Consider the following 55,869-nt stretch of genomic DNA (forward strand, 5'->3'; position numbering starts at 1 on the left):
GTCGTGCGGATAATGGGCGAGGCGCAGGAAATTGCAGCCCAGCGCCTTGGCGTCGGCATAGCGGCGGCGGATGTCCGCTCGTCGCTGGCCTTGCCGAGCGTGAGGTCGTCCTCATGCACCGAGACGCCGCGCAGCGTGATGTCGCGCCCGTTGAGGAGGATGCGCTCCCCCGCCACGGCGATCTCGCGGAAGCCGACGTGGTCGGCCACGGAATCGCTGCCGAAGCGCAGGGTGACGCCGTAGAGGCGGGGCGACTCCGGAGACCACAGCTCTGGGGAAAGGTCGAACTCCACCCGCCCGCGCCCGGCGGCGACGGGAACGGGGAGGCGGCAGCAGCCCGTCGATGGCGACGGTCGCCGTGCCGTCCACCGGATCGGACAGGGTGACGTCCACGGCGACGCGGCCAAAGCCGCTGCCGGGGCACCAGCGCCACGCCGAAGTCCCGAATGAACAGCGCGGGCAGCCGCAGCAGAGCGACGGAGCGGTAGAGGCCGCCGTAGTTGAACCAGTCGGTGTGGCGCATCGGCACCCGGTTGGTCCGGCGCGCGTTGTCCACCTGGATCTGGAGGCGGTTCGGGCCGGGGCGCAGATGCCCGGTCAGCTCGACGCAGAAGGGCGTCGAGGCGCCGCGGTGCGCGCCGAGGAATTGGCCGTTCAGGAAGACGCGCGCCTCGTAGGCGGCGGCGCCGATGTGCAGGACGGTGCGTTCCCCGGCTTCGCCAGGGTGGTGGTCCAGCGTCCGCGTGTACCAGGCGCCGCCCTCGTAATGCCGCCATTCCGGGCGCAGCATGTTCCAGCAGGCGGGGACCGGGGCGGTCTGCCACGCGCCGTCGTCGTAATCGCGCGGCGCGGTCCACTCCGAGGCCGGCACCGGCTCGTCGGCGTACCATCTCTGGCGCAGCCCCTCGTCATGAGGGTCGATGGCGAATCGCCAGTCGCCATCCAGCGACTCGACGGCGCGCCCGGCGACGGTCACCAGGGCTGCGGCGCCCACCCGCCCGCGGGCGAAGGCGTCGGCGTAGCTCTCGTCATGGAGATGGTCGTAGGGGTCAACGACCGTGGCGCGGTCGGCGCCTTCGGCTGTCATGAGCGTCCTCTCCCTAATCTTCTTTTTCCCGCACCCGCCTTGTGGGAGGGGCGTATGGGCAATTCGTCCGTCGGCCGGCGTCGATAGCGATATCACCGCCGAGGGAAATCGATTACCCTTGCCGAAACAATAGGCGCGCGTGCATCTCTACGCACCGGTTTTCACGCCGCCGCCCGCCGCCAACCCTCTTGCGCAAACCGAGGTGCCGATGCCCCCGCCAGCCGACCGCAGCCGCGCCTCGCGCACGGAGCGTGCGTCGCTCGCCCCGTCGCTCGCCCAGGTGGCGGCCCGCGCCGGGGTGTCGGTCGCCACGGCCTCGCGCGTCATCAACGGCGTGGCCAACAAGGCGACGGAGGAGACGGCGGAGCGGGTGAGGGCGGCGATCCGCGAGCTGGGCTACCGGCCCGGCAGCGTCGGGCGGGCGCTGCGCCGCCGGGAGAGCCGCATCGTCGGCGTCCTGGCGGCGAATCTCGCCAACCCCTCCATGGCCGCCATCGCCTCGTCCATCGAATGGTCGCTGCGCGGGGAGGGGCTGGTGATGTCGCTGTGCGACACGCACGAGCGCGCCGACGTGCAGGACGAGTACATCCGCGAAATGCGCGCCCAGCTCGTACGCGCGATGATCCTGGTGGGCGCGGTGGACAGCCCGGCACTGGACGAGGCGCGGGCCGCCGGCGACACGCTGGTCTTCGTGAACCGCCCGGACCCCGGCGACCCGTCCTCGCCCTATGTCGGAATCGACAATGTGGGCGCTGGGGCGGAGATCGCCGACCGGCTGCTGGAGCGCGGTGTGCGTCGCATCGGCGTCCTCCACGCCTCGCTGGACCGCACCGCCGGTCACTGGCGCCTGCTCGGCCTGTTCGACCGGCTGGCCGCGGCGGGGGTGGACACGGCGGCCATTCCCTGCGCCACAGGCCCGGGGCTGGATCACATCGTGGCCGGCTACCACGCCATGGGAACGATGCTGGAGCTTGCGGACCGCCCATCGGTGATCGTCTGCCTGAGCGACCTGCTGGCCTACGGCGCCTACCGCCGCGCGCGGGAGGCCGGGTTGGAGGTGCCGGGCGACGTGGCCTTCTTCGGGTTCGACGACAACCCGATCAACCCGTGGATCGCCGACTGGCTGAACTCCGTCCGCGTGCCGTCCGACGATTTCGGCCCGGCCATCGTTGGCATGCTGCACCGGCTCTGGGACGGGGAGGAGCGGCTGGACCCGCTGCTGCTGGCCCACCAGCTGACCATCCGCAACCGGCGTCTGCCGGGCGAAACCGAGCCCACCCTGCGGCGTTGAGGGGAAACCCGGACGGCGACCCCCACGAGCCGGAAAGCGGTGTACGGAACCGGTCGGTGGATTTGGCGGGAGAGCTTCGTTGGGGAGGCATCCTAAAATCCATAAGATGCCTTATGGAAAATATCCGCCATGCCTGTCGCCGGCGCCGCGCTGCGACACGCTGACAAGCGGCCACGATCCGTTCACTCTCGACTTTCAGCAGCATCGTCACCGGATGGAGAGGCTCGCTCATCACCGCCTCGGCCGCCCGAATATCCAGGCCGAGTGGATCGTTCCGGCCGGTCTCGGCTGTTCTGCTTCCTCACCGTTCCTACGCTCGGAACGAAAGCCGAGCCTGCCCCGTCACAGATCGGTTCGACAGCGGCGTCTCGACTGGCCCAGATGGCGGTACAAGACCGCGCTCGCCACCTGCCCCCCGGTGCTGAGTGCGCAGCCACTGTTCTGGCACGCCGGCCCGCAGCGCTCGATATGTCCGAGGCCTCGACCGTGACTCGCGGGTGCGTTCGGCGGGCGCTTACGGTTCGCTGGTTTCGTTCTTCTTCTTCGCTTGATCCTTCTTCGCTTGATCGTGATGCCACTTGATGGCGAAGAACATGCCCGTGCCTAACACGATAATCTTGAACGGAAAGAAGACCAAAGGGAACCAGTCATACATTTTGAATATCTCCAATCCATGACACCAGATATCGTCAGGAGAATCTGACGACAATCAGGTCGATCGTGGGTCTTTGTCTGCGGGCGGGGCCGCCGACGGCTGGGTTGGCGCGGCTGTACCGAAGCGGGCTTCCCCGGCCTTGCGGAAGCATTGGCTGGCCACCAGCCAATGCTTCAATGGCCGCAAGGGCGGAATACAGGCCAGCAACAGGAACGGCAGGGTCGTGACAAGGTGCATCCAGCAAGGGGGCTCAATCTTTGTCCCGATCCCGAGCGCCAAGAGGACCGTGGGAATGCCGACGAAGCAGGTCAGGAAGAAGGCGGGGCCGTCAGCCGGGTCGGCGTTGGAGCAGTCCAGACGCCCGGCCTCGCGGCGGGATCGCAGCTTCAGGAAGCCGCTGAACAGATGACCCTGCCCATGACGTGGGCAGCATCCACACGGTGCGGTGCTGAGAGGGGGAAGAGGCGGCCACTCCTGTTCGGATGACATCGCGTGTTCCTTCGGTAGGCAATGGCAAGCAATGCCTGCATGCAATTCGTAACCGTATGCTCCTCGAAGACCAACAATGTCAACTTGAATGCATCCAATTTCCCGCCGGAACTCATACAAGCATGGAAGACATACAGGTGCCTCGGCCACCATGTCGGCCACTTGCCGCAAGGCGTCGCGCAGACCCTGGCGGACCTTCGGAGCGCCGAGCGCAATGCGGTCAGCTCGGTCAGCACCTCCTCGCCAAGTCGCCTCGAAGCAGGGTCAGTCCCGCGCGCCGCTCTCCCCACCGCAGCGCTGTCAGGCCTCGCCGCCAGTGGTTTCCTGTGCATCGTTACCGAGACGCTCCCCGCTGGATTGCAGCCGCAGATTGCGTCCGGCTTGCGGATCTCCGAAGCGATCGCGGGACAGCTCGTCGCTGTCTATGCCTTGGGGTCTCTGTTGGCGGCGATCCCGCTTACGAGCCTGAGCCAAGGCCTTCCCAGAAGGAGCGTTTTGCTCGCCGCCATTCTCTGCTTCGTCATCGGCAACACGCTAACGGCATGGGCGGGATCGATCACCGTTGTGCTGGTTGCGCGGTTCGTCGCCGGGTGTGCGGCGGGGCTCGCCTGGGGGATCCTCGCGGGCTACGCGCGCAGCATCGTACGTCCGGACCAGACCGGGCCGGCAATGGCGCTCGCCATGGTTGGCGTGCCGCTGGCGCTCTCGCTCGGTGTACCCTTGGGGACCTTTCTCGGGGGCTTGGTCGGGTGGCGCGGTTCGTTCCTGATCCTATCGGCGCTCAGCGTCATGCTGATTGGGTGGATCATTGCGAAAGTGCCCGATGCGCCCGGTCGGACCGGCGACGATCGGCCTTCGCTGCGCCGTGTCATCGCTACGCCAGGTGTCGTGCCGATCTTCCTCGTCATCCTCACATGGATGACGGCACACAACATCCTTTACACCTACATCGCGCCGTTCGCGACGGCTGCGGCCGTGCGGGTCGATCTCGTACTGCTGGCATTCGGCGCCAGTTCGCTCGTCGGCATTTGGATGGTCGGGCGGCTGGTGGATCGGATGCTGCGCGCACTGGTACTACTGGCGATCGGTTCGTTCGCAGCCGTCGCGATCCTCCTGACTTTCGCTGGCGAACAGGGCGTTGCCGTCTATGCGGCGGCCATCATTTGGGGTCTCGGCTTTGGCGGCGCCGGCGCGATGATGCAGACGGCGTCAGCGGACGCAGCCGGTGATGGCGTCGATCTGGCACAGGCAATGGTGACCACGGCGTGGAACCTGGCGATCACGGCCGGCGGGGCGCTTGGCGGGGCGCTGCTCACGACCGGAGGGACGCCGCTGCTACCACCCGTGGTCACCGCACTGGCCCTGGTCGCCTTTCTTATCGCGCTGGCCGCACGCCGCTTCGCCTTTCCGCCCGGTCTCCGTGCCCCATCGGGCTGCTGACCTGCCCCGCTCCCGCGGGTGTCAATCGTTAGGCGGTACTGTCTGTTTGGGAGCAGCTTGCTTGGCCTCCGAAATTCGATTCGGATGGAATGGCGCCGCAGCCTGTCCTGTCGTCGGTCCAAGCGCTTGTTCGCCAGCAGCCATGCGCACCCATGCTCGACAACGCATCGGACCTTGCCGAGCCCCGAACCGTGGGGTTCGCCGATCTTGCGGATGTGCGGCTGGACCCCGTCGCGCAGGCAGAGCCAGCGGTTGTGGTTCCGGGCTCACCGCGGTCGGTCGGGTTCGCCCCGGTCAGCTCGCCACCCCGCTTAGCCCGCGCCGAGCAACTGTCCACCACGACGTCCCATGCGGTGGCGCCGGGTGGAGCCCGAGACGCGCCCGTCCGCGGCCTTCAACTTCGGCCATTGGACGCCTTCGCGCACAAAGAAGCCGAGCGTCCGGATCACCTCCGCCGTCGGCACCGGTGGGCCTCCTGGACCGGGGTGCCGGTTCTCGATCCGGTCGATGATGCCACCCACCCGTTCCACCGCCTGCGCGCGCATGTCCGCTCCCATGCCAAAGGCACGGGGAACCGGCATGCGGTTCCCTGTTCACGCGCGGAGCCGTCCTCGGGACGTTCTGGAAACCGAGCTTAAACGCTGGCGCGGCACCCTTCCCCGGCCGGCTGACTGCCGAGCCGCCTTCGCCCCCCTGCCCTTCCGGTTCCTTCGGCTTCAGCGGCAAGTAGGCCGCGGCCGGCAGGGCGCCCTCCAGCGCGTCGTCCGGGAGCCGACAAGGGCCACGACACCAAAAATTTCGAGGCGGACCTGCGCGCGCTGGGCGCCGCCCTGCACGTCCCGCAGAACACCAGCAACCGCCGCCTCCTTCTCGTCGCGGAAAGCGGTCATCCTGCGTCTGGTCATCGCGTCGTGGAGGTCGGCATCGGCTTCCGCCAGAACCTGCGCCCGTTCGAGCCTCGCCGCATTGCGGGCAAGACGATCGCGGCAGCGACCGACCGCCTCCTGCTCCGCGACTTCTGGCTCCAGGCTGCGGAGGTGGATCGTCAGCACGCCCCCGCCCGGCGTGGCGATGTCGGCCTGGAAAAAGGCATTGATGAGCATTTCGTCTACGAAGACGATTTCCTCGGCCGACCCATCAGCTGCTGCCGCGGCGGGTCAGCGTCAGTTCGACGGCACAGGTCGGTTCCGAAAGCGTCTCGCCGCGCATTCGTTGCAGGATCATCGACCCGGCCTGACGGCCAAGGTCACGGCTGTCGATCCCGATGGTGGTCAGGCCGGGCGGCAGCTCTTCGGCAACGTCGTTGTGGCCGAAGCCGAGAATGGCGATGTCGTCGGGCAGGCGCATGCCCAGCCGGCGCGCCTCCAGCAGCGCGCCGGTCGCCAGCAGGTCGTTGGCGCAGAACACGGCCTCGACCTCCGCGTTGCGCGACAGAAGGTCGGCGAGCGCGCGGCGGCCGTCGACCATGCTGCTGACCCCGTCGACAGACAGTTCGGCGACGATGTCGAGCCCGGCGGCGCGTGCGCCCTCGCGGAAGCCGGTGAGTCGGAGGGCGCCGCGGCCGCTGCGGCGACCGATGAATCCGATGCGACGGTAGCCGCGTTCGGCGAAATGCTCGGCCGCCAGGCGGCCGCTGTCGATGTTCGAGAAGCCGACCAGCATGTCGATCGGGTCGCGGGGATAGGCCCAGGTTTCCATGATCGGGATTCCCAGAGCCCGCAGCGCCCGCCGGTTCTCCTCGATCTCGATGACGCCGGTGAACATGACCGCCGCCGGACGCATCTCGCGCAGCGACTGGATCATCGTCGTCTCCTTGGCGTAGGAGTAGGAGGTCTGCCCGATCATCAGCTGGTAGCCCTGCGGCTCCAGCACCTCGCCGCAGCCCTGAACGGCGAGGCAGAACTGCTGGCTCTGCAGGTTCGAGACGAAGGCGGCGACGATGTTCGACTGGCCGGACCTCAGCGCGCGGGCATGCGGGTTGGTGGCGTAGCCGGTGCGCTCCACGATCTCCAGGATCTTGCGGCGCTTGGCCTCGGCCACCTTTTCCGGATGGCGCAGGGCGCGCGAGACGGTGATCGGCGAGACACCGGCAAGCCGCGCGATCTCGACGATGCGCGGCGGAGCCGCCCCATCACGGGACACCCCGTCGCCGGCCCCCCCTCGACCGGCCCCCCGTCGCTGGATGGCAACGGTTCCGCGGCCCGGAGGCGGAGGACGTCGTCGATGGTCGGCGGCCGCCTTGCCGCACCGGTGTCACTCATGCCGCCCGTCTCCCGTCTGTTGATCCGCGGTTGTCAATCCGCGGTCAGGCCGCGCGCGTCAGGACGCCCGCCTCCTCGACCGGTCGCGCCACCTGGATCAGGCAGTCGCCGGCCTCGCTGTCGCTGTGCAGGCGCCGCGAGATGACGATGCCCGCCTCCTGGAAGCGCAGTTCCTCCTCCGGCTGGTCGAAGCGCGTCAGGTCGTGGAACCAGCCGGCGAGGTCACCGGCGTCGACCCGCGCCCCGACGTCGACCGCCGGCTCGAACCAGCCGCGCCGCAGCGCGTAGATCGCCTGCCGGTGGCTGTCAAGCTGAAGCAACTGCATAGGCAATTGCTGGGGGACAGGAACCGGCCCGGAAACCGAGAGGACCGGCGCATCGGTCAACCCGACGGCGATCAGCAGGTTGTCGATCGCGCGGGCGGTATAGGCCATGGTCTCCGGCGTCACCGTGCCGCCGCCGCCGAACTCGCCGCTGATGCCGATGACCCCGGCCCGCGCCGCCGCCGCCATCGAGGTCGGCGCCGTGGCGCCGTTCTCGGCCACGAAGCCGTAGGGCATGCCCAGCGCCCGCATCAGTTCCAGGGCGCGGCCCAGCCGGTCGGGCGTGCCTTGCCGCTCGATCAGGGCGCACGGCAGGTGGGCCATCGAGGTGCCGCCGGAATGCAGGTCGAACACCACGTCGTGGCGCGGAAACAGCTCGTGCTCGAGGAAATGCGCCAGTCGGAAGGTCGGGGATCCGGCCGGGTCGCCGGGGAAGGCGCGGTTGAGATTGCCCTCGTCCAGCGGCGAGCGGCGCCGCGCCGCCATCACGGCCGGCGCGTTGGTGGCCGGCAGGATCGTCACCTCGCCGCGGATGCGCGCGGGATCGAGCCGGCGGAACAGGCGGCCCAGCAGCAATTCGCCTTCGTACTCGTCGCCATGGTTGCCCGCCATCAGCAGCACGCGCGGACCGGCCCCGTTGCGCACGCGGCAGACCGGGACCTTCACCTGATAATAGGGGGAGCGGTCCACCGAGAACGGGATGCTGAGGAAATCCAGCGACTTGCCGTCGGCGGCGAAATCGAGCGCGTGGTAGAGGCCAGTGTGCATTCCAAAAACCTTCTGACGGAGGGGCGCCCTGACAGCGTTTGCCGTGACAGCGTTTGCCGTGACAGCTTTCGCCAGGGCAGCGGTTGCCCGGCGCCTCCTCCGGTTCGCCGAAAAAGCCCGCTTACAGAGCGGCCAGCGCCGTCATCTCGACCCGCAGGTCCGGATCGGCCAGCCGCGCCTCGGTGCAGGCGCGGGCCGGCGGGTTGGCGGGGTCGATCCAGGCGTCGTAGACCTCGTTCATGGCGTCGAAGTCGGTGATGTGCGGCAGGAAAACGTTGACGGCGACCAGCTTGGACTTGTCGCTGCCGGCTTCCTCCAGCAGGGCGTCGATCTTCGCCAGCACGTCCCGGGTCTGCTCCCCGATCGAAGCCTTGCGGTTGTTGGCGACCTGACCCGCGATGTGGACCATGCCCTGGCAGACGACGGCCTGGCTCATGCGCGAACCAACCTGGAACCTCGTAATCATCGAATGAAACCTCTCTTGCGATGCCGAACGGCGGATTACATCTGCGGAAGCGTCTGCTTTTCCTTGAACCACTTCATCTGAAGGGCGCTCAGCTTGCCGTTCAGGCGGTTGTAGAACAGGAAGGTGTTGATCCAATTGACCATGTCCTGTTCGCCGTGGCGGACGGCCACATGGGCCGGCGACTGGCGGATCAGGAACTTCAGCTCGACATCCTTGCCGGGATTGTCTTCCGTGACCTTCAGCGCGATGGCGCTGTTCTCGGCGAATGCCTCGACCTGGCCGGCCAGATAGGCGGCGATGGCGCCGGGGGTGTCCTCGAAACGGACCAGCTTGGCGCCGGGGGCGTTGTCGGTCAGCCAGATGTCGAGCGTCGAGCCCTTGGCGACGCCGATGCTGTGGCCCTTCAGCTCGGCCGCGTCGGTGGCGGTGGCCATCCCCTTCAGCCCGTAGACGCCGAGATTGACCGCGGCGTAGGGCTGGGAGAAGGTCACCTGCTGGGCGCGCTCCGGCGTCGCGCCGGCGGCGGCGATCAGCACGTCCACCTTGTTGGCGAGCAGGCTGGGGATGCGGTTGGCGCCGGTCACCTGGACCAGATCCAGCTTCACGCCCATGTCGGCGGCCATCAGCTTGGCAAGGTCGATGTCGAGGCCGGCGGCCTCGCCCTTGGCGTCCTTGAAGCCCCAGGGGGCGGCGTCCATCAGCACGCCGACGCGCAGCTTGCCCGCCGACAATACGTTCTGCAGGGCATCCGCCTTCGCGGCGGACGGCAGGGCGGTGGCGGACAGGGCGACGGTGGCGCAGACCGCCACGGCGGCGGCAAGGGTCCGGAAGAGTCTCACGACATTGCTCCTCTGTTCTGGTCGTTGTCCGGCCCTCAAGGGGCCGGTGAAGGGGGGCCGGTGAAGCGGGATCGGTGAAGGGGACCGGTGGTGGCTCAGCGCGCGGAGGCGATGAAGCTCCGCAGTTCGGGGGTGCGGGGATTGGCGAAGAGTTCCGCCGGCGGCCCCTCCTCCCAGACGCGGCCCTGGTGCATGAAGACGATCTTGGAGGCGACGTTGCGGGCGAAGCCCATCTCGTGGGTGACCAGGACCATGGTCATGCCCTGCCGCGCCATGTCCTCCATCACCTTCAGAACCTCGCCGACCAGCTCCGGGTCGAGGGCCGAGGTGACCTCGTCGAACAGCATCAGGTGCGGCCCCATGGCGAGGCAGCGGGCGATGGCGACGCGCTGCTGCTGCCCGCCCGAGAGCTGGGCCGGATAGGCGTCGATCTTGTCGGCCAGCCCGACGCGGGCCAGCACGTCCAGCGCCAGCGCCCGGCCCTCCGCCTTGGCGATCCGCTTGTTGAGGACCGGGGCCAGCGTGATGTTGCGTTCCACCGTCAGGTGCGGGAACAGGTTGAAGGCCTGGAAGACGATGCCGACGCGCTGGCGGAAGCCGCGCAGGTTCGGCATGTCGGTGCGCACCGACTGGCCCTCCACCGTGATCTCGCCGCCGTCGATGCGCTCCAGCGCGTTGATGCAGCGCAGCAGGGTCGATTTGCCGGAGCCCGACTTGCCGATGATGGTGACGATCTCGCCCTCGTCGATGCTGAGCGAAACCCCCTTGAGCACCTCGATGGAACCGTAGCTCTTGGTAACGTTCTTGATGTCAACGAGCGCCATTGAGACGGGCCTCCAGGGAACGCGCCCACAGGGTGAGGGGCAGGCAGGCGGCGAAGTAGATCGCCGCGACGATCGAATAGACCAGCAGGGGCTGGAAGGTGGCGGCGCTGACCAGCTGCCCGGCGCGGGCGAGTTCGACGAAGCCGACGATCGAGGCCAGCGACGTGCCCTTGATGAGCTGGACGAGGAAGCCGACGGTCGGCGGCAGCGCCATGCGGAAGGCCTGCGGCGCGATGACGTAGCGGAACTGGTGCCAGGTCGACAGGCCGAGGCAGGCGGCGGCCTCCCACTGCTCGTGCTTCACCGCCTCGATGCCGCCGCGCCAGATCTCGCCGAGGAAGGAGGCGGTGTAGACGGTCATGGCGATGCCGACGGCGACCAGCGGCGGCATCTCCACCCCCAGGAAGACCGGCATGCCGAAGTAGAAGAACATCAGCAGGCCGAGCAGCGGGACGCCCTGGACGAGCTGGAGGAAGGCGGTGGCGGTCCAGCGCAGCGCGCGGCGGGCGCTGGTCCGCATCAGGGCCAGCCCCAACGCCAGCGGAGCGCCGAAGGCGAGCGCGATGAGGACGAGGACGCCCGTCCATTGCAGCGCGCTGAGCAGCGACAGGAAGTCGGCGAGGGAAAAGGAACGCATGGCCGGTGTCTCCGTCAGCGCCGCACCGGCCAGCGGAAGGCGAGGTGCCCCACCGCGGCGAACAGCAGTTTGAAGGTCATCACCAGGGCGAAGTAGATGCCGCAGATCACGGCATAGACCTCGAAGCTGCGGTAGGTGCGCGTCTCGATGAAGCCGCCGGTGTGGAACAGCTCCTCCGCCGAGATCTGCGAGGCGAGCGAGGTGCCGAGCAGCAGCAGGACGAACTGGCTGGTGAAAGCGGGATAGACGCTGCGCAGGGCCGGCGGCAGCACGACATGGCGGAACACCTGCCAGCGGGTCAGCCCCAGGCACTGGCCGGCCTCGACCTGGCTGCCGGGGATGGCGTCGAGCCCGGCGCGGACGATCTCGGTGCAGTAGGCGCCGAAATAGAGGCCGAGCGCGATCGCCGCCGCCTCGAAGGCTCCCATCCGCAGCCCGAAGCCCGGCAGCACGAAGAAGACCACGAACAGCTGGATCAGCGAGGGCGTGTTGCGGATCAGCTCGACATAGCCGCGGATCGCCCAGCGCACCGGGCGCGGCCCGCTGCGCACTGCCGCCGCCCCGGCGACGCCGATGGCGGTGCCGATCAGCGCGGCGACCAGGGTCAGCAGCAGCGTGTGCAGCGTGCCGTCGATCAGCTGGTCCTGGTAACGCAGGAGCTGCTGGAAATTCAATGTCTGCATGGCGTGTCGGACCGCCTTGGATCAGCCGAAGAAGGTGCGGTAGGCGCTGCGGACCCGCCCGTCGGCGCCGAGGCCGAACAGCACCCGCCAGCGGTCGATGCAGGTGCAGGGGTGCGAGATCCCGAACTCGACGATATCCCCGACGGCGAGATCGTGTCCGCCCGGCACGGCGACGAAGGCGTGCTGGTCGTTCAGCCGGGTCACCCGCAGGCCCTCCGCGGAGAGCGCGGCGCCGTCGCGGTGGACCCGCAGGGGCCGGGGCAGGTCCTGGTCGAAGGAGGCGTCGCGCATGCCGAAGCCGCAGATGGCCAGTTCCGGCTCGGGCCGGGTCAGCACCTCCGCCCACAGGCGCAGGGCCGGGCGGAAATCGGCCGCGGTGGCGCCGCCGCAGGCGAACCCCTGCCGGGCGTCGAGCGCGCCGAGCGCGCGTTCGTAGACGCCGTGGTCGTGGAAGAAGATGGCGCCGCTGCGCAGCACCAGCGTGGCGTTGCCATCGGCTTCGGCGACCGGCACCAGACCGGCGACCACCATGTCGAAGAAGGCGGACCCGCCCGCGGTGAGCAGCAGCGGCCGCTCCGGCGCCAGCGCGCGCACCAGCGCGAAGGCCTCCGCCGTGCGCCGCATCAGGACGGCGATGTTGGCGGCGGTCTCGGCCGGATCGGCGGTCGCGACCGCCCCTTCGTAGGTGGCGACGCCGTCGAGGACCAGCAGGCCGGGATGCCGGACGATCGCGGCGAGGATCGCGTCCACCGCCGCCCGGTCGCGGGCGCCGGCGCGGCCGGCGCCGACCTCGACCAGGACGGGCAGCCGCCGGCCGGCGGCACGCGCCGCGGCGGCGAGCGTCTCGACCGCGGCGGGGGAATCGGCGAAGGCGCGCAAATCGGCGTCGGGGTGGGCGGCGAGCAGCGCGCCCAGCCGCTCGCCGCTGGCCCGGCCGCCGATCTCATTGGCGAGGATCAGCCGGGTCACGCCGGCGCGCAGCAGAACGGCCGCCTGCTGCAGGTTGGCGACGGTGGCGCCCCAGGCGCCGGCCTCCACCAGGGCGGAGGCGATCTGCGGGGCCATCGGCGTCTTGGCGTGCGGGGCCAGCGCCACACCGTGACGGCGCGCATAGGCGAAGATCAGGTCCCGGTTGGCGGCGAAGGCGTCCTCGTCGAGCGTCAGCACCGGAAGCGCCATGTCGCCCGCGGCCGGCCGCCAGCCCTGGGCGCCGACATCGCGCAGCCGCAGCGGCGCCGCCCCGGGCGGCACCCCCCGGATGCTGTCGTCTAAAGGGCTGTCGAGCAGGGCATCGAGAAACAGGCTCATGGGGGCAATCCTGACCGGCCAGATGAGGGCAAGGCGATGAACGCTAATGACAACGTTATCATATCGTCGTTCAGTTTAAATGACAACGTTGTCATTAGCGTTCAGTGAAATTTTATTCTCCCGCGGGCGGCGGGCGGGCTGACGCCCGCGCAGAGGGCCGCGGCATCGTGCCTGTCCCCAGGCCACCGAGGCTCATCGCCATGCCCGGCTTGCTGAAGCAATGACGAAAGCCGCTCAACCTCAGCGGCCACGTCTTCATGCGCCAAGCGCTGGCGACCACCCGCGGAGCGAAGTGATGTGGTGGACGTCCACCACATCACCTCGGACATTGAGATGGCGCTTGCGAGGGTGCGTGATGGCGACGAACGTCGGCGCTTGGTTTGTCCCGGTGATCTCAGCGACGTCGAGGACACCGCGACCGTCCCGGTCCAGGTCGATGAACCATCGGTGTTGCGCTCCTGGAAACCTATCGGCGTTCCTTACAACAGGACCAGAACCAGCGAAATCTTCCATAAAAATCATGTATAAATTCGTGATGGAGCAGACCATGCGCAGTCTACTCGCTTTGAAAGCTCAGCATTGATCTTATACGGCTCAAAATGAGTCGTGGAGATTGCACAAATCCAGCTTTGGAGGGGGCTTCAGGATGCCGGACCAGTCGCGCAGCTGACCTCATCCCATGCCTGGACAGTGAGGTGCTTGGCGATCCGGCCATTTCGCAGGTCGAGTGTCATCGCCGACATCACATGGCACCCGTCGGGGTAGGCGCACTCTTCAACGAAGGCGGCGCGGTCCGCCCCAACCACCTCCCGACCGACACGATGCGTCATGTTCCTGGAGCAGACATCGCGCCAGAACGCCGTGATTTTTTCTTTGCCCGACAGCGTCATCGGCGCGCTGGGCGGACGGTTGCGATCGACGATGATCATCTCGGCATCATCGGCATAAAACCGAACCAGCGTATCAGCATCGCTCTGTTCGATGGCTCGTTTCAGGTCACCGAAATCGAAGGTTATGGCCGCCGACGTGGTCATGGCACCCCTCCATGGCAAAGTTAAGGTGCGAAGCTGCCAAAATACGCCTCTGAATGCGGCAAGTCCGCAGCGCGGAAGGGTATGAAGGCCGTCCTCGCCTTCACAGAAACCGCAGATCAGGCGATCGGCTTGGGACCACCAATGGATGTGGGTGGCGCATAAGACGCTCCGGAATTCCAGCACCACCTGATTACCGCGCGTTTATCCCAATTATTCTGAACCGGAATAGGGGTGACCAAACCGACTTATGGAAGAATCGACAAACCCCTTTCCTGTGCATCACCAACCTCTGCGTTGCGATACCTTCCTTGTTTGGCGCGTGGCGACTTGAGAGGTTCTTCCATGGCCACCTGGACCCCCGATCCCAGCTTTTATCCGTCTCCACGTATGGCGATGCAAGCTCCCCCGGAGCGGTTGGCCTATGTGGCGATGTTGAACACGGACACCAGCGCCCGCCCGGATGCGCTCGGTGTCGTTGACGTCGATCCCGGCTCGTCGGGTTACGGCCGGATCATCAGCCGCCTCGACATGCCGAATGTCGGTGATGAGTTGCATCATTTCGGCTGGAACGCCTGCAGTTCCGCTTTGTGCCCTTACGCGCCTCATCCGCACGTCGAGCGCCGCTACCTCATCGTACCGGGCCTGCGGTCCTCGCGCATTCACATCGTGGACACCAAGGCAGACCCAGCCCATCCAAAGATCGTCAAGGTGATCGAGCCGGAGCAGCTGGCCGCCCGCGCCAACTATTCCCGCCCCCACACGCTGCATTGCGGTCCTGAGGGCATCTATGTCAGCGCGCTCGGCAACGGCGGGGGCAATGGCGGTGGGCCGGGCGGCGTGTTCCTTATCGACCATGAGACGTTCGACGTGCTTGGCCAATGGGAAATCGACCGCGGCCCGCAGTTCCTCTCCTACGACGTCTGGTGGCATCTCGGCCAGGATACGATGATCACCAGCGAATGGGGTACGCCCGACATGATCGAGGACGGCCTCAACCCTGAACTTCTGCTGGGTGCGAAGTATGGTCGCCGAGTCCATTTCTGGGACCTGCACCGGCGCCGGCACCGGCAGACCATCGATTTGGGTCCGGAGTACCAGCTGGCGCTGGAGTTGCGCCCGGCGCACGATCCGACCAAGGCGCATGGCTTCATGAACGCTGTGGTCAATCTGAAGGATCTCTCCTCGTCGATCTGGCTGTGGCATCGCGACGGCGGACAGTGGGCGATGCGGAAGATCATCGACATCCCGGCGGAGCCGGCCGATCCAGATCGACTGCCCCCCATCCTCAAAGGCTTCAAGGCGGTGCCGCCGCTGGTCACCGACATCGACCTGTCTCTCGACGACCGTTGGCTGTACGTGTCGTGCTGGGGCACCGGAGAGATGCAACGCTACGACGTCTCCGATCCCTTCCGACCCAAACTGACCGGCTCGGTCCGGTTGGGCGGGATCGTCGGGCGCAGCCGCCACCCAAGTGCTGAAGGCGACCTCAACGGCGGCCCGCAGATGGTCGAGGTCAGCCGTGACGGCAAGCGGGTCTACTTCACCAACTCGCTGTACCGGAGCTGGGATGACCAATTCTATCCCGAGGGCATCAAGAGCTGGATGGTCAAGCTCGACGCCTCCCCGGAGGGTGGTTTGAGCATCGACGAGCGGTTCTTCCTGCGTTTCGACGACGGTTTCCGCGGACACCAGATTCGGCTGGAAGGCGGCGACGCGTCCTCGGACTCGTACTGCTATCCATGAGCGAAGCGTGGCAGTGGCTGGCGCTGATCGGCCTCGGCGCCTTCCACGGGGTCAACCCGGCCATGGGGTGGCTCTTCGCCGTAGCTCTCGGACTTCAGGAAGGCCGCCGCGGGGCGGTGATCAAGGCGCTGCCCCCCATCGCGCTGGGTCACGCGCTGTCAGTGCTGGTGGTGGTGATCAGCTTTACCATGGTTCAATTGGTCACCGCGCCGGATCTCCTGAAGCCGGCCACCGTGGCGGTGCTGATCGGGCTTGGTGGCTATCGGCTGGTGCGTGGCCAGCGGCATCGGGTGCGGGTCGGCATGCGCACCGGTTTTGCCGGTCTGACGCTGTGGTCGTTCCTGATGGCATCGGCGCACGGGGCCGGGCTGATGATCCTGCCCCTGCTGCTGGGCATGCTGGCGCCGGCCCAGCTTATGGCGCTGTCGCTCTGTGGACCGGGAGCCGAGATGACGGGCACGATTGCCGCATTCGGGTCGGCGGCCGCCGGGCTGGCTGTCGTCCTGGTGCATATGACGGCCATGCTGGTGGTAATCGCGATCGTGGGGCTGGTGGTCTTCGAGACCGTCGGGCTCGGTATCCTGCGCCGTGGCTGGGTGAATTTCGATCTGGTGTGGGCGGGCGCTTTGATCGGCACCGGGACAGGCCTCCTTCTCCTGAGGTGACCGGCTTTGGCGCGACCAACGGCGTGTTGCGGCGAGGTGAGCAAATCAGGAGATCGCCCCACCCCGTGGGCGCTCAGGCGGCGCGAACGGATTCAGGGCGTCCGACGGCCACTGAGTTCACACGACCGACGGGGCTCGTCGGCCCCATGGCCCTTAAGAGCGGAGGATCTTGAACCACACGCCAGCCGGCGCCGATGGGGACCATCTCATGGTTTGCTTTCCGGTACCTATTATGCGGCTTGCGGAACGGATTTCGAGCGGTCCCACAGGTTGGGCAGGGCGCTGTTGGCGTAACCGGAGATGAAGGGCTTGCGCTCGCCGGTCAGCGGATCGAAGACCGACCGCCGGATGCCGCCGATGTTGCCGCCATAGACGTGGATGCTGATCGACGGGCGGTCGGTCAGCGCGTTGGAAATGGCGTGGACGTCGCCGATGCGCGGCGACACCGCCTCCACCGATCCGACCGGCAGAAGGTCGGCGGCGGTGGCGAGCGGCGGGCCGTCCCGCAACTCGTAGCGTTGGGAATGCTCCGCCCCGCGCAGCACGCCGACAAGGCCCCAGACGGTGTGGTCGTGGATCGGCGTGCGCTGCCCCGGTCCCCAGACGAAGCTGACGACCGAGAAGCGCTCGTGGGGATCGCAATGCAGCAGATATTGCCGGTAATGGACCGGATCGGGCTGCGCGTATGCGTCGGGCAGCCAGTCGTCCACGGCGACCAGCCCGGCCAGCAGACGGCGCCCCGCGTCGAGAATGGCGGCCTCGTCATCGTCCAGCCGCTCCACCAGACGGGTGAAGGCGACGATGAAGCCGCGCAGTCGGGACAGGTTGGGAAGGGTGGGATCGGTCATGGTGGGCGTCCGTCGGGAAATTGGGGGCGGCCGAGGCCGGGCGTGACGGCGGATCAGGCCAACGCGGCCACGAGCACCGGAAGGACGGCCAGGACAACGCCGGCCCCCATGGCCAGCCGATGGCTGAGCGAGGGCAGTTCCGCGTGCGTCCGGTGGGGCGTGACCGTCTGGTCCGGCGTATCGTCCGAAGGATCCGGCGGCAGTGGCAAGGGCAAGGCGCAGGACGGGCTGAGCGACGCGATCAGCATCCATTGGAAGTCATCCGAGGCCTTCATGCCGAGTCTCCTTGCGTAAAGGGGCGAGGAAGGGGGGAGCGTCGCCGGATGGTCGCCGCACCAACAACGAAAAATCATTGTGTTATTATTTTTCTTATTTCATATAGGAAAATAGGATTTAAGCTTGGCGTCAAGCGTGCGTTTTGCCCCGAGCGCGGTTTTCCGCTGGTTCGGCGACGTGAACGGGGCGACGCGATCGCGGGAGGGCGGAGCAGGAAGACGGAAATGAGCGACACGCGACGCGTTTTGATCGCAGGAGCGGGAGCGGTCGGTGGGTACATCGGCGCCCATCTGGCGCGTGCCGGGCACGCGGTGACGCTGATCGATCCCTGGTGGGAGAATGTGGCGGCGATCCGCGCCCGGGGCCTATCGATCACCGCCATCACGGCGGAGGAAGCCTTCACCCAGCCGGTCCGCGCTTTGGGTGTGGGCGACGCGCAGAGCTTGGTGCGGGAGGCGCCCTTCGATTACGCATTCGTCGCGATGAAATCCTACGACACGCGCTGGGCGGCGGAATTGGTGTTGCCCTATCTGGGGCCGGATGGCGTCATCGCTTCGGCCCAGAACGGGATCAACGACCCGACGATCGCCGCGGTCGCCGGTCCGGAGCGGACGGTGGGCATCGTCTCGGGCGCGGCGCCATCGAGGGGGTGGCGGGGCCGGAATCGGCCAACAACGCGGCGGCGCAGACCTCCTTCATTCCGCTGCTCACCCTCGGGCTGCCGTCGAACGCGGTCATGGCGCTGATGATCGGCGCGCTGATGCTGCACGGCATCACCCCCGGTCCCCGCATCATGCAGGCCGAGCCGGGCCTGTTCTGGGGCGTGGTCGCCAGCATGTGGATCGGCAACGCCATGCTGATCGTGCTGAACCTGCCACTTGTCGGCCTGTGGGTGCGGCTGCTGCGCGTGCCGTACCGCCTCCTCTACCCGACCATCGTGCTGGTCAGCTGCATCGGCGTCTACGGCGTGTCGAACAGTGCCTTCGACCTCGTGACCACGGCCGTCTTCGGGCTGCTCGGTTGGGTCTTGCAGGCCCTGCGCTTCGAGCCGGCGCCGCTGCTCCTGGGATTCGTGCTGGGGCCGATGATGGAGGAGAATCTGCGGCGCGCGATGATCCTGTCGCGCGGCGATCCGACCATCTTCCTGCGCGAGCCGAGCAGCCTCGCGCTGCTGATCCTGACCGGCCTGCTGCTGGCCGCCATCATCCTTCCCACCATCCGCCGGAGCCGCGAACGCGTGTTCGCGGAATGACCAGCGGGCGGTGCGGGCGGTGCGGGCGGTGCGCCACAACATGATCGGGATCACCACGTCCATTGACGACGCCAGCTCCTCGACCGACCGGCCGCGATGGTAGAGGTCCGGCCGTGTCCGCTTGTAGTCCTGAAGGTAGGCGTAGGCGACGCCGGGAGCGGTCAAAATGAAGTGCGGCCATTTGCCGAACTTGCGCGCCACCTCGTCGTCGAAGACGATAAAGCCCACCTTGTCGGGCTGTTCGGCCAGGGCGTAGTTCGGGCGGTCCAGTTCGTCGGCGAAGCGCTCGCCGCGTTTGTTGACCAGGATCGCCCCCTCGCGGAACAGCGAGGGCTCCGGACTGAGATTAGGTGGTCACGAAGGACAGGATGAAGGGGCGCAGGCTCCAGGTCGGCAGCCTTTCCAGAGCCAGGCGCATGGCGCCGGTCAGCAGCCGGTGCGGCGGCAGCCGCAGGAGGGCGCTGGGCTTGGCCGGCGGCATGAAGCGCAGGTTCGGGCCATAGACCACCTCCCCGAATTTCACCTCGGCGCCGAGTTCCTCGCCGAACCGGTGTCCGTCGCCGCGCCGCCGCGCCGTCCCTCGTCAGCCGGGAACCGGAACTCTTCCTGCCCGATCCGATGCCGCGCCGCCTCAACAGCTTCCAAGGTGAGCACCGCGGCCCTGTCGCGCACAGGCCTCATTATTCATACATTAAACATCATCAATCAGGCAGAATCTCAGTCCTTATTAAGCAATTTTTGCCGAAATCGCCGCCATAAATTGAGTGTAGCGCCATAACTTATAATGAATGACCGGATTAGTCATTATGGAAGTCTTTCATCGGCAATGCCATTTGCATAGTATGGTTATGTCTGGTCGCTTTGCGGCCTGATTATTACGTCAACATTCCTATACGACCGCTTGCAATGACCGAGACTCCTGGCGGTGTACGGGAACCTCTCAAGACAGCCATCGCCATGGGCGTGTTCGGCTTCGCCTCGGTTCGCATGGTTCAGGGCGCGTTCGAACCGGTTGCCCCAATTTGCGGTGGTTAAGCGAACTCTCTGAAATCGAAAGTCATATCTTCATGAGACTGTGGGCGCGCAAAATCGCAAGGAGAATGATCACGCTGCTCACCGTGAGCGCTGTCGTTCTTCTTCTTGTGCGCGCCTATGACTCGCAACGTGGCCTGCCACTGGAAATTTGGCACACCTTCGTGCCACAGGAACTGCACAGGAAAGATCTGGAGAGCAGCGGCTGGGCAGAGTACATGAAGACAGAGGCCGCCATCTTCGACAGTGTGCGGACGGAAGTCACCCAGAAACTGCCTCCGGGTGAGCGCATCCCGGTCAACCGGTATTTCGATGGAAGCCCGATCTATCCTGGTCAGTTTTCCCAGGACTGGAACCGTTCCTATGTGCTTGAGCCCGACGGTCCGGTCAAAGGAGCGGTGCTGTTCCTTCACGGTTTGACCGACTCACCTTACAGCCTTCGTCACATCGCCCGTCTTTATCAAGCGTACGGCTTCGTCGCCATCGCCATCCGATTGCCCGGACACGGCACGGTTCCCGCGGGTCTGACGGACATCGAGTGGGAAGATTGGTCGGCCGCCACCCGGTTGGCGGCGCGCGAGGCGCAGCGGCGCATCGCTCCGGACCAGCCGTTTCATGTCGTCGGGTTTTCGAACGGCGGCGCGCTTGCGATGATGTATGCGCTCGACGCCCTCGACGATGCCCGGCTGAAGCGCCCCGACCGCATCGTTCTGATCTCGCCCATGATCGGGATCACCGCATTCGCGCGCTTCGCCGGGCTGGCCGGCTTGCCCGCGATCTTCCCCCCGTTCGCGAAAGCCGCCTGGCTCGGCGTGGTGCCGGAATTCAACCCGTTCAAGTACAACTCTTTTCCGGTCAACGGCGCACGGCAGTCACATCTGCTGACCTCGGCTCTTCAAAGCAGAATCGCACGCCGCGCGAGCGGTGAACTGGACGGGCTGGCCCCGATCCTCACCTTCCAATCGGTGATGGATTTCACCGTCAGCACGCGGGCGATCCTGTCCGGACTGTACGCCCACCTGCCCGCCAACGGCAGCGAACTCGTGCTGTTCGACGTGAACCGCAACACCAAATTCGGCCCGCTTCTCAGTTCGGCGTCCGACACCATGCTGGCGCGCATCCTGCCCGACCCGCCCCGCCGGTTCAGGACCACGATCATCACCAACGCCGATCCGGAGCGCACCGACGTGGTCGCGCGAACCATGGAGTCCGGCACGGAGACGGAGCGGGTGCAGGAATTGGGGTTGGTTTATCCCTTCGACGTCTATTCGCTGTCGCATGTCGCCCTGCCGTTCCCGACGACCGATTCCCTCTACGGTCTGCACCCCGACCCCAACGAGGATTTCGGCATCCATCTGGGCGCGGTGGCCGCGCGGGGGGAGCGTGGAGCGCTGATCGTCAGCATGGATGCCCTGCTCCGCATGTCGTCCAACCCCTTCTTCCCCTACCTGCTTGGGCGGATCGAGGAAACCCTGGCGGGGGAGGAGTCCGGGAACAAGTCGAGCCACCTGTCGCCCAGCGACCGGTCGCCCTAGACGCACGGGAAGGCGGTGAAGACATGCCCACCAAGAGGGTTGCGATCGCTTGCCAGGGGGGAGGAACGCACGCGGCGTTCACCTGGGGCGTCCTGAGGACCATCCTGATGACGAAGCAGAGTTGGGACGAGAAACCGCAGGACGGCGACACCTTCGACATCGTCGCGATCAGCGGCACGTCGGCGGGCGCGCTGTGCGCGCTGGCGGCATGGTACGGCCTCGCCCCGAACACCGCCGACACGGCGTGCGGCACCATCGGCAAGGCGATCGAGCGCCTGGACTTCCTGTGGACGACCTTCGCCGCGACCACCCCGGTCGAGACCGCCCACAATCATCTGGTCGCCGCCTTGCTGGAATGGAAATCCCAGGGATTGCCGCTGCCGGCGGCCAACCCCTATTCCAGCGCCGGCGAGTTCGGAATGGCCGGCCTCACCATGATGGGAGCGCGCCGGCAGTATCTTGGATTCACCGAGTTGCTGAAGGACCTGTGTCCGGATTTCGGGGCGATCGATTGGCCGCGGGTGGCCGAAGCCGACATCCGGATTCTCGCCGGCGCCATCGAAGTGCTCAGCGGCAATTTCGAGGTCTTCGATTCCAACAAGACCCTCGAACAGATGGGTCTGCGGCCGGACGGCCGGGAGATCAACCAGTACGACATCACCCGCTGGCGCATGCGCCGGGCGATCTCGCTGGAGGGCGTGGCGGCGTCGGGGACGCTTCCGGAGGTCCTGCCCGCGCAGGTCATCCCCGGCATGGTGTTCCCGACCTGCGTGCCGGGCCGGACCGTCACCCGCAACGGGTACTATTGGGATGGCCTGTACTCGCGCAATCCGCCGGTGCGCGACCTTCTCGACGCAAGGGTGAAGGACGACAAGCCGGACGAGGTCTGGATCGTGCGCATCAACCCCCAGGAATTCCATCCCGCCTCGCCGAACATCGGTCTCGAGGACATCCGGGACCGGGAGAACGATCTGGCCGGCAACCTGTCGCTCAACCAGGAACTGGACGCCATCATGACGATCAACCAATGGATCGAGCGGTACGGAAACGGGCGTCCGCCGCTGGACAACCACAAGATCGTCGCGGTCCGGACCATCAAGATGACCCGCGACACCGCCTGGGGGCTCAAGCACACCTCGAAGTTCAACCGCTGCCCGGACTACTTCGCGACGCTTCGCGAGGAGGGGCGAACCGTCACCGAACGGTGGCTGGCGGACTGGCGGAGGCTCGGCAAGGACTTTCCCCGCTATCCCTACGACGCGCGCTACCCCGAGCCGGCCCAACCTCCATCGCATGGAGCGTCCTGAGAAGGTCCCCACGGAGCCACCGCCATGATCGATCTCGTCTCCGTCCTCGCCGCGCTCGCGCTGCTCATCGTCCTGGCCTACCGAGGCGTGACCCTGCTGATCGCGGCTCCGGCGGCCGCGCTGCTCGCGGCTCTGCTGACCGGCGGCCTGCCGATCCTCGGCGCCTACACCCAGATCTTCATGACCAACACCGGCTCCTTCATCGTCTCCTTCTTTCCCCTGTTCATGCTCGGGGCGATCTTCGGCAAGCTGATGGACGACACCGGGTCGGCGCGGTCCCTTGCCCGGCTGGTCAGCGCCCGGCTGGGGCCGGAGCGCGCGGTCCTATCGGTGGTGCTGTGCTGCGCCGTCCTGACCTATGGCGGCGTGTCGGCCTTCGTCGTCGCCTTCGCGATCCACCCGGTGGCCGCCGCGCTGTTCCGCGACGCCGACATCCCGAAACGGCTGATACCGGGCACCCTGGCGCTGGGCGCCTTCACCTTCACCATGTCGGCCCTGCCCGGAACGCCGGCGATCCAGAACGCGATCCCGATGCCCTTTCTGGGCACCACGGCCTTCGCCGCGCCGGGCCTCGGGATCGTCAGCGGCCTCGTGATGTTCGTTCTGGGTGTCCTGTGGCTGGAGCGCCGTGCCGCCGCCGCAAGGGCCTCCGGCGAGGGGTACGGCGACCATGTCGACGGCGCTCCGGTGCTGGACCGCGCGACGCGCGAACGCGCGCAGTGCGAGGGATTCGACATCGCCGAACTCTCCGCCGAACCCACCCCGCGAAAGCGCACCGACGCGGAAACCCTGCCTTCCGCGGCGCTGGCGGTGCTGCCCGTCGTCGTGGTCATCGCCAGCAATTTCCTGTTCATCCAGGTCATCGCGCCCCGGATGGACACCGCCTTCCTCGCCGACCCACGGTTCGGAGCCACGACCATCGAGGCCGTGCGTGGTGTCTGGGCGGTCATCGTGGCGCTGTTCCTCGCCATCCTTCTGCTCATCGCCGGCAACTGGAAGCGCCTGGATGATCTGCGCACGACCCTGGACAAGGGTGCCGACGCTTCGGTCCTGCCGATCTTCAGCACGGCGAGCCTTGTCGGATTCGGCGCGGTGGTCGCCGCCCTGCCGGTCTTCGAGGCGATCAGCCAAGCCATCCTGGCCATCGGCGGGGGCAACCCCCTGGTGTCGGTCGCGGCGTCCGTGACGGTTCTTTCCGCGATCACCGGCTCGGCGTCCGGCGGCATGAGCATCGCCCTCGACACGCTTGGCCCGACCTTCGTGGACATGGCGCAGGCGTCCGGCTTCTCGCTCGACGTGATGCATCGGGTGACGGCGGTCGCTTCGGGGGCGCTCGACGCGCTGCCGCACAACGGCGCCGTCATCACGCTGCTCACCGTCTGCAGGCTCAATCACCGTGACTCCTACGGCGACGTCTTCGTCGTCGCCACCGCCATTCCAATGCTCGCGCTGGTCGTCCTGATCGTTCTGGCCAGCCTGTTCAAACGCCTCGGACTCTAGGGCGAGCTTCGCATCGGGATCGCCGGACGCCGCAAAAATGGGGGCCCCCGTGAACCACAATCGAACCGAACGCGCACGCCGCCGATGGGCGCTGCTCGCCATGGCGCCGTCGATCCTGCTCGCGGCATGCGGTTCCGACGAGGAACCGGCCGCCGAGCCGATCCGCCCCGTGCGGGTGGTGACGGTCGCAAAGCACGAGGGCAGCGAGACCCTGTCGTTGTCCGGCCAGATCCAGGCGCAGGACGAGGTCAGCCTCTCGTTCCGCATCGACGGGCGGATGATCGAACGCTTGGTGAATGTCGGCGATCCGGTCGAAGCGGGACAGGTGATCGCGCGTCTGGACCCCGAACCCGCCCGCAACGCCCTGAGAACGGCGCAAGCGAACCTGAGCGCCGCCATGGGGCAGCAGACGCTGGCGCGCAACGATTACGAACGGCAGGAAACCCTTCTGGGCCAGGGCTGGACCACCCGCGCGCGCTACGACGCGGCGGCGCAGGCCCTGAAGGCCGCCGCGGCGCAGGTCGATGCGGCGCAGGCGCAGTTCGACACCGCGCAGGACCGTCTGGGCTACACGGAGTTGCTGGCCGACGGCCCCGGCATGGTCATCGCCCGCGGCGCCGAACCGGGCGAGGTGGTGGCGGCGGGCCGCATGATCGTGCATCTCGCCCGCCGGGACGGGCGCGACGCCGTTTTCGACGTGCCGGCATCGGTGATCCGCACCGCGCCCGCCAACCCCGTCGTCACGGTCGCGCTGACCTCCGACCCCGCCGTTCAGGCCACGGGCCGTGTGCGCGAGGTGGCGCCGCAGGCCGACCCGGTGACCCGCACCTTCACGGTCCGGGTCGGCCTTCAGGACCCGCCCGACACGATGCGCCTCGGCTCGACGGTCAACGGGTCGATCCAGGTCGGCGGCGTGGGCGGTTTCGAGATCCCCGCAACGGCCCTGACGCAGGCGAACCGGCAGCCGGCGGTCTGGGTCGTCGATCAGGCGACGGGCACCGTCGCGTTGCGGAACATCGACCTCGAACGCTACGACCTCGCCCGGGTCATCGTCGCGCGCGGCCTCGAAGCCGACGAGGTCGTGGTCACCGCGGGGGTGCAGGCGTTGCGGCCGGGACAGAAGGTCCGCATGCTCGGGGCCGGACCATGAGCGGCTTCAATCTTTCCGCCTGGGCGATCCGGAACCGGTCCCTGGTCCTCTTCCTGATGATCGGAGTCGTCCTGGCCGGAACCATGGCGTTCCTGAAGCTCGGCCGGGCGGAGGATCCGGCCTTCACCATCCGCACCATGGTGGTGCAGGCCCAGTGGCCGGGCGCCACCCTGGACGAAACGCTCAAGCAGGTGACCGAGCGGATCGAACGGACGCTGCAGGAGGTGCCGAACCTCGACACGCTGCGCAGCTACACGGTTCCCGGAACGACCGTGATCTTCGTCGATCTGGTCGGCAGCACCCAGGGCCGCGCGGTGAGCGACACCTGGTACGAGGTGCGCAAGAGGGTCGGCGACATGCGGCACACCCTTCCGCAGGGCGTCGTCGGCCCCGGCTTCAACGACGACTTCGGCGACACCTTCGGCATCATCTACGGCTTCACCGCCGACGGATTCACGCACCGCGAACTGCGCGACGCCGTCGAAGACGTCCGTTCGCGCCTGCTGCTCGTCCCGGACGTCTCGAAGATCGAGCTTCTGGGCGAGCAGGACGAACGCGTCCACGTGGATTTCTCGCTGGAGACGCTGGCGGGACTGGGGGTCGAACCCGGCGCCCTGATCGCCGCGCTGCAGGCGCAGAACGCGGTGCGCCCGGCCGGCGTGCTGCGCACCGGCAAGGAGGCTCTGTCCCTGCAGGTCTCGGGCGCCTTCGCGTCGGAGCAGGACATCCTCGACGTCAATTTCGTGGCCGGCGGGCGCATGCTGCGCCTGCGCGATCTGGCCGAGGTACGCCGCGATCTGGCCGATCCGCCCCAGCCGCTGTTCCGGGTGAACGGCGAACCGGCCATCGGGCTCGCCATCGCGATGCGTCCGGGCGGCGACATCCTTGCCCTCGGCCGGAACGTCTCGGCGGCGATGGCGCGCATCGGCGCCGGCCTGCCGGTGGGGATCGAGGCGCATCTGGTGGCCGATCAGGCGCGCACGGTGGACGAGGCGATCTCCGACTTCATCACGTCGCTGTGGCAGGCCGTCGTCATCGTGCTGATCGTCAGCTTCGTCGCGCTCGGTCTGCGCGCCGGCGCCATCGTCGCGATCACCATTCCCTTGACGCTGGCCATCGTCTTCGCCGCGATGGATCTCCTCGGCATCGACCTCCAGCGCATCTCGCTGGGCGCGCTGATCATCGCGCTCGCCCTGCTGGTGGACGACGCCATGACCACCATCGACGCGATGACCCGGCGGCTCGCGGCCGGCGACCGAATGGAGATCGCCGCCGTGTATCCCTACAAGGCCCTGGCCCTTGCGATGCTGTCCGGCACGCTGGTGACCATCGCCGGTTTCGTGCCCATTGGATTCGCGCAGAGTTCCGCCGGTGAATACACCTTCTCCATCTTCGCCGTTGTGGGCATCGCCCTGATCGCGTCGTGGCTCGTCGCGACCGTCTTCGCACCCGTCCTGGGCATGCTGCTGCTGCGGCCGCCGAAGCCGGGGCAAGGCGGGGAACCCGGAGTCGTGCTGCGGCTGTACCGTCGTGTCCTGGGCGCGGCGATCCGGTTCCGGGGAGTGACCATCGCGACGACGCTCGGCCTGTTCGTCGCCGCGATCCTGGCGCTGGGTCTCGTTCCACGGCAGTTCTTTCCGCCGTCGGACCGGGTCGAGCTTCTGGTCGATCTTCGCCTGCCGCAAAACGCCTCGATCCACGCCACGCGCGAGGCGGTCGAGCGGTTCGACGCGCTGCTGGCCAAGGAGCCGGGTGTTGCGCGCTGGAGCAGCTATGCCGGACGCGGCGCGATCCGCTTCTACCTGCCGCTGAACGTCCAGCTCGCCAACCCCTTCATCGGCCAGACGGTGGTGGTGACCACGGACATCGCGGCGCGCGAACGGCTGCAATCCCGCCTGGAGACCCTGCTGGCCGAGGAGTTCCCGGACGCCGTCGCGCGCGTGTACCCGCTGGAACTCGGGCCGCCCGTGGGGTGGCCGCTGCAGTACCGCGTCGTCGGGCCGGACCCGAGCGAGGTGCGTGAAATCGCGCTGAAACTCGCGCAGATCGTCGCGACCTTTCCCGAGACGCGACGGATCAACTTCGACTGGATGGAAACCGCCCGCAAATTGCGGGTGCGGATCGACCAGGACGAAGCGCGGCGCCTAGGCTTGAGTTCGTCCGCCGTCGCCACCATGCTGAACGCCGCCATCTCGGGAAGCGCCGTCACGCCGATCCGCGACGGGATCTATCTGATCGACGTTCTGGCACGGGACGCCCGCGGGCAGACCCTGTCGGTGGAAACGCTGCGCAGCCTGCCGGTGTCCCTGCCGAACGGGCGGAGCGTTCCGCTGAACCAGCTGGCGTCCTTCGGCTACGCCCAGGATCTTCCGCTCGTCTGGCGGCGCGGGCGGCAGCCGACCCTGACGCTGCAGGCGGACGTGGCGCCCGGCACCCTGCCGGAGTCCGCCATCGACGCCCTGGCGCCCCGCATCGCCGACCTGTCGGCCACCCTGCCGCCGGAGTACCGCATCGAGGTCGGTGGAATCGCGGAGGAAAGCGCCAAAAGCCGCGCGTCGGTCTTCGCCGTCATCCCGTTGATGCTGCTCCTGGTGCTGACCGTGCTGATGGTCCAGCTTCGCAGCTTTCAGCGTCTGGCGATGGTGCTGAGCGTGGTGCCGCTCGGCCTGATCGGCGTCGTGCTGGCGTTGCTGGCGTCCGGGCAGCCGCTCGGCTTCGTCGCCATATTGGGGGTCCTCGCGCTCGTCGGCATGATCGCGAAGAATGCGGTGATCCTGATCGAGCAGATCGAGGCGGAGCGGGCCGCCGGACGCGGCATCACGGACGCCGTGGTCGACGCCTGCGCCTCCCGGTTCCGCCCGATCATTCTGACCGCCGCCTCCACCGTGCTCGGGCTCATCCCCATTGCCTTTACCGTGTTCTGGGGTGCGATGGCCTTCGCGATCATGGGCGGCCTCCTCGTCGCGTCGCTGCTGACGCTCGTTTTCCTACCGACGCTCTACGTGGCGTGGTTCGGCAGCCGAGAGACGGTGCGCAGGCCGGTTCCGGTTCCGCTGTCGGCGATCCGGCCGTCCAGGGATGGTCGGTCTTGAACGCGAGGACGACGATGCAGGCGGAAGAGAAGAGCGATGCTATCTACATAAGGCTCAGCCACCTTTCGCAACTGTTCGACAACCTTGATCCGTCGCCGTTCCGTGAAGGCCGCCTGACCGCGGGTGCCGAGGAGTATCTCCTCAAACGCGTGGAGGCGCAGCCCAGGAATCAACCGGTTCGCATCGTCATCCATCTTCCGGTCAAGGAAATGATGCGGTCTCCGCCAGTCGATGTTGCCGCCGCGTTGACCGGACACTTCGCCGCCTGTGCTGCTGGCGAGGCGAAAAGGATGCGCGAGGCGATCCGGACGTGGCGCCAAGCGGCCTTGATCGGCTTCGTGATGCTGTCGATCTGCCTTTTCCTTGCTTGGCAGATTTCCAACAACCTGCCGCCCCGCCCGATGACCCGTATTTTGCAGGAAAGTTTTGTTATTCTTGGCTGGGTCTCGGTTTGGAAGCCCATCGAGACCTTTCTTTACGAGCTGCTGCCGCCGGGAAAGCGCCGCCGCCAGCACCTGCTGCTTCGCCTTTCGTCTGCCGAAGTCGTTGTAAGCTGCTCTCCGTTTCCCGGGCAGAATTGCGGCTGACGTGCGCTTGGTTCCGGTTCACATCATGCCGCGACACTGATCCGGTCCGATGCACCCTGGAGCCGCCCTCTTCAGGCCGTCATCACCCGCATACCCGCACAGCTCCCGGCCGTCGAAACCTTCGCCGCTGGAGCGCGGCGAGCCGTGGCTGGGCTCGGCCTTCGTGGTCAACGACACCCACGTGTCGGGCTACCAGCCGCGCCGGGTGTAGCGGCTCTCGTATGCCCGCCACCGGTCCCGCCTCTTTTGCACCAACGTCGTCCCTAAAGCGAACTTCCGTTCGCTTTAGACTCACATCGCCTCACTTGCCGGCGGGCTTCGGCCGCATGTGCGGCCGGGACCGCCGTCGCGGTCCAAAGCGGATTGCAATCCGCTTTAGGCGTTTTTGTTCAGCGACGACAGAAACTCCTCCTCCCACTGCCGCCCCGCCTCCAGCTCGCTGAACAGCCATTCGCGGAACAGCCGGATCTTCGGAAGGTTGGCGGTCGATTTCAGCGTGACGAAGCCATGCCCCTGCGCCCGCAGGCCGCGGGTCGGGAAGGGGATGATGAGCCGGCCCGACAGCAGCTCCTGCCGGGCGAGCAGCAGGCTGTCCAGGCACACGCCCATGCCATTCGCCGCCGCGTTGATCGCCATGAAGGAGCGGTCGAAACGCAGGCCGCGCTCCATGTCCAGCTCGACGCCGCGGTGCCGGTTCGCCCAGTCGCGCCAGCCGACGAGGTTGATTTCCGAATGGATCAGGATGTGGCGGCTGATGTCCGACGGCTTGCGGATCGGGTTCAGCCCGTTCGCCAGCGCCGGGGAGCACATCGGCGCGATGACGTCGTCGGGAAACATCTCCAGCACGCAGCCGGCCGGCGGCGGTCCGGGGTTGTAGCGGATGTCCACGTCGACCGCCCCCGTCGTCAGGTCGATGGGCGAGACCGACGCACGCAGGCGGATGTCGATGGCGGGATGGATCTCCTTCACCCGCCCCAGCCGCGGCATCAGCCATTGCGCGGCGAAGCTGGGCATCGAGCGCACGGTCAGGATCGTCGTGCCGCTGCCCGTCGTCGTGACGTTGCGGGTCGCCGTGTCGATCCGGGCGAAGGCGGCGATGATCTCCGCGGCGTAGGCCCGGCCGTCGTCGGTCAGCGCGACCGACCGGTGCACCCGGTGGAACAGCCGGATGCCGAGCTGCTCCTCCAGAATCTTCACCTGATGGCTGATCGCCGAAGGCGTCAGGCCGAGATCCTGCGCCGCCGTTGCGAAGGAACCGAGCCGTGCCGCGGCCTCAAAGGCTTGCAAAGCCTTGATGGAAATCCGTTTCCGCATCGCACCATATCGATGAATTCAATTCAGCATTCGGCAATCTTATTCGTTTGTCGAATTCATCTCAAGACCATAGGATTGTCCCAACGATCGGAGGGCCGAACCATCTGCCCTCCGCACCGAAAAATCATCAAAACCGAGCGAAAACGACGCTCCGCCGCGGCATTTCCAGGGCCGCCACGCCTACGGCCGTCACATCCACGGCCGCCATGGCGGAGCCAGCTTCGAACAAAGGGAGCGAGCATGTTGCTGTCCAACAAGGTGTGCGTGATCACCGGAGCGGCGTCCCAGCGCGGCATCGGCCGGGCCACGGCGCGGCTGTTCGCGCTGCACGGCGGGCGGGCGATCATCCTGGACCTCGACGGCGGCCAGGCCGCCGAAGCCGCCGCCGAGCTGGGCGAGGCGCACCGCGGCATCGCCTGCGACGTGACCGACAAGGCCGCCTGCGTCAACGCCGCCGCCCGCGTGGTCGAGGAGTTCGGCCGCATCGACGTGCTGGTCAACAACGCCGGCATCACCCAGCCGCTGAAGTTCATGGACATCGAGCCGAAGAACTACGAGGCGGTGACCGACGTCAGCCTGCGTGGCACGCTCTACATGAGCCAGGCGGTCGTCCCGCACATGCGCGCCCAGAAGTCCGGCTCCATCGTCTGCATCTCCTCGGTGTCGGCGCAGCGCGGCGGCGGCATCTTCGGCGGCCCGCACTACAGCGCCGCCAAGGCCGGCGTCCTCGGCCTCGCCAAGGCGATGGCGCGGGAACTGGGTCCGGACAACGTCCGCGTCAACTCCGTCACCCCCGGCCTGATCCAGACCGACATCACCGGCGGCAAGCTGACGCCCGAGCTGCGCGCGGACATCCTCAAGGGCATCCCGCTGAACCGCCTGGGCGATGCCGAGGACGTGGCGCGCTCCTGCCTCTTCCTGGCGTCGGAACTGTCGTCCTACGTCACGGGCGCCACGCTCGACGTCAACGGCGGCATGCTCATCCACTGATCCCGAAACGCTGGAGACGACTCCCGTGGACACCACCCAACTGGGCCACAACGTTCCCCTGACCGAACGCGCCTACCGCATCCGCCGCAACGCCGTGCTGATGGGCGAGGTGCAGGGCCAGGGCTACATCGGGCAGGCCCTCGACATCGCCGACGTGCTGGCCGTGTCCTACTTCCACGCCATGCGCTACCGGCCGGAGGACCCGCATTGGGAAGGCCGCGACCGCTTCCTGCTGTCCAACGGCCATTACGCCATCGCGCTCTACGCCGCCCTGATCGAGGCCGGCATCGTCCCGGCCGAGGAGCTGGAGACCTACGGCAGCGACGACAGCCGCCTGCCCATGTCGGGCATGGCCGCCTACACGCCGGGCATGGAGATGTCGGGCGGCTCGCTCGGCCTCGGCCTCAGCATCGCGGTCGGCATCGCTCTCGGCCTGAAGCGCAAGGCGTCGGACAACCGCGTCTACACGCTCTTCTCCGACGGCGAGCTGGACGAGGGCTCGGTCTGGGAGGCCATCATGTCGGCGGCCCATTACAAGCTCGACAACCTGATCGGCATCGTCGACGTCAACAACCAGCAGGCCGACGGCCCCTCCACCCAGGTGATGGCCTTCGAGCCGCTGGTTGACAAGCTGGAGGCCTTCGGCTGGTTCGTCCAGCGGGTGGACGGCAACGACATGGACGCCGTGGTCGCCGCCTTCGACGCCGCCCGCGACCATCCGGAGCCCAAGCCCCGCATGATCGTCTGCGACACCAAGATGGGCAAGGGCGTGCCCTTCCTCGAAGCCCGCGAAAAGAATCACTTCATCCGCGTGGACGCGCACGAGTGGACGCTCGCCCTCGACGCGCTGGACGCCGGGAGGACCGCATGAGCACCGCCGCCACCACCGCTGCTGCCGCCGCCAAGCCGCGCCTGAAGACCTCCGCCATGATCGCCTCGATCGCGGCGGAAGGGCAGCGCACCAAGCCCGCCCCCTTCGGCCACGCGCTGGTCGAGCTGGCGAAGGCCCGTCCGGAGATCGTCGGTCTCACCGCCGATCTGGCGAAATACACCGACCTGCACATCTTCGCCCAGGCCAACCCGGACCGCTTCTATCAGATGGGCATGGCCGAGCAGCTTCTGATGGGCGCCGCGTCCGGTCTGGCGCACGAGGGCTTCATGCCCTTCGTCACCACCTACGCGGTCTTCGCCTCGCGCCGGGCCTACGACTTCGTGCACCAGACGATCGCGGAGGAGAACCGCAACGTCAAGATCGCCTGCGCCCTGCCGGGCCTGACCTCGGGCTACGGCCCCAGCCATCAGGCGGCGGAGGATCTGGCCCTGATGCGCGCCATGCCGAACATGGTGGTGATCGACCCCTGCGACGCCCTTGAGATCGAGCAGGCGGTGCCCGCCATGGCCGCCCATCAGGGGCCGGTCTACATGCGCCTGCTGCGCGGCAACGTCCCGCTGGTGCTCGACGAGTACGACTACACGTTCGAACTCGGCAAGGCGAAGCGGCTGCGCGACGGCGCCGACGTGCTGGTCATCTCCTCCGGCATCATGACGATGCGGGCGCTGGAGGTGGCGAAGGCCCTGGAAGCCGACAAGGTCGGCGTCGCCGTGCTGCACGTCCCGACCATCAAGCCGCTCGACACCGAGACCATCCTGGCCGAGGCCGGGCGCAGCGGTCGCCTGGTCGTCGTTGCCGAGAACCACACGGTCATCGGCGGCCTGGGCGAGGCGGTGGCCGGCACGCTGCTGCGCGCCGGGGTCGTCCCCAGCGCCTTCCGCCAGATCGGCCTGCCCGACGAATTCCTGAAGGCCGGCGCCCTGCCGACCCTGCACGACCTCTACGGCATTTCCACCGACGCCATGGTAACCAGCATCAAGGGGTGGCTGTAAGCCGCCCCCCACACCCCGTCGCCCCCCCGGCTGTCGCAGAAGCGAGGACACCCTCAAGAGCCGCGCCGCGCCCGTTCCCGATACGCTGAACGACAAAAGACCACAGGAGAGGAAACAATGGACAAGAAGCCGCCCCAACCCCCCGCTCACTCGACCCTGGGCCTTCTCCGCCCGAGCCGCCGCGCCGTTCTGGCCGCCGCCGCCGCCGTGCCGCTGGTGACCATCCTGAAGCGCCCGGCCAACGCCGCCGAGTTCCAGTTCAAATACGCCACCGGCCAGGACCCGACCCACCCGGTCAACATCCGCGCGCAGGAGGCCATCGACCGCATCCGCGAGGCGACCTCCGGCCGGCTCGACATCAAGCTGTTCCCCGCCAACCAGCTCGGCAGCGACACCGACCTGCTGGGACAGGTGCGCAACGGCGGCGTGGAGATCTTCAATCTCTCCTCGCTGATCCTCGCCACCTTCGTCCCGCTGTCCGGCATCACCAGCATGGGCTTCGCCTTCAAGGACTACAACGCGGTCTGGCAGGCGATGGACGGCGAGCTGGGCAAGCATGTCCGGGCGGAGATCGCCAAGACCCCGATCATGACGCTCAGCAAGATCTGGGACAACGGCTTCCGCCACGTCACCTCCTCCACCCGCGTCATCAAGACGCCGGAGGATATCAAGGGCTTCAAGATGCGGGTGCCGCCGGCGCCGGCCCTGACCTCGCTGTTCAAGGCGATCGACGCCGCCCCGGCGCCGATCAACTTCAACGAACTCTACTCCGCCCTTCAGACCACCGTGGTGGAGGGGCAGGAGAACCCGCTGGCGATCATCGCCACCGCCCGCCTGTACGAGGTGCAGAAGTCCTGCAGCCTGACCGGCCATGTCTGGGACGGCTATTGGGTGCTCGGCAACAAGCGCGCCTTCGCCCGCCTGCCCGCCGACATCCAGGCCATCGTCACCCGCGAACTGGACCGTTCGGCGGACGACCAGCGGGCCGACATCGCCGCACTCACCGAATCGCTGCAGAAGGACCTGTTCGGCAAGGGGCTGACCTTCCACACCATCGACCGCGAACCGTTCCGCAAGGTGCTCGCCGGGACGAACTTCTACGCGGAGTGGAAGGAGAAGTACGGAGCCACCGCCTGGGACCTGCTTGAGAAGGTGACCGGCAAGCTGGGCTGACGCGGTCCGCCGACGCGGCCGGCCTCCCGGTTCCTCGAAGGACCTGCGGGGCCGGCCGCCTCCCCACAACCGATCGTCCATGCGAAGGGCTGGTTACCATGAACACTCCCGTCAACACGGCGGACGCCGCCGTTCACGGCGCCGGGCGGCCATCGGGCGCCGGCACCGGCTGGCTCGACCGGCTGGACCGCGGCATCGGGCTGCTGGTCGAGACGCCGGCGGCGCTGCTGGTGCTCGCCGAGGTCGGCGTCCTGCTGGTCGGCGTCATCTGGCGCTACCTCCTGCACAGCCCGATCATCTGGTCGGACGAGCTGGCCTCCATCCTGTTCCTCTGGCTCGCCATGTTCGGTTCGGTCGTGGCGCTGCGCCGGGGCGAGCACATGCGGATGACCGCGATCGTCGGCATGCTCCAGCCCCGCACCCAGGCGTTCCTCGACGTGGTGGCGATCACCGCGGCGCTGGCCTTCCTGCTGCTGATGGCCGAGCCGGCCTATGAATTCGCGGTGGAGGAGGTGTGGGTCACCACCCCGGCGCTGGACATTCCCAACTCCTGGCGGGCGAGCGCGCTGCCGGTGGGCTTCGTCCTGATGATCGCGGTGGCGCTGCTCCGGCTGGCGCGGCTGGGCCGTCCGTCCGACGTGCTGCGGGCGGTGGCGGCGGTCACGGCGGTGGTCGGCGTCATGGCGCTGGCGGCGCCGCTGTTCGCCGGGCTCGGCAACTACAACCTGCTGCTCTTCTTCGTGGTGGGCGTCGGCGCGATGGTGTTCCTCGGCCTGCCGATCGCCTTCGCCTTCGGTCTGGCGACCTTCGGTTATCTGGCGCTCGCCACCTCGACCCCGGCCATCGTCATGGTCGGCCGCATGGACGAGGGGATGAGCCACCTGATCCTGCTGTCGGTGCCGCTGTTCGTCTTCCTCGGCCAGCTGATCGAGATGACCGGCATGGCCCGCGCCATGGTCGGCTTCCTGGCCAGCCTGCTCGGCCATGTCCGCGGCGGCCTGTCCTACGTGCTGATCGGCGCCATGTACCTCGTCTCGGGCATTTCCGGATCGAAGGCGGCGGACATGGCGGCGGTCGCCCCGGTGCTGTTCCCCGAGATGAAGGCGCGCGGCGCCAAGCCCGGCGACCTCGTCGCCCTGCTGTCGGCCACCGGCGCCCAGACCGAGACCATCCCGCCGTCGCTGGTCCTCATCACCATCGGCTCGGTCACCGGCGTGTCCATCGCCGCCCTGTTCACCGGCGGCCTGCTGCCGGCCATCGTTCTGGGTGCGGCGCTGGCGGCGCTGGTCTGGTGGCGCTACCGCCACGAGGACCTGTCCCATGTCCGCCGCGCCAGCAAGGCGGAGATCGGCAAGGCCTTCCTGATCGCTCTGCCGGCCATCGCCCTGCCCTTCATCATCCGCGCCGCGGTGATCGAGGGTGTCGCGACCGCGACCGAGGTCTCGACCATCGGCATCGTCTACGCGGTGGTCGCCGGGCTGCTGATCTACCGCCAGTTCGACTGGCGCCGCATCTACCCGATGCTGGTCGAGACGGCGTCGCTGTCCGGGGCCATCCTGCTGATCATCGGCGCCGCCACCGGCATGGCCTGGGCGCTGACCCAGTCCGGCTTCTCCAGCTCGCTGGCCGAGGCGATGCGGGCCCTGCCGGGCGGGGTGCCGGTCTTCATCCTGGTGTCGATCGTCGCCTTCATCATCCTGGGCAGCGTGCTGGAGGGCATCCCCGCCATCGTGCTGTTCGGACCGCTGCTGTTCCCCATCGCCCGCCAGCTGGGGGTGCACGAGGTGCACTATGCGATGATCGTGATCCTGGCCATGGGCATCGGCCTGTTCGCCCCGCCCTTCGGCGTCGGCTACTACGCGGCCTGCGCCATCAGCCGGATCAACCCCGACGAAGGCATGAAGCCGATCATCGGCTATCTGGTGGCGCTGACCATCGGCTTGATCGTCGTCGCGGCGGTGCCCTGGATCTCCATCGGCTTCCTCTGATCCGTCTTCCTGTGATCCGCCTTCCGGCCCGGTCCCCCGATTGTCCGATGGACGGACCGGGCCGTCCTCCCCTTCCTCAGTTCAGGAAAGTGATACGGCCATGACGACGGTTGGCTTTATCGGCCTCGGTTCCATGGGCATGCCGATGGCGTGCAACCTGCTGGCCCGCGGCTTCGCGCTGCGCGGCTTCGACGTGCGGCGCGAGAGCGTCGCGGCCCTGGAGGCCCGCGGTGGGCGGGGGGTGGACAGCGCCGCCGCCGCCGCCGACGGGGCCGACGCCCTGGTCCTGATGGTGGTCAACGCCGCCCAGGCCGAGTCCGTCCTGTTCGCCCAGGGCGCGCTGGACCGCCTGCCGGACGGCGCCACAGTGATCCTGATGGCGACCTGCCCGCCGGACGCCGTCGCCGCGCTCGCCGCGCGGGTCGAGGCGGCGGGGCGGCGCTTTGTGGACGCCCCGGTGTCGGGCGGCACCGTCGGGGCGGTGGCCGGAACGCTGTCGATCATGGCGGCGGCCCCGGCCGCGGTGGTGGAGCGGGTGCGCCCGGTCCTGGCGGCGATGGGCGACAAGGTCTTCCACGTCGGCGAGGCGCCGGGACAGGGCGCCACGGTGAAGACGGTCAACCAGCTTCTGTGCGGCGTCCACATCGCCGTGGTGGCGGAAGCCTTCTCGCTGGCCGCCAAGGCCGGCGTCGATCTGGCGGTCCTGCTGGAGATCATGAGCGGCTCCGCCGCGTCGAGCTGGATGCTGAAGGACCGCGGCCCGCGCATGCTGGAGGCCGAGCCGGGCATCACCAGCGCCGTGGACATCTTCGTCAAGGACCTCGGCATCGTCCTGGAGGCCGGGCGCGGCGCCAAGGCCGCGCTGCCGCTGGCCGCCGTCGCCCACCAGATGTTCCTCTCCGCCTCCGGGCGCGGCGAGGGCACGATGGACGACAGCCAGGTGATCCGCAGCTATCACCTTCTGAACGGCGTCGCGCCGGGGTGAGGCGGCCCGGCGTTGCCACGGGACCGGTGGCGGGCCTACGAGAGCGGCGACATCCTGCGAGAACATCGTCGTGACCGGCGGGCGGCCAACCGCTGCCGCGACAATGCCTCGCCGTCTGATAAGCCTTGAACCCGAGCCCGCCCGATCCGGCCGCGCCTGGGACGCGCGTACCCGATGAGGGCCAGACCCCTTCTCCCAAGCCGGAACAGCTTCCGGACGCCCCCTTTTGCAAAGTTATGGAGGAGGGGTGCAAACGACCGTTTCGAACACCCCATTGCCTTTGCGGCGGCCGGCACGTTGCGACGTTCCCGGAAAGCGGGCGTTCAGTCCTGCGCCGTTGGCCGGATCACGACGCTGCCGACATCGACATCATCCGGTTGCTCGATCGCATAGACGACGCCGCGAGCGATCGCTTCGGGCGGGATCGAGACCGTGGCGGCACGCTTTGCCATCACCTCCCGCATGGCGGGGTCGGTCATGGAATTCGCGAAATCGGTTGCGACGAATCCGGGAGAAATCTCCGTCACCCGCAGATGTGGTCCGGCTTCCTGCCGTAGGGCTTCGGTGGCGGTGCGCACCGCGTTCTTCGTCGCGGCATACACCCCCATGGTGGGAACGATCTTGAGGCCGGCGGTCGAAACGATGTTGATGATGTGGCCGGATTGCTGGCGCTGGAACAGCGGCAGCACGGCGGCAATCCCATACAGCGTCCCGCGCAGATTGACATCGATCATGGCGTCCCAATCCTCCACACGGAGCGCGTCGAAGCGCGAGATCGGGCCGATCCCCGCGCTGTTCACCAGGACATCGACCTTGCCGCCCCGCTCGACGGCAAGGGCTACCAGGGCATCGAGATCGTCACGCCGGCGGACGTCGGTCACCCTGTGAAGGGCTGTGCCTCCGGCTGCGGCAATCGCGCTCGACACGTCGGCCAGCGCGCTTTCCCGGCGGGCGCCCAGGACAACGAACGCCCCCCGATCGGCCAGCAGCGTTGCGGTGGCACGGCCGATGCCGCTGCTGGCACCGGTGATGACGACGACCTTGCCTTCAATGCCCATTGCCTTTCTCCCTCGCACACACAGTTTGCGAATGGTGCAAGATTGTCCATGATCGAGGGTCCGTGATTTTGTCGCGATCGTCTTGGAATGAGGCCGATCCGTTGTCGGATGTCCTGCATGTCCTCAGCCCCAGGATCAGCCGTCTGACGCGGCTGGAGGCCTCGGACGACTGGTCGCTGGAATTCCCGGCGCTCGACCGCTTGAAGTTCGTGGCGCTGCTGAAGGGCGCGAGCTGGTTGATCCTCCCGGGTCGTCCTCCGTGGCTGATGGGCGCCGGGGATGTCTGTCTCATCGGACGGACACCCTACGCCGTCGCCAGCGATCCGGCCTTGCCCCGCGCCGACGGCCAGAGCCTCTTCGGCATTCCCGGCCGCGACACCGTTCAGCTTGGCGGAAGCGATACGATCTCGATCGGCGGCAGCGTCTCCTTCGCCGACGGGAACGCCGAGTTCCTGCTCGACAGACTGCCGGATGTCCTGCTGATCCCTCGATCCTCCCCTGGATCGGGAGCGGTATCGACGATCCTCACCTTGCTGAGGGACGAGATGGAGCGGGCCCATTTGGGCCGTGGAGTCGTGACCGCCCGCCTCGCGGACGTGCTGCTGATCGAGGCGATCCGCGCCCATGCGGCGGATGGCGAGGCGGTCGGGATGGGCTGGCTGACTGCGTTGTCCGATCCTCGGCTTGGCCGGGCGCTGCGCGCCATTCACGACGACGTCGCCCGACCGTGGACCGTGGCGCAGCTCGCGTCCGTCGCCAACATGTCGCGCGCCGCCTTCTCCGCACAATTCACCCGCCACGTGGGACAGCCCCCGCTGGCCTATGTGCGGGCTTGGCGTCTCACCCTCGCGCGCGCCGCCTTGGGGCAGCGTCATACCGACGTCGCCAGCATCGCGAGCAAGGTCGGGTACAGCTCGCAGAGCGCCTTCGGCCATGCCTTCCGCCGCTCCTTCGGCGTTTCGCCCGGGGGCGGCGCCAAGGCAAGAGCCGGCCGCGCGCCGACGGATGAGGCTGGGATGAGCGGGGCGGAGGGGGCGCCGGTCGTCAGCGTCCGATCATCGGTTTCAGCCAGGGCGACGAGGCGAAGACATCCGTGAAATAGCCCTGGGTGAGGATGGCACGGCCAGCCTTGTGGATGCGCGCCGGCAGCGCCCCCAGTTCGCCCTTGCGGGCCACCACGAAGACCGACCGGCGGAAGCTGGCCGCCGGAAAGGGCAGCACCTTCAGGCGCCCCAGATGCTGGCGGCTTTTCACCAGCGCGGTCGGCGGAAGCAGGCTCCACCCCATCTCTTCGGCCACCATGGCCATCATGGTGTCGACGGCGTCGAAGGCGAAGCTGCGCGGAATCTCCATGCCCAGCCGGCGCAGATGCTGGTCCACCATCCGGCCCAGGCTGCTGTCCACGGTGTTCCGGATCAATGGCAGGGCCTGCGAGAGCGCGCGCAGCCCGGCCTCGTCGGCGACGTCCGGCGCGCTGCGGGGCACCAGAAGCACGAAGGGCTCGCTGAGCAGCCGGAAGCTGTCCACCTGATCCAGGTCGTCGAAGGACTCGTTGGTGAAGATCACGTCCAGGCGCCGGGCCATGAACTGCTCCCGCAGCTGGCGGCTGAGCCCCGCCGCGATGCTGAAGGACGGCACGCTGTCGCGCAGCTGCTGGAGCAACCGCGGCATGAACGGGGCGGCCAGCGTGTCGATGCAGCCGAGCCGAAGCTCCGGCACGAAGAGCGTGTCCTTGCCGCCGATCACCGCCGGCAATTGACGGGCGTCGCCGAGAATCCGTTTGCTCCAGTGCCACAGCCGGTGGCCGGATGCGGTCAGCGCCATCGGCCGGATGCTCCGGTCGAAGAGCTGGGTGGCGAAGGCGGTTTCCAGTTGACGCACCACGTGCGACACCGCCGACTGGGTCAGCCCCAGCTGGCCCGCCGCGCGGGTCATGTTGCCCAGCTCCGCCACCGTCACGAACACTTCAAGGGAATCCAGGTCGAAGTCGCGGTGGCGCATGGCGATGGCAAGTTCCGTCGGTCGGTGGGCGGGGTGGTGCCGAGGGGCGCCACATTATGAATCCAATTCATCCCGACCATGAAAGTCCTTTCTTGACCTGACGGGGCGACGAGGGTCGCTGGCAGCCTTGCGGGATCGTTCCCCCATCCGCGCGAGGTCCCGCCATGACCGCCTCACCCTCCGACCCTCCCTCCTCCCCGCCCGCTGCCCGGTTCATCGGCCATTGGCTGGCCGGTCTGGAACGGTCCGGCATTCCCGAGGAGGTCGCCGCGGTCGGCCGTGGCTGCATCATCGACACGCTGGGCGTGGCTCTGGCTGGTGCCGATGCCGACGCCGCCCGCATGGCGCGCCAGGAGGCGCTGGAGACCCACGCCGCCGGTCCGTCCACCCTGCTGGGGGGCGGGCGGCTGTGCGCCGAAGGGGCCGCCTTCGCGAACACCGCCGCCGCCCACGCGCTGGATTTCGACGACAATTGCTACGCCGGCTTCGTCCATGGTTCCGCCGTGGTGGTGCCGACCGCCCTGGCCGCGGTGGAGGCCGCCGGCGGGACGGGGGCCGATCTGCTGACCGCGGTGGTGGCCGGGTCGGAGGCGGAATACGCGCTGGCCATCGCCCTCGGCAACGGCGTGTACGAAGCCGGCTGGTGGACCACCGCTCTGTTCGGCGCCGTCGGTGCCGCGGCGGCGGCGGCCAAGGCCTTCCGGCTGGACGGCGACCGGGCCGCCGATGCCGTCGCCTTCGCGCTCTGCGGGGCCGGCGGCCTGCGGGCCTGCTTCGGCACGGGCGCCAAGCCGCTGCTGGCCGCCCAGGCCGCCGCGAACGGGCTGCACGCGGCGCGTCTGGCGATGCGCGGCGGGAGCGTGCCGCACGGTGTGGTCGAGGACCCGCGCGGCTTCGCCCGGCTGGTCGCGCAGGGCCGTTTCGACGCCACGGCGCTGGACGAGCTGGGCCGGCGGTGGAGCCTGCTCGACCCCGGCATCGACACCAAGGCCTACCCGGTCTGCCTCTCCTCGCACGCCGCGGCCGACGCGGTGCGCGACGTGATGGCGGAGCACCGGCTGGACCCGTCGGACATCACGGCGGTGCGCTGCGTCGTGCCGCCGGTGGTGGCCGCCAACCTCACCTACGACCGCCCGGCCACCCCCGGCGAAGCCCGCTTCAGCCTGCCCTTCGCGGTGGCCTGCGTGATGCTGCACGGCGACCTGACGCTGGATCATCTGAGCGGGCCGACGCTGGCCGACCCGCGCCTGCGCGCGGCGATGGAGCGTGTGAGCCTGCGGCCCGATCCCGGCTGGGGCGCCGATCCCGACCGGGCACGGCTGGCCCCGGAGGGCGCCGACGTGACGGTGGAGACCCGGACGGGGCAAAGCGTCCGCCGCTTCTGCGCCTCGGCGCGCGGCACCGTCGCACGCCCCCTGTCGATGGAGGCCCACACCGCGAAGTTCCTCGCCTGCGCCGGCCGCGCCATCGGACCCGCGGCGGCGCAACGGCTCCACCGGCGTCTGCTGGCGATCGACCACCTCCCCGGCCTGGACGGGTTGCTGGATGGCGGCGGGGATTGACGTTTGGGCCGACAGCATACAGCTGCATTCATGATGCCGACAAAAAACATTCATGATGCGAGACGGCCGCCAGCACGTGAGCCTAATTTTTAGGCATGATTATCGGCGGGGCGAACCAAACCCCAACGGCGAAATCCGGACTTCCCCTGTGGTCGAAAATCGGGCATCCCGCTCGCATCCGCAAAAATGAGTATATTTTAGGCACATCATGGCCCGTCGGGCGGCGCGGCCTCGGTCGTTCCGTTCATGACACGTCTGTGAGAGCGTCGAGGCAACAGGAACCAAGGTCCACAACGGACCCCGCAAGCAGAGAGGCTTCATCATGGTGAAACGGTTGGTGGCACGGGCTGTGCTCTCGGCTTTCCTCCTCTCCGGCACGGCGCTGTCCGCGCAGGCCGCCGGCACGCTCAAGGTGGCGGTGGATTCGAACCTGAACACCCTCGACCCCGCCAAGATGAAGGGCGGCCAGGAGTATGTGGCCGCCTACCTCCTCTTCAACGGCCTGACGGCGATCGCCGCCGACATGACGCTGAAGCCGGACCTCGCCGAGCGCTGGGAGCACAGCGCCGACCTCAAGACCTGGACCTTCTTCCTGAAGAAGGGCGTGAAGTTCCACAGCGGCCGCGAGATGGACGCCGAGGACGTTCTCGCCACCATCACCCGCATCCAGGACAAGGCGACCGGCTCCACCGCCCGCGTGAACTTCGAGATCGTGGAGTCGATGAAGGCGGTGGATTCCCACACGGTGGAATTCACGCTGAAGTCCCCCTACTCCGGCTTCGCCGAGCTGTTCGGCGAGCGTCAGGCCCGCATCGTGCCGCGCGACGCCCTCGACACGCTGGCCTCCAACCCCGTCGGCACCGGCCCCTTCCAGTTCGTCTCCTTCGCGCCCGGCGACCGCATGGTGGTGAAGCGCAACCCGACCTATTTCGAGGCCGGCCTGCCCAAGCTGGACGAGGTGGTGATCCGCATCCTGCCCGAGACGGCCAGCCAGGTGGCGGCGCTGACCACGGGTGAGCTGGACCTCGCCTGGAACCTGCCGCCGGAGGCGGTGGACAAGGTCAAGGCGACGTCCAACCTGAAGGCCGAAGCCGTGCCGACCTCCACCTGGGACGGCGTGATCATGAACGGCACGACCAAGCCGTTCGACGACGTGCGCGTCCGCCGCGCCGTGGCGACGGCGCTGGACAAGCAGGCGATCACCCAGATCGCCCTGTTCGGCTACGGCACGCCGACCCATTCGCCGATCCCGCCGAGCCACCCCTACTTCAACAAGGATCTGCCCATCGCCAAGGGCGACCCGGCGGCCGCCAAGAAGATGCTGGCCGAGGCGGGCTATCCCAACGGCTTCGAGGTCACGCTCTACACCCCGGCCGGCCGCGCCACCCGCGAGCGTCTGGGGCTGGCGGTCCGCGAGCTGCTGAAGCCGGCGGGCATCACCGTCAACGTGCAGCGCGTGCCCTTCGACGTCTTCCTGAAGGACATCGAGGGCAAGGCGGGCTTCTACATCGACGGCTTCTTCAGCCGCCCGACGATCGATACCTCGGTCTACCCCTGGTACCACTCGCGCGGCTCGTGGAACGCCGCGCTGTGGAACTACGCCAACCCGGCGATGGACAAGCTGCTCGACGGCGCCCGCCAGGCGTCCAGCGAGGAGGAGGCCAAGAAGCTCTATGGCGAGGTGCAGGCGCTGGCCGTCCAGGATGCCCCCGGCGTCATCCCCTACGTCATCAACCACGTCAACGGCGTGAGCGCGCGGGTGCAGGGCTTCACCTCCCATCCGATGATGTTCCTCGACCTGCGCAACGTTTCGGTCGGCCAGTAGAGCCGTCGACGGCGTCGGGAGCGCCCGCCGCGCTCCCGGCGGCCCCAGGCCAAGGGAAGCTCTCTCCATGCTCCTCTACACACTCACCCGGCTGGCCTATCTGGCGATGGTGCTGGTCGTCATGTCGATCCTCGTCTTCCTCGTGACACAGGCGATGCCGGGCGACGTCGCGTCGATGATCGCCGGGCAGTTCGCCTCCAAGGAGGTGATCGACGCCATCACGGTCAAGCTCGGGCTCGACCAGCCCCTGATCGTGCAGTACGGCCGCTGGGCCGCCGGCATCCTGCAGGGCGATCTCGGCCGCTCGCTGGTGCTGGAGCAGCCGGTCGCGCCGATCCTGATGGAGGCGCTGAGCCGGTCCCTGGTCCTGGCGGTGGTCGCCCTGGCGGTGGTGACGGTGATCGGCATCGGCGCCGGCGTCCTGGCCGCGGTGCGCCGCGGGCGCATGGCCGACCAGATGGTCTCGGGCGTGTCCTATCTCGGCATCGCCGTTCCCGACTTCTTCTGGGCCATCGTCCTGGTGCTGGTCTTCGGCAGCTACCTGAAATGGCTGCCGACCGGCGGCTACGCTCCGCTCGCCGACGGCTTCGTGCCCTGGGCCTCGCATCTGGTCCTGCCGGTCGTCACGCTGGTGCTGATGCTGATCGCCCGCATCGCGCGGCTGACCCGCTCCAGCATGATCGACGTCCTGCAGACCAACTACGTGAAATACGCCCGCGCCAAGGGCCTGCCGGAGAAGGTGGTGATCGTCCGCCACGCCCTGCGCAACGCGCTGCTGCCGACCATCACCGTGCTCGCCATCGACTTCGGTCTGATCCTCGGCGGCGTGGTGGTCATCGAGACGGTCTTCTCCTTCCCCGGCATGGGCCGGCTGCTGCTGTTCGCCATCCAGCGCCACGACCTGCCGCTGATCCAGGCGACCATCCTGATCATCTCGACGGCCTACTGCCTGGCGAACCTGGCGGCCGACCTCCTCTACGCGTTCGTCAACCCGAAGATCCGCCATGGCATGGGGAACGCCTGACATGACCGCCGCGAGCCCAACCCGCGCCGCCCAGCCCCGCTCCGCGTCGAAGCGCTGGCCCACCTCGCTCGTCCTCGGGATCGCGCTGCTGGCGCCGCTGCTGGTGGTCGCCGTGGCCGGCCCCTGGCTGGCCCCCTACCCCTACGACGAGATGAACATCATGAGCCGGCTCCAGCCGCCGGGGCCGGACTTCTGGTTCGGCACCGACGAGTACGGCCGCGACGTGTTCAGCCGCACCCTCGTCGGCACGACCAACTCGCTGGTCATGGGCGTCGCCGCCACCGCCATCAGCCTGCTCGTCGGCGTGCCGCTGGGGCTGGTCGCCGGCTACGGCCGGGGCCGGACCGACGAGATCATCATGCGCTGCATGGACGTGCTGATGTCCTTCCCGCCCATCCTGCTGGGGATTCTCGTCCTGGCCGTCACGCCGCCGGCCCTGTGGAAGGCGATCGTCGCCATCGGCATCGTCTACGTGCCGCAGGTGGTCCGCCTGACCCGCGCCATCACCCTGGAGCTGATGCAGGAGGAGTTCATCACCGCCGCCCGGCTGCGCGGCGAGAGCACCCCCTACATCCTGTTCCACGAGATTCTGCCGAACATCTGGCCGCCGCTGGCGGTCGAGTCCAGCCTGCGCGTCGTCTTCGCCATCCTGCTGGGCGCCGCCCTCAGCTTCATCGGCATGGGCGCCCAGCCGCCCTCCTCCGACTGGGGCCTGATGATCAGCGAGGCCCGGCCCTTCGTCGAGCAGGCGCCGTGGATCGCGCTGTGCCCCGGCATCGCCATGGGCATCACCGTGATCGGCATCAACCTGCTGGGCGACGGACTGCGCGCCGTGCTGGACCCCCGCAACACGGGAGGACACTGACCCCATGACCGCTCTCGTGCCCCTTTCCGCCGCGTCCCCCGACCCGACCCCGGCCTCCGCGACCGCCGTGTCCGCCCTGCTGGAGGTGCGCAACCTCACCATCAACTACGCCAGCCCGCGCGGCACGCTGCGCGCCGCCAGCGACGTCAGCTTCGCGATCCGGCCGGGCGAGGTCATGGGGCTGGTGGGCGAGTCCGGCTCGGGCAAGAGCACCGTCGCCATGGCCATCCTCGATCTGCTGGGCGAGGCCGGCCGCATCGACGGCGGCGAGATCCTGTTCGAGGGCACCGACCTGCGCCGCCTGTCCGCCGGGCAGCGCCGGAGCTTGCGCGGCGACCGCATCGCCGCCGTCTTCCAGGACCCCTTCACCTCGCTGAACCCGGCGCTGACCGTCGGGCGGCAGATCGCCGAGCCGCTGGTCCAGCACAAGGGCTTCACCCCCCGGCAGGCAGCACCACGGGTGGAGGAGCTGCTGGCCGAGGTCGGCATCCGCGAACCGCGGCGCATCGCGCAGTCCTACCCGCACCAGCTGTCGGGCGGCATGCAGCAGCGCGTGCTGATCGCCACCGCGCTCGGCTGCGACCCCAAGCTGCTGATCCTCGACGAGCCGACGACGGCGCTCGACGTCACGGTGGAGGCGCGGATCATCGAGCTGCTCGCCGGCCTGTGCGAGAGCCACCATCTGAGCGCCCTGTTCGTCTCCCACAACCTCGGCATCGTCAACCGCATCTGCAACTCGGTCTGCGTCCTCTACGGCAGCGAGGTCGTGGAGACCGGGCGCACCCGCGACGTGCTGGCCCGGCCGGTCCATCCCTACACCAAGGGGCTGGTGGCGGCGCTGCCCCGCATCACCACCGACCGCCGGCACCGCCTGTCCTCGATCCCGGGCACGGTCAGCAAGCTGTCGGGTCCTCCCGACTCCTGCGTCTTCGCGCCGCGCTGTCCGTTCGCCGAGGAGACCTGCCGCCGCCTGCCCCAGGCGCTGCGCGGGGACGCCGCCGGCAACAGCGTGCGCTGCTGGAAGGCCGAGGCCCTGGCCGGCACCCCGTGGCCGGAGGAGGCGACCACGGCGTCCCGGCCACACAAGGAGATGCCGGCCCGCTCCGCCCCGCTGGTGCAGGTCGAGGCGCTGCGCAAGGTCTTCGGCGAGCGCCGGTCGATCCTGCCGTGGCTCCGCCGCGACGGCACGGTGGCGGTCGACGACGTCTCCTTCACCATCCGGCGCGGCGAGGTGCTGGGCGTCGTCGGCGAGAGCGGCAGCGGCAAGAGCACGATCGGCCGCTCCCTGCTGGCCCTGATCGAGCCGACCAGCGGCACGGTGCTGTTCGACGGCGCCGACTTCGTCAAGCAGGCCAAGGAGGGCGACCGCGACCTGCGCCGCCGCGCCCAGCTGGTCTTCCAGAATTCCGCCGCCTCGCTCAACCCGCGCAAGACGGTGGGGGCGGCCATGGAGCGCCCGCTCGTCCTCGCCGGCCGCCAGGGCGAGGCGGAGCGCCGGGAGATGATCGCGGCCCTGCTGACCCGCGTCGGCCTGCCCGCCGCCTACGCCGACCGCTACCCGCACGAGCTGAGCGGCGGCGAGCGCCAGCGCGTGAACATCGCCCGCGCCCTGGCCACCGATCCGGAATTCGTCGTCTGCGACGAGGCGGTGTCGGCGCTCGACGTCTCGGTGCAGGCCAACATCCTCAACCTGCTGGCCGACCTGCGGGACGAGCTGGGGCTGTCCTACCTGTTCATCACCCACGACATCGCCGTGGTGTCGCACATCGCCGACCGCGTGCTGGTCGTCTATGGCGGGACCATCTGCGAGGAGGGACCGATCGGCCGGGTCCTGCGCCCACCCTACCACCCCTACACCGAGGCGCTGCTGTCGGCCGTGCCGCGGCTGAGCGGGCCGGAGGACGGGCCGGAGCCCGAGCGCATCCTGCTGGAGGATTCCACGGCACCGCCCGGCGGCGGGGGATGCGCGTTCCGCGACCGCTGCCCGCGCAAGCTCGGCACCATCTGCGACGAGCGCGCTCCGCCGATGCAGACAGCGCCCGACGGCCACCGCATCGCCTGCCACATCCCCCTGGCCGAGCTGGCGGAACGGGCGTCGGTCTTCCCCGAGCTGGCGGCCCTGCACTGACCGTCTAATCCGCAACCCTTTCCGGGCGGCGTGACGGCCGGGGCGGCTTCGGCCTCCCGGACACGCCCTCTCCATGCCCGGCGCACCCGTTCACCCAAGAGAGAACCGACCCATGACCACCCACACCCGCATCCGCAAGTTCAACACCAAGAAGACCTATCCCGAGCAGGCGCTGGACAACGACCTCTGCCAGACGGTCGTGGCCCGCGGTGCGATGGTCTTCGTGCGCGGCCAGATCGGCCAGAACCTCGACACCAGCGAGAGCGTGGCCATCGGCGACGCCGCCGGCCAGACCGAGCAGGCCATGAGCAACATCAAGATGCTGCTCGACGAGGCCGGCGCGAAGATGGAGCACATCTGCAAGATCACCGTCTACATCACCGACCCGCGCTACCGCGAGCCGGTCTACCGCACCATCGGCAAGTGGCTGAAGGGCGTCCATCCCGTCTCCACCGGCATCGTCGTCAGCGCCCTGGCGCGGCCGGAGTGGGTGGTCGAGGTCGACGCCATCGCCGTGATCCCCGACGCCCCCTGATTTCCCGCATCCCACAGAAGAAACCTGGCCACAAAAGAGACCTGGAACGCCCGCCATGAGCAGCACCCTGACCAACCCGCCGCGCCGCGAACTGCAGAGCTTCCTCGACTTCCCCATCTGCACGGATCTCGACCAGCTCGACGGCCACATCGGCATCCTCGGCATCCCCTACGGCGATCCCTACTCGATCGACGAGGTGACCAACGACCAGACCAACGCCCCGACCTGGGTCCGCCGCTACACCGAGCGGGCGCTGCGCCAGCTGGAGCGCTGGGACTTCGACATCGGCGGTCCGCTGCTCGGCGGGAAGGACATCAAGGTCGTGGACTGCGGCGACGTGAAGGCGAACCCGCGCGACCTCGACCTGCATTACCGCAACGCCGAGGCGGTGGTGCGGGCGATGCTCGCCAAGGGCATGCTGCCGATCATCATCGGCGGCGACCACGGCATCCCGATCCCGGTGCTGCGCGCCTACGACGACCAGGGTCCGATCACGCTCGTGCACATCGACGCGCACCTCGACTGGCGCGATCATGTGAACGGCGCCCGCGGCGGCTATTCCAGCCCGATCCGCCGCGCGGCGGAAATGGACCATGTCGGCCAGATCTTCCAGATCGGCTTGCGCTCCGCCGGCAGCGCCCGGCCGGAGGAGGTCGAGGCGGCCCAAGCCTACGGCGCCGTGCTGATCCCCGACGTGGAGCTGCAGGACGTCGGCATGAAGGCGGTGCTCGACCGCATTCCCGATGGCGGGCGCTACTACCTGACCATCGACGCCGACGGCATGGACCCGACCATCATGCCGGCCGTCAACGGCCCGGCGCCGGGCGGCGTGACCTACCCCCAGATCCGCACGCTGATCCACGGTCTGGTGAAGAAGGGCCGCGTGGTCGGCATGGACATCGTGGAGATCACGCCCAAGAAGGACGTGAACGGCATCACCGCCATCACCGCCGGCCGCATCATCTGCAACCTGATCGGCAAGACCATCCAGGCCGGCTACTTCGACGCCAAGTGAGCGGAGCGGCCTGACGAGGAGCGGAGGCGGCCGGCCGATGGCCGCCTCCGTGCCGACTTCACCCCCGGCTTGTGAAAGCCGGCGCTGAAAAGACCAAGGAAGAAGGACCATACCCGCCATGGGTGCGACGCTGGACATTCTGGAGCGGCTGGTGGCCTTTCCCACGGTCAGCCGCAACAGCAACCTCGACCTTATCCTCTGGGTCAAGGAGCGGCTGGAGGCGGCCGGCGCCACCACGCGGCTGGTGCCGAGCGAGGACGGGCGCAAGGCCAACCTCTTCGCCAGCGTCGGCCCAGCCGACCGTCCGGGCGTTCTGCTGTCCGGCCACACCGACGTGGTGCCGGTGGACGGGCAGGCCTGGACCTGCGATCCCTTCCGCCTGACCCGCCGGGCCGGCAATCTCTACGGCCGCGGGACCGCCGACATGAAGGGCTTCATCGCCGCGGCGATGGCCCTGGCCGAGCGGGCGTCCGGGCGGACGCTCAGCCAGCCGCTTCATCTCGCGCTGTCCTATGACGAGGAGGTGGGGTGCCTGGGCGTGCGGCGCCTGATCGACATGATGGCCGCCCTGCCGGTCCGCCCGCGCTTCTGCATCGTCGGCGAACCCACGCTGATGCAGGTGGTGACCGCCCACAAGGGCAAGACGGCGCTGCGCATCGACTGCCGGGGCGCCGAATGCCATTCGAGCCTCGCGCCGCAAGGGCTGAACGCCATCCACATGGCCTGCGACATGCTCTCCGGTCTGCGCCGCCTTCAGGAGCGGGTCCAGGCCGAAGGGGCGCGCGACGCCGGCTATGACGTGCCCTGGACCACCATCCACGCCGGCGTCATCCAGGGCGGCACCGCGCTGAACATCGTGCCCAACCAGTGCCGCCTCGACATGGAGATCCGCCACCTGCCGCAGGACCCGGTGGACCCTCTGCTCGATGCCGTCCGCGCCGAAGCGGACGCCATGGAGAAGCGTCTGCGGACCGCCTTCCCCGCCGCCGCCGTGGACATCACGGAGCTGTCCAGCTACCCCGCCCTCGACACCGACGAGGATGCGGAGGTGGTGTCCTTCGTCAAGGCGCTCACCGGCGGCAACAGTCTTGGCAAGATTTCCTTCGGCACCGAAGGCGGCCTGTTCCAGCGGCGCCTGTCCATTCCCACCGTCGTCTGCGGCCCCGGCAGCATCGGCGAAGCCCACAAGCCGGACGAGTTCGTCGCGGAGGATCAGTTGGCCGCCTGCGATCGCATGCTGGATGCGTTGCTCGCGCGGCTGGCGTGACCGAGACCGCCGCGAGCGCCTTGAACAGAGCCAAGGGAGGCCAGGCACGCTCCCCCTTCTGCGCGGCGTGGATGGAGGCGAGCCGGCGATGCGTCCCGGGCCATTCGGCGCAACGTGGGTCCTGCGGAACTGGCGCCGCCCGCATGCTGGCCCGGCTCACCGATTCCGAACGCCAGAAGGCAGCGGCGCGCGGTCAGGGCTTCGGCGCGGAGCCGATGAAGGCCGAGGCGCGCTCGCCCCACCGTTCATGCGGGTAGTAGTCCCAGACGGCGTGGTGCTGGGTGGCCCAGTTGTCCCAGAAGACCAGGGAGTTGGGGCGCCAGTGGATGCGCGTCTGGAAGGCCAGGTTCCTTTCGATGTGGCGGAACAGCAGGCCCAGGACGGCGTCGCTCTCGGTGCGGGTGAGCTGGACGATGTGGCTGGTGAAGGCCTCGTTGACGAACAGGTACTTGCGCCCGGTCAGATGATGGCGCGCCACCACCGGATGCTCGGTGGACGGAAAGGTCTGGCCGGGCTGCGGCGTCGCGCCGTAGCCCGCCGTCCAGGCCTTGCCCCCGTCATGGACGGCGGTCAGCCCGTCGAGCAGCGCCTTGACCTTCTCCGACAGCGAATCATAGGCGAGATACATGTTGGCGAAGGCGGTGTCGCCACCGATCTCGGGCTGCCGGGTGACGCGCAGGAAGGAGCCCCAGATGGGCTCGGGATCGCAGGTCACGTCGGAATGCCACGCGTCGCCGGCGGTGTAACGGGCTTCAGGGCCGGTGCGCCAGGCCAGGATCTCCGGGTCGTGGTCGTTCGACGACAATTGCCGCGCGCCCCCCAGCACATGGCGGTGCAGCGTGCCGAAGTGGCGGGCGAAGCGCTTGTGGTCCTCCGCGGTGATGTCCTGGTCGCGGAACACCAGCACCAGATGGTCGGCGATGGCCTTGCGGATGTCGGCCAACTGCGTCTCGCTCAATGGCTTGGACAGATCCACGCCCTCGACCTCGGCGCCCAGGATGGGCGACAGCGGGCGCACCGCGATGCTGTCGTAACCCGGCCGTTCGCGGCGGCTCCAGTCGGCGATGGCGGTCTTGTCGTGGAAGTCGCGGTAGAAGCTCATGATGGTTCCTTCAGATTTTGCCCTTAAATTTCATAGGCGAACGGAAGCTCCGTCGCGGTGAAGAACTCGCGGTGGATTTCCTTGCGCAAAGCGATGAAGTCCGGGCTCGACCGGTCGCGCGGGCGCGGCAGCGCGACCGGCAGCCTCTTGCGGATGGTGCCGGGCCGCGACGACATCACCACCACCTCGTCGCCGAGGAAGACGGCCTCGTCGATGTCGTGGGTGACGAGGATCATGGTGGTGCGCTGCGCCTCCCAGATGCGCAGGATCTCCTGCTGCATCTGGATCCGGGTCAGGGCGTCCAGCGCGCCGAACGGCTCGTCCAGCAGCAGCACCCGCGGCTGGTTGACGAGCGCGCGGGCGATGGCCACGCGCTGGGCCATGCCGCCCGAGAGCTGGTGAGGGTGGGCCTTGGCGAAGCCCTCCAGCCCGACCAGCTCCAGATGCTCCCGCACCCGGCGGGCGACCTCCGCGCTGGGCAGGTTCTTCAGCCCGAAGGCGATGTTCTGCTCGACCGTCAGCCAGGGCAGCAGACGGTGCTCCTGGAAGATCACTCCACGGTCGAGGCCGGGTCCGCCGATGGCCCGCCCGCCGAGCGTGACGGTCCCGTCATAGCTGGTCTCCAGCCCGGCGATGATCCGCAGAAGCGTGCTTTTGCCGCAGCCGGAGCTGCCGACGATGCTGACGAAACTCCCGCCCGGAACGTCGAGCCGGATGTCGCTGAGCGCCTGGACCGTTTCGGTCCTCAGCGCGCCGGTCTTCAGCGTGAAGGTCTTGGACAGCGGGCCGATGCGCAGGCCGGCGGCCCGGTCGGCGACACGATCGGCGCCCGCCTTGCGGGCAGCGGTGGCAAGCATGGCAGTCAGCTCCCCGAGAAGGTGGATTTCCAGGTGATCAGGCGGCGCTCGGCGGCGCGCAGCACGACGTCGAGCAGCTTGCCCATGGCGCCGATGGTGATCATGCCCACCAGAACCTGATCGGTCTGGCTCATCTGCCGGGCATCCATGATGAGGTAGCCGAGGCCCGACGAGGCGGCGATCAGCTCGGCGGCGACCACGCAGATCCAGGCCACCATCAGCCCGACGCGCAGGCCGGTCATGATGCTCGGCAGCGCCCCCGGCAGGACGACCTGAAGAATGAAGCGGCGGCGCGTCACCTCCAGCACGCGCGCCAGCTCGACATGGCGGTGGTCGGTTTGGCGGATGCCGTCGATGGTGTTGACGAGGATGGGGAAGATGGCGCCGAGGAAGATGATGTAGACCTTCCCCGCCTCGCCGATGCCGAACCACAGGATGGCCAGCGGAATCCAGGCGATGGGCGGAATCGGCTTGGTCAGCTGGATGATCAGGTCGGTCAGCCGGTCCAGCGTCCGCGACAGGCCGATCCCGATGCCCAGCGGCAGGCCGACCAGCGCGGCGATGGCGAAACCCTCCAGAACGCGCCGCAGGCTGACGCCCAGATGGCGGAACAGGTCGCCGCTGGCCGCCAGATCGACGAAGGCCTTGCCCACCCTGGTCGGCGGCGGCAGCAGGATGGGACGGATGTAGCCCAGCTCGAACGCGGCCTGCCACGCCGCCAGCAGCGCCACGGGAAGCGCCACATACAGCGCCGCCCGCCCCAGCGCACCCGGCAGGCCGCGCAGCAGGGCGCCAGGACGGAAAGGCGGACGCCACGCCCCCGCCCTGCCCCCGGCCCGGTGCGCCGGAGGCGCGTCGGAAGCCAGTTCGGCGCTCATTTCAGCCCCGCCTCGTCCGCCGGCTTGCGGTTGAAGAAGGCGTCCACGTCCACCGCGGTCTTGATGAGGCCGTGGGCGCGCATGAACTGTTCGGTCTTCTTGACCTCCGCCACATCGTCGTCGTGGATGGCCGGGTCGTAATTCATGCGCTGCAGGACCTGGACCAGCAGGTCGGGGGCCAGGTTGACGTCGCCACTGATGAGCTCGGCGGCCTCCTTGGGATTGGCGGTGATGAACTCCGAAGCGCGCTTGTACGCCGTCAGCAGCGCCTTCGCCTGTTCGGGCCGGGTCTTCAGAAAGCCGTTGTCGGCGACGATCAGCAGCAGCCCCTTCTTGATGCCGGTGCCGTCGGCCAGCACACGGACTGCCTTCTGCGATTCGAAGCGGGTCAGGATCGGCTCCCACACCGCGCCGGCGTCGATGGTGCCGGCGACGATGGCCGGCGGGATCTCCGCCACCGGCAGGTTGATCAGCTCGACGTCGTTGAGCGTCAAGCCGCCCTGTTCAAGAACCAAGGCCAGCAGATGGTGGGCGTAGGACCCCTTGGTCACCGCCACCTTCCGGCCCTTCAGCTCCTTCGGCACGGCGATGGGGGAGTTGCCGCCGACGATGACCGCCAGACTCTTCGGGCCGTCGGAAGTCAGCGCGATGGCGCTGGTGTCGAGCCCCGCCGCCTTGCCGACGAGGGCCGGGGTGTCGCCGACGAAGCCCACATCCTGCTGTCCGGCGGCGAAGGATTCGTTGATCGGGGGACCGGCGGGGAAGAGCGACCACTTGACGGCGGCGTTCGGCGCCACCTTGGCCAGTTCCTCGTCCAGCCACTTCTTCTGCTTGGCGACGAACAGGGGGGCATAAAGGGGAAAGGGCTGCGCGGCGATGCGCAGATCGTCGGCGGCGGCTGAGGTGGTGGCGGTTCCGGCCAGCCCGAGGCCGATGGCGGCCGCGACGGCCAAGGCGAGAAATCTGGAAACGGCCATGGTCGATACCTCGCTTCATGCTCGGATTTTTGGGATCGGATTTATGGGAGTCAGGGGCTCTGGCTTGGCTGCGCGTTGCCGGTTCCCGGATCGGCCCATTTCCCTATTCAGAATATGGATGTTCGTATTTCATTTAACACGTTCGAATGTCAATACGCCCTCGCATTATGGGCGACTGAAAAGTGTTATTTTTTACAAAAGAGCGAAATTGGCTTCGTCGTTTGATCCATATCAACGAATTCGACGGTATTTGCCTAGTTGATTAGTAGCCTTATCCGAGCGGGCGCTCCGCTCCGCTGCCTTGGCCGAAGGACGATCCGATGACGACGAAGACACCTCATGAAGACGGCTTCCGCCACTTCACGCTGACGCCCTACAACCCCTTCATCGGCGCCGTGGTGGACGAAATCGACCTGAGGGAGACCACCGGCGAGGAGGTCCGCGCCGACCTGCGCCGGGCGCTGGCCAAGCATGGCGTGCTGTTCTTCCGCGGCCAGACGCTGACCCCGGAGCAGCAGGTCGACGTCGCCCGGATCTTCGGCGATCCCGACAAGGCCAAGGCCTATTTCAAGCGCCACGACTCGAACCGGCTCGTCGAGCTGATCGAGTTCACGCCGGGGCAGCCGGGCTACGGCACCGATCAGTGGCACGCCGACATCACCTTTTCCGCCAACCCGCCCACCGGCACGGTCCTGCACGCGCGCGACGTGCCGTCCGTCGGCGGCGACACCGCCTGGGCCAGCGGAACCTACGTCTACGACCGCCTCGACCCGGCCTTGCGCGCCTATTTGGAAACGCTGGAGGCGGTGCACAGCATCGAGCACAGCGGCTGGCCCGAGTGGTTCCGCACCCAGCCCAACGGCGAGGAGCTGTACCGTCAGGCCCGCGCCGAGCATCTGCCGGTGGTGCACAAGGTCGTCCAGACCCATCCGGTCACGGGCCGCAAGCTGGTCTATGTCAGCCCGAACTTCACCCTGCGCATCCGCGGCCTGTCGCGCCAGCAAAGCGACGCGCTGCTGACCTTCCTGTTCGGGCTGTTCGAGAAGCCCGAAGCCCAGGCGCGCTGGCGCTGGCGGAACGGCGACGTGGCGATCTGGGACAACCGCGCCACCGTCCATTACGCGGTGACCGACTACACCGAGTACCGCCTGCTCCACCAGGTCACCTTCGGCGAGGATAAGGCCTTCTGAGCGGGTGACCGGCTTTCGCAATGCATCGGTAACCGTGAATTTTGTGTTTGGCGGGTGCGGCTTGGGCAATCCGGGGGACCGGTTTTCTCGACCGTCGACCGTCGCCGTTCCGCCGGAGAAGAGAGCCATGCCCGTTCGTGAACGCCGTCGTCCCGACCA

The 55,869-nt window shown here is 68.1% G+C and carries 52 protein-coding genes and 3 pseudogenes (1 of these 55 only partly in view); 30 read left to right on the forward strand and 25 right to left on the reverse strand.

The features are described from left to right. Window positions 1–227: 227 nt before the first annotated feature. A pseudogene (locus D3869_RS34805) lies at window positions 228–293 on the reverse strand (hypothetical protein); the annotation flags it as partial. Window positions 294–517: 224 nt separating this feature from the next. After that, window positions 518–1,087: pseudogene (locus D3869_RS34810) on the reverse strand (sugar-binding domain-containing protein); the annotation flags it as partial. A 208-nt stretch (window positions 1,088–1,295) separates the two neighbouring features. On the opposite strand from D3869_RS34810, the gene D3869_RS29180 reads away from it, so the two are divergent. Continuing rightward, window positions 1,296–2,378: a LacI family DNA-binding transcriptional regulator gene (locus D3869_RS29180; RefSeq protein ID WP_137143162.1), complete on the forward strand. Its 1,083-nt coding sequence runs from the start codon at window positions 1,296–1,298 to the stop codon at window positions 2,376–2,378. A gap of 514 nt (window positions 2,379–2,892) precedes the next feature. Here the strand turns inward: D3869_RS29180 and D3869_RS33315 are convergent. Further along, a complete protein-coding gene (locus tag D3869_RS33315) occupies window positions 2,893–3,033 on the reverse strand; it encodes a hypothetical protein (RefSeq protein ID WP_175426660.1) in 141 nt (46 codons plus the stop codon). 54 nt (window positions 3,034–3,087) lie between these two features. Beyond that, window positions 3,088–3,522: a DUF983 domain-containing protein gene (locus D3869_RS29185; protein WP_137143163.1), complete on the reverse strand. Its 435-nt coding sequence runs from the start codon at window positions 3,520–3,522 to the stop codon at window positions 3,088–3,090. Between the two features lie 39 nt (window positions 3,523–3,561). Here D3869_RS29185 and D3869_RS29190 point away from each other — a divergent pair, with 39 nt between their 5' ends. Beyond that, window positions 3,562–4,962 (forward strand): MFS transporter, encoded by a 1,401-nt coding sequence (locus D3869_RS29190; RefSeq protein ID WP_137143164.1) that lies wholly within the window; start codon window positions 3,562–3,564, stop codon window positions 4,960–4,962. A 311-nt stretch (window positions 4,963–5,273) separates the two neighbouring features. Here the strand turns inward: D3869_RS29190 and D3869_RS29195 are convergent, their stop codons facing one another. The 11 genes from D3869_RS29195 to D3869_RS29245 form a co-directional block, all read right to left on the reverse strand. Next, window positions 5,274–5,543, reverse strand: coding sequence for a hypothetical protein (locus D3869_RS29195; RefSeq protein ID WP_137143165.1), 270 nt, complete (start codon window positions 5,541–5,543; stop codon window positions 5,274–5,276). A 135-nt stretch (window positions 5,544–5,678) separates the two neighbouring features. Continuing rightward, the gene (locus D3869_RS29200; RefSeq protein WP_137143166.1) at window positions 5,679–6,065 is read right to left on the reverse strand and encodes a hypothetical protein; all 387 of its coding nucleotides are present in this window, start codon (window positions 6,063–6,065) and stop codon (window positions 5,679–5,681) included. 34 nt (window positions 6,066–6,099) lie between these two features. Continuing rightward, the gene (locus D3869_RS29205; RefSeq protein WP_247896094.1) at window positions 6,100–7,104 is read right to left on the reverse strand and encodes a LacI family DNA-binding transcriptional regulator; all 1,005 of its coding nucleotides are present in this window, start codon (window positions 7,102–7,104) and stop codon (window positions 6,100–6,102) included. A gap of 163 nt (window positions 7,105–7,267) precedes the next feature. After that, window positions 7,268–8,314: a succinylglutamate desuccinylase/aspartoacylase family protein gene (locus D3869_RS29210; RefSeq protein WP_137143168.1), complete on the reverse strand. Its 1,047-nt coding sequence runs from the start codon at window positions 8,312–8,314 to the stop codon at window positions 7,268–7,270. Window positions 8,315–8,435: 121 nt separating this feature from the next. Next, complete coding sequence (locus tag D3869_RS29215) at window positions 8,436–8,780, reverse strand: RidA family protein (protein ID WP_137143169.1); 345 nt, start codon at window positions 8,778–8,780, stop codon at window positions 8,436–8,438. A gap of 35 nt (window positions 8,781–8,815) precedes the next feature. Then, window positions 8,816–9,619 (reverse strand): transporter substrate-binding domain-containing protein, encoded by an 804-nt coding sequence (locus tag D3869_RS29220; protein WP_137143170.1) that lies wholly within the window; start codon window positions 9,617–9,619, stop codon window positions 8,816–8,818. Window positions 9,620–9,714: 95 nt separating this feature from the next. After that, a complete protein-coding gene (locus tag D3869_RS29225; RefSeq protein ID WP_094302675.1) occupies window positions 9,715–10,443 on the reverse strand; it encodes an amino acid ABC transporter ATP-binding protein in 729 nt (242 codons plus the stop codon). Beyond that, window positions 10,430–11,080, reverse strand: a complete 651-nt coding sequence (locus D3869_RS29230; protein WP_014198859.1) for an amino acid ABC transporter permease — start codon at window positions 11,078–11,080, stop codon at window positions 10,430–10,432. The genes D3869_RS29225 and D3869_RS29230 overlap by 14 nt, the downstream gene beginning before the upstream one ends. 14 nt (window positions 11,081–11,094) lie before the next feature. Next, the gene (locus D3869_RS29235; protein WP_137118677.1) at window positions 11,095–11,763 is read right to left on the reverse strand and encodes an amino acid ABC transporter permease; all 669 of its coding nucleotides are present in this window, start codon (window positions 11,761–11,763) and stop codon (window positions 11,095–11,097) included. A 21-nt stretch (window positions 11,764–11,784) separates the two neighbouring features. Next, the gene (locus D3869_RS29240) at window positions 11,785–13,071 is read right to left on the reverse strand and encodes an alanine racemase (protein ID WP_137143171.1); all 1,287 of its coding nucleotides are present in this window, start codon (window positions 13,069–13,071) and stop codon (window positions 11,785–11,787) included. A gap of 641 nt (window positions 13,072–13,712) precedes the next feature. After that, entirely contained in the window at window positions 13,713–14,105 is a 393-nt protein-coding gene (locus D3869_RS29245) for a nuclear transport factor 2 family protein (RefSeq protein WP_137143172.1), read from the reverse strand. Between the two features lie 342 nt (window positions 14,106–14,447). Here D3869_RS29245 and D3869_RS29250 point away from each other — a divergent pair, with 342 nt between their 5' ends. Then, window positions 14,448–15,848, forward strand: a complete 1,401-nt coding sequence (locus D3869_RS29250) for a selenium-binding protein SBP56-related protein (RefSeq protein ID WP_137143173.1) — start codon at window positions 14,448–14,450, stop codon at window positions 15,846–15,848. Next, window positions 15,845–16,513: a hypothetical protein gene (locus D3869_RS29255; RefSeq protein ID WP_137143174.1), complete on the forward strand. Its 669-nt coding sequence runs from the start codon at window positions 15,845–15,847 to the stop codon at window positions 16,511–16,513. Before D3869_RS29250 ends, D3869_RS29255 begins: the two co-directional genes overlap by 4 nt. 230 nt (window positions 16,514–16,743) lie before the next feature. Here D3869_RS29255 and D3869_RS29260 read toward each other — a convergent pair whose 3' ends face one another. Both D3869_RS29260 and D3869_RS29265 read right to left on the reverse strand, forming a co-directional pair. Further along, window positions 16,744–17,361 carry a cysteine dioxygenase gene (locus D3869_RS29260; RefSeq protein ID WP_137143175.1) on the reverse strand — a complete coding sequence of 206 codons (618 nt, stop codon included), beginning with the start codon at window positions 17,359–17,361 and terminating at the stop codon, window positions 16,744–16,746. Window positions 17,362–17,414: 53 nt separating this feature from the next. Beyond that, window positions 17,415–17,636 carry a hypothetical protein gene (locus tag D3869_RS29265; protein WP_137143176.1) on the reverse strand — a complete coding sequence of 74 codons (222 nt, stop codon included), beginning with the start codon at window positions 17,634–17,636 and terminating at the stop codon, window positions 17,415–17,417. A gap of 225 nt (window positions 17,637–17,861) precedes the next feature. Here D3869_RS29265 and D3869_RS29270 point away from each other — a divergent pair, with 225 nt between their 5' ends. Then, on the forward strand, window positions 17,862–18,383 hold the full coding sequence (locus D3869_RS29270) for a ketopantoate reductase family protein (protein ID WP_247896117.1): 522 nt from the start codon (window positions 17,862–17,864) through the stop codon (window positions 18,381–18,383). Continuing rightward, window positions 18,266–18,889, forward strand: a pseudogene (locus D3869_RS29275) (tripartite tricarboxylate transporter permease); the annotation flags it as partial. The gene D3869_RS29270 and the pseudogene D3869_RS29275, both read left to right, overlap by 118 nt. A 346-nt stretch (window positions 18,890–19,235) precedes the next feature. On the opposite strand, the gene D3869_RS33320 reads toward D3869_RS29275, so the two are convergent. After that, window positions 19,236–19,412: a hypothetical protein gene (locus tag D3869_RS33320; RefSeq protein ID WP_175426661.1), complete on the reverse strand. Its 177-nt coding sequence runs from the start codon at window positions 19,410–19,412 to the stop codon at window positions 19,236–19,238. A 577-nt stretch (window positions 19,413–19,989) separates the two neighbouring features. Between D3869_RS33320 and D3869_RS29280 the strand changes: the two genes are divergently transcribed. From D3869_RS29280 to D3869_RS33325, 7 genes are read left to right on the forward strand one after another with little or no spacing between them, the layout of a single operon-like run. After that, window positions 19,990–21,456 carry an alpha/beta hydrolase gene (locus tag D3869_RS29280; RefSeq protein ID WP_137143178.1) on the forward strand — a complete coding sequence of 489 codons (1,467 nt, stop codon included), beginning with the start codon at window positions 19,990–19,992 and terminating at the stop codon, window positions 21,454–21,456. A gap of 23 nt (window positions 21,457–21,479) precedes the next feature. Then, entirely contained in the window at window positions 21,480–22,763 is a 1,284-nt protein-coding gene (locus D3869_RS29285) for a patatin-like phospholipase family protein (protein ID WP_137143179.1), read from the forward strand. 24 nt (window positions 22,764–22,787) lie between these two features. Then, the gene (locus D3869_RS29290; RefSeq protein ID WP_137143180.1) at window positions 22,788–24,263 is read left to right on the forward strand and encodes a GntP family permease; all 1,476 of its coding nucleotides are present in this window, start codon (window positions 22,788–22,790) and stop codon (window positions 24,261–24,263) included. A gap of 49 nt (window positions 24,264–24,312) precedes the next feature. Further along, window positions 24,313–25,413 carry an efflux RND transporter periplasmic adaptor subunit gene (locus D3869_RS29295; RefSeq protein WP_247896096.1) on the forward strand — a complete coding sequence of 367 codons (1,101 nt, stop codon included), beginning with the start codon at window positions 24,313–24,315 and terminating at the stop codon, window positions 25,411–25,413. After that, on the forward strand, window positions 25,410–28,505 hold the full coding sequence (locus tag D3869_RS29300) for an efflux RND transporter permease subunit (protein ID WP_137143182.1): 3,096 nt from the start codon (window positions 25,410–25,412) through the stop codon (window positions 28,503–28,505). The genes D3869_RS29295 and D3869_RS29300 overlap by 4 nt, the downstream gene beginning before the upstream one ends. A gap of 14 nt (window positions 28,506–28,519) precedes the next feature. After that, a complete protein-coding gene (locus D3869_RS29305; RefSeq protein ID WP_247896097.1) occupies window positions 28,520–29,092 on the forward strand; it encodes a hypothetical protein in 573 nt (190 codons plus the stop codon). A gap of 49 nt (window positions 29,093–29,141) precedes the next feature. Continuing rightward, window positions 29,142–29,303 carry a hypothetical protein gene (locus D3869_RS33325; protein ID WP_175426663.1) on the forward strand — a complete coding sequence of 54 codons (162 nt, stop codon included), beginning with the start codon at window positions 29,142–29,144 and terminating at the stop codon, window positions 29,301–29,303. A 164-nt stretch (window positions 29,304–29,467) separates the two neighbouring features. Here the strand turns inward: D3869_RS33325 and D3869_RS29310 are convergent, their stop codons facing one another. Beyond that, window positions 29,468–30,406 carry a LysR substrate-binding domain-containing protein gene (locus tag D3869_RS29310; RefSeq protein WP_137143184.1) on the reverse strand — a complete coding sequence of 313 codons (939 nt, stop codon included), beginning with the start codon at window positions 30,404–30,406 and terminating at the stop codon, window positions 29,468–29,470. A gap of 240 nt (window positions 30,407–30,646) precedes the next feature. Here D3869_RS29310 and D3869_RS29315 point away from each other — a divergent pair, with 240 nt between their 5' ends. The 6 genes from D3869_RS29315 (at window position 30,647) to D3869_RS29340 (ending at window position 37,426) form a co-directional block, all read left to right on the forward strand. Next, window positions 30,647–31,396, forward strand: a complete 750-nt coding sequence (locus tag D3869_RS29315; RefSeq protein ID WP_014198868.1) for an SDR family NAD(P)-dependent oxidoreductase — start codon at window positions 30,647–30,649, stop codon at window positions 31,394–31,396. Window positions 31,397–31,421: 25 nt separating this feature from the next. Beyond that, complete coding sequence (locus D3869_RS29320; RefSeq protein ID WP_094303912.1) at window positions 31,422–32,267, forward strand: transketolase; 846 nt, start codon at window positions 31,422–31,424, stop codon at window positions 32,265–32,267. Then, window positions 32,264–33,280, forward strand: a complete 1,017-nt coding sequence (locus D3869_RS29325; protein ID WP_137143185.1) for a transketolase family protein — start codon at window positions 32,264–32,266, stop codon at window positions 33,278–33,280. Before D3869_RS29320 ends, D3869_RS29325 begins: the two co-directional genes overlap by 4 nt. A 117-nt stretch (window positions 33,281–33,397) precedes the next feature. Continuing rightward, a complete protein-coding gene (locus tag D3869_RS29330; RefSeq protein ID WP_137143186.1) occupies window positions 33,398–34,453 on the forward strand; it encodes a TRAP transporter substrate-binding protein in 1,056 nt (351 codons plus the stop codon). 98 nt (window positions 34,454–34,551) lie between these two features. After that, window positions 34,552–36,441, forward strand: coding sequence for a TRAP transporter large permease subunit (locus tag D3869_RS29335; protein ID WP_137143187.1), 1,890 nt, complete (start codon window positions 34,552–34,554; stop codon window positions 36,439–36,441). 40 nt (window positions 36,442–36,481) lie between these two features. Further along, window positions 36,482–37,426 carry an NAD(P)-dependent oxidoreductase gene (locus tag D3869_RS29340; protein WP_432613451.1) on the forward strand — a complete coding sequence of 315 codons (945 nt, stop codon included), beginning with the start codon at window positions 36,482–36,484 and terminating at the stop codon, window positions 37,424–37,426. Between the two features lie 323 nt (window positions 37,427–37,749). Here D3869_RS29340 and D3869_RS29345 read toward each other — a convergent pair whose 3' ends face one another. Then, entirely contained in the window at window positions 37,750–38,484 is a 735-nt protein-coding gene (locus D3869_RS29345) for an SDR family oxidoreductase (protein WP_137143189.1), read from the reverse strand. A 101-nt stretch (window positions 38,485–38,585) separates the two neighbouring features. Here D3869_RS29345 and D3869_RS29350 point away from each other — a divergent pair, with 101 nt between their 5' ends. Continuing rightward, window positions 38,586–39,581, forward strand: coding sequence for an AraC family transcriptional regulator (locus D3869_RS29350; protein ID WP_247896098.1), 996 nt, complete (start codon window positions 38,586–38,588; stop codon window positions 39,579–39,581). On the opposite strand, the gene D3869_RS29355 is transcribed toward D3869_RS29350, so the two are convergent. Continuing rightward, window positions 39,529–40,485, reverse strand: coding sequence for a LysR family transcriptional regulator (locus D3869_RS29355; protein WP_247896099.1), 957 nt, complete (start codon window positions 40,483–40,485; stop codon window positions 39,529–39,531). The genes D3869_RS29350 and D3869_RS29355 overlap by 53 nt on opposite strands. 164 nt (window positions 40,486–40,649) lie before the next feature. Here D3869_RS29355 and D3869_RS29360 point away from each other — a divergent pair, with 164 nt between their 5' ends. The 8 genes from D3869_RS29360 (at window position 40,650) to argE (ending at window position 50,706) form a co-directional block, all read left to right on the forward strand. Further along, entirely contained in the window at window positions 40,650–42,047 is a 1,398-nt protein-coding gene (locus D3869_RS29360; RefSeq protein WP_137143191.1) for an MmgE/PrpD family protein, read from the forward strand. Window positions 42,048–42,369: 322 nt separating this feature from the next. Then, window positions 42,370–43,872, forward strand: coding sequence for an ABC transporter substrate-binding protein (locus D3869_RS29365; protein WP_094303827.1), 1,503 nt, complete (start codon window positions 42,370–42,372; stop codon window positions 43,870–43,872). A gap of 67 nt (window positions 43,873–43,939) precedes the next feature. Next, complete coding sequence (locus tag D3869_RS29370; RefSeq protein WP_038529233.1) at window positions 43,940–44,896, forward strand: ABC transporter permease; 957 nt, start codon at window positions 43,940–43,942, stop codon at window positions 44,894–44,896. A gap of 1 nt (window position 44,897) precedes the next feature. Then, a complete protein-coding gene (locus D3869_RS29375; RefSeq protein WP_247896100.1) occupies window positions 44,898–45,761 on the forward strand; it encodes an ABC transporter permease in 864 nt (287 codons plus the stop codon). 4 nt (window positions 45,762–45,765) lie between these two features. Then, the gene (locus tag D3869_RS29380; RefSeq protein ID WP_137143193.1) at window positions 45,766–47,889 is read left to right on the forward strand and encodes a dipeptide ABC transporter ATP-binding protein; all 2,124 of its coding nucleotides are present in this window, start codon (window positions 45,766–45,768) and stop codon (window positions 47,887–47,889) included. Window positions 47,890–48,001: 112 nt separating this feature from the next. Further along, window positions 48,002–48,424 (forward strand): RidA family protein, encoded by a 423-nt coding sequence (locus D3869_RS29385; protein WP_014199765.1) that lies wholly within the window; start codon window positions 48,002–48,004, stop codon window positions 48,422–48,424. Between the two features lie 55 nt (window positions 48,425–48,479). Beyond that, window positions 48,480–49,439, forward strand: a complete 960-nt coding sequence (locus tag D3869_RS29390; protein WP_014199764.1) for an agmatinase — start codon at window positions 48,480–48,482, stop codon at window positions 49,437–49,439. 118 nt (window positions 49,440–49,557) lie between these two features. Further along, window positions 49,558–50,706, forward strand: a complete 1,149-nt coding sequence (argE, locus tag D3869_RS29395; RefSeq protein ID WP_175426664.1) for an acetylornithine deacetylase — start codon at window positions 49,558–49,560, stop codon at window positions 50,704–50,706. A gap of 193 nt (window positions 50,707–50,899) precedes the next feature. Here the strand turns inward: argE and D3869_RS29400 are convergent, their stop codons facing one another. The 4 genes from D3869_RS29400 to D3869_RS29415 are packed head-to-tail and all read right to left on the reverse strand — an operon-like array spanning window position 50,900 to window position 54,520. Continuing rightward, the gene (locus tag D3869_RS29400) at window positions 50,900–51,808 is read right to left on the reverse strand and encodes a TauD/TfdA dioxygenase family protein (RefSeq protein WP_137143195.1); all 909 of its coding nucleotides are present in this window, start codon (window positions 51,806–51,808) and stop codon (window positions 50,900–50,902) included. Window positions 51,809–51,831: 23 nt separating this feature from the next. Further along, window positions 51,832–52,665: an ABC transporter ATP-binding protein gene (locus D3869_RS29405; protein ID WP_137143196.1), complete on the reverse strand. Its 834-nt coding sequence runs from the start codon at window positions 52,663–52,665 to the stop codon at window positions 51,832–51,834. Window positions 52,666–52,670: 5 nt separating this feature from the next. Next, window positions 52,671–53,543, reverse strand: coding sequence for an ABC transporter permease (locus D3869_RS29410; protein WP_137143197.1), 873 nt, complete (start codon window positions 53,541–53,543; stop codon window positions 52,671–52,673). Next, on the reverse strand, window positions 53,540–54,520 hold the full coding sequence (locus D3869_RS29415; protein ID WP_137143198.1) for an aliphatic sulfonate ABC transporter substrate-binding protein: 981 nt from the start codon (window positions 54,518–54,520) through the stop codon (window positions 53,540–53,542). The genes D3869_RS29410 and D3869_RS29415 overlap by 4 nt, the downstream gene beginning before the upstream one ends. Window positions 54,521–54,840: 320 nt before the next feature. Between D3869_RS29415 and D3869_RS29420 the strand changes: the two genes are divergently transcribed. Both D3869_RS29420 and D3869_RS29425 read left to right on the forward strand, forming a co-directional pair. Continuing rightward, a complete protein-coding gene (locus tag D3869_RS29420; RefSeq protein ID WP_137143199.1) occupies window positions 54,841–55,710 on the forward strand; it encodes a TauD/TfdA dioxygenase family protein in 870 nt (289 codons plus the stop codon). A gap of 127 nt (window positions 55,711–55,837) precedes the next feature. Further along, window positions 55,838–55,869, forward strand: partial view of a nitroreductase family protein gene (locus tag D3869_RS29425; RefSeq protein WP_137143200.1) — the 5' portion only. 553 nt of this gene lie beyond the right edge of the window; 32 of the gene's 585 nt are visible here — the first part of the coding sequence; the start codon lies at window positions 55,838–55,840; its stop codon lies off the right edge, out of view.

It is taken from the genome of Azospirillum brasilense (genome assembly GCF_005222205.1).
Taxonomy (GTDB): Bacteria; Pseudomonadota; Alphaproteobacteria; order Azospirillales; family Azospirillaceae; genus Azospirillum; species Azospirillum brasilense_G.

What these genes read in the sequence shown, in the direction of transcription:
- D3869_RS29180 (WP_137143162.1), top strand. Translation starts at nt 1,296, where the DNA reads ATGCCCCCGCCAGCCGACCGCAGCCGCGCCTCGCGCACGGAGCGTGCG.
- D3869_RS33315 (WP_175426660.1), bottom strand. Translation starts at nt 3,033, where the DNA reads ATGTATGACTGGTTCCCTTTGGTCTTCTTTCCGTTCAAGATTATCGTG.
- D3869_RS29185 (WP_137143163.1), bottom strand. Translation starts at nt 3,522, where the DNA reads ATGTCATCCGAACAGGAGTGGCCGCCTCTTCCCCCTCTCAGCACCGCA.
- D3869_RS29190 (WP_137143164.1), top strand. Translation starts at nt 3,562, where the DNA reads ATGCAATTCGTAACCGTATGCTCCTCGAAGACCAACAATGTCAACTTG.
- D3869_RS29195 (WP_137143165.1), bottom strand. Translation starts at nt 5,543, where the DNA reads ATGCCGGTTCCCCGTGCCTTTGGCATGGGAGCGGACATGCGCGCGCAG.
- D3869_RS29200 (WP_137143166.1), bottom strand. Translation starts at nt 6,065, where the DNA reads ATGCTCATCAATGCCTTTTTCCAGGCCGACATCGCCACGCCGGGCGGG.
- D3869_RS29210 (WP_137143168.1), bottom strand. Translation starts at nt 8,314, where the DNA reads ATGCACACTGGCCTCTACCACGCGCTCGATTTCGCCGCCGACGGCAAG.
- D3869_RS29215 (WP_137143169.1), bottom strand. Translation starts at nt 8,780, where the DNA reads ATGATTACGAGGTTCCAGGTTGGTTCGCGCATGAGCCAGGCCGTCGTC.
- D3869_RS29225 (WP_094302675.1), bottom strand. Translation starts at nt 10,443, where the DNA reads ATGGCGCTCGTTGACATCAAGAACGTTACCAAGAGCTACGGTTCCATC.
- D3869_RS29230 (WP_014198859.1), bottom strand. Translation starts at nt 11,080, where the DNA reads ATGCGTTCCTTTTCCCTCGCCGACTTCCTGTCGCTGCTCAGCGCGCTG.
- D3869_RS29235 (WP_137118677.1), bottom strand. Translation starts at nt 11,763, where the DNA reads ATGCAGACATTGAATTTCCAGCAGCTCCTGCGTTACCAGGACCAGCTG.
- D3869_RS29240 (WP_137143171.1), bottom strand. Translation starts at nt 13,071, where the DNA reads ATGAGCCTGTTTCTCGATGCCCTGCTCGACAGCCCTTTAGACGACAGC.
- D3869_RS29245 (WP_137143172.1), bottom strand. Translation starts at nt 14,105, where the DNA reads ATGACCACGTCGGCGGCCATAACCTTCGATTTCGGTGACCTGAAACGA.
- D3869_RS29250 (WP_137143173.1), top strand. Translation starts at nt 14,448, where the DNA reads ATGGCCACCTGGACCCCCGATCCCAGCTTTTATCCGTCTCCACGTATG.
- D3869_RS29255 (WP_137143174.1), top strand. Translation starts at nt 15,845, where the DNA reads ATGAGCGAAGCGTGGCAGTGGCTGGCGCTGATCGGCCTCGGCGCCTTC.
- D3869_RS29260 (WP_137143175.1), bottom strand. Translation starts at nt 17,361, where the DNA reads ATGACCGATCCCACCCTTCCCAACCTGTCCCGACTGCGCGGCTTCATC.
- D3869_RS29265 (WP_137143176.1), bottom strand. Translation starts at nt 17,636, where the DNA reads ATGAAGGCCTCGGATGACTTCCAATGGATGCTGATCGCGTCGCTCAGC.
- D3869_RS29270 (WP_247896117.1), top strand. Translation starts at nt 17,862, where the DNA reads ATGAGCGACACGCGACGCGTTTTGATCGCAGGAGCGGGAGCGGTCGGT.
- D3869_RS29280 (WP_137143178.1), top strand. Translation starts at nt 19,990, where the DNA reads ATGATCACGCTGCTCACCGTGAGCGCTGTCGTTCTTCTTCTTGTGCGC.
- D3869_RS29285 (WP_137143179.1), top strand. Translation starts at nt 21,480, where the DNA reads ATGCCCACCAAGAGGGTTGCGATCGCTTGCCAGGGGGGAGGAACGCAC.
- D3869_RS29290 (WP_137143180.1), top strand. Translation starts at nt 22,788, where the DNA reads ATGATCGATCTCGTCTCCGTCCTCGCCGCGCTCGCGCTGCTCATCGTC.
- D3869_RS29300 (WP_137143182.1), top strand. Translation starts at nt 25,410, where the DNA reads ATGAGCGGCTTCAATCTTTCCGCCTGGGCGATCCGGAACCGGTCCCTG.
- D3869_RS29305 (WP_247896097.1), top strand. Translation starts at nt 28,520, where the DNA reads ATGCAGGCGGAAGAGAAGAGCGATGCTATCTACATAAGGCTCAGCCAC.
- D3869_RS33325 (WP_175426663.1), top strand. Translation starts at nt 29,142, where the DNA reads ATGCACCCTGGAGCCGCCCTCTTCAGGCCGTCATCACCCGCATACCCG.
- D3869_RS29310 (WP_137143184.1), bottom strand. Translation starts at nt 30,406, where the DNA reads ATGCGGAAACGGATTTCCATCAAGGCTTTGCAAGCCTTTGAGGCCGCG.
- D3869_RS29315 (WP_014198868.1), top strand. Translation starts at nt 30,647, where the DNA reads ATGTTGCTGTCCAACAAGGTGTGCGTGATCACCGGAGCGGCGTCCCAG.
- D3869_RS29325 (WP_137143185.1), top strand. Translation starts at nt 32,264, where the DNA reads ATGAGCACCGCCGCCACCACCGCTGCTGCCGCCGCCAAGCCGCGCCTG.
- D3869_RS29330 (WP_137143186.1), top strand. Translation starts at nt 33,398, where the DNA reads ATGGACAAGAAGCCGCCCCAACCCCCCGCTCACTCGACCCTGGGCCTT.
- D3869_RS29335 (WP_137143187.1), top strand. Translation starts at nt 34,552, where the DNA reads ATGAACACTCCCGTCAACACGGCGGACGCCGCCGTTCACGGCGCCGGG.
- D3869_RS29345 (WP_137143189.1), bottom strand. Translation starts at nt 38,484, where the DNA reads ATGGGCATTGAAGGCAAGGTCGTCGTCATCACCGGTGCCAGCAGCGGC.
- D3869_RS29355 (WP_247896099.1), bottom strand. Translation starts at nt 40,485, where the DNA reads ATGCGCCACCGCGACTTCGACCTGGATTCCCTTGAAGTGTTCGTGACG.
- D3869_RS29360 (WP_137143191.1), top strand. Translation starts at nt 40,650, where the DNA reads ATGACCGCCTCACCCTCCGACCCTCCCTCCTCCCCGCCCGCTGCCCGG.
- D3869_RS29365 (WP_094303827.1), top strand. Translation starts at nt 42,370, where the DNA reads ATGGTGAAACGGTTGGTGGCACGGGCTGTGCTCTCGGCTTTCCTCCTC.
- D3869_RS29370 (WP_038529233.1), top strand. Translation starts at nt 43,940, where the DNA reads ATGCTCCTCTACACACTCACCCGGCTGGCCTATCTGGCGATGGTGCTG.
- D3869_RS29375 (WP_247896100.1), top strand. Translation starts at nt 44,898, where the DNA reads ATGACCGCCGCGAGCCCAACCCGCGCCGCCCAGCCCCGCTCCGCGTCG.
- D3869_RS29380 (WP_137143193.1), top strand. Translation starts at nt 45,766, where the DNA reads ATGACCGCTCTCGTGCCCCTTTCCGCCGCGTCCCCCGACCCGACCCCG.
- D3869_RS29385 (WP_014199765.1), top strand. Translation starts at nt 48,002, where the DNA reads ATGACCACCCACACCCGCATCCGCAAGTTCAACACCAAGAAGACCTAT.
- D3869_RS29390 (WP_014199764.1), top strand. Translation starts at nt 48,480, where the DNA reads ATGAGCAGCACCCTGACCAACCCGCCGCGCCGCGAACTGCAGAGCTTC.
- argE (WP_175426664.1), top strand. Translation starts at nt 49,558, where the DNA reads ATGGGTGCGACGCTGGACATTCTGGAGCGGCTGGTGGCCTTTCCCACG.
- D3869_RS29400 (WP_137143195.1), bottom strand. Translation starts at nt 51,808, where the DNA reads ATGAGCTTCTACCGCGACTTCCACGACAAGACCGCCATCGCCGACTGG.
- D3869_RS29405 (WP_137143196.1), bottom strand. Translation starts at nt 52,665, where the DNA reads ATGCTTGCCACCGCTGCCCGCAAGGCGGGCGCCGATCGTGTCGCCGAC.
- D3869_RS29410 (WP_137143197.1), bottom strand. Translation starts at nt 53,543, where the DNA reads ATGAGCGCCGAACTGGCTTCCGACGCGCCTCCGGCGCACCGGGCCGGG.
- D3869_RS29415 (WP_137143198.1), bottom strand. Translation starts at nt 54,520, where the DNA reads ATGGCCGTTTCCAGATTTCTCGCCTTGGCCGTCGCGGCCGCCATCGGC.
- D3869_RS29420 (WP_137143199.1), top strand. Translation starts at nt 54,841, where the DNA reads ATGACGACGAAGACACCTCATGAAGACGGCTTCCGCCACTTCACGCTG.